Origin of the sequence: Arthrobacter sp. NicSoilC5 (genome assembly GCF_019977395.1) — a bacterium.
GTDB lineage: Bacteria > Actinomycetota > Actinomycetes > Actinomycetales > Micrococcaceae > Arthrobacter.
Genome location: NZ_AP024660.1, coordinates 4,324,394 through 4,382,064 on the forward strand (window position 1 = coordinate 4,324,394; position 57,671 = coordinate 4,382,064).

The following is a 57,671-nucleotide window of genomic DNA, read 5'->3' on the forward strand; positions in this document are numbered from 1 at the left end:
GGCCACCATGATGGAGGCCTCACAGATGACCGGGTTCACCTTGCCGGGCATGATCGAGGAGCCGGGCTGCAGGTCCGGAATGGCGATTTCGCCGAGGCCCGTGTTGGGGCCCGAACCCATCCAGCGAAGGTCGTTGTTGATCTTCATGAACGAGATGGCGATGTTGCGCAGCTGGCTGGACGCTTCAATCAGGCCGTCGCGGTTGGCCTGGGCCTCAAAGTGGTCGCGGGCCTCGGTCAGCGGCAGGCCGGTGTCCGTGGCGAGCAGCTCGATGACGCGCTCGGGGAAGCCGGCGGGGGTGTTGATGCCGGTGCCCACGGCGGTGCCGCCCAGGGGCACCTCAGCCACGCGGGGGAGCGAGGCGTTGATGCGCTCGATGCCGTAGCGGACCTGCGCCGCGTAGCCGCCGAACTCCTGGCCCAGGGTGACCGGGGTGGCGTCCATGAGGTGGGTGCGCCCGGACTTGACGACGTCCTTGAACTCAACGGCCTTGCGCTCCAGCGACTCTGCCAGGTAGCCCAGGGCGGGAATGAGGTCGTTGATCAGCGCGGACGTGGCGGCAACGTGCACGGACGTGGGGAACACGTCGTTGGAGGACTGCGAGGCGTTGACGTGGTCGTTGGGGTGGACCACCTTGTCGCTGCCTGCGGCCTTCAGCGCACGCGTGGCCAGCTCTGCCAGGACCTCGTTGGTGTTCATGTTCGAGGAGGTGCCGGAGCCGGTCTGGAAAACGTCGATGGGGAAGTCGCCGTCGTACTTGCCGGCAGCCACCTCATCGGCAGCGTCGGCAATCGCCTTGGCCAGCTCGCCGTCGAGCACGCCCAGTTCTGCGTTGGCCTGGGCGGCAGCCTTCTTGACCCGTGCCAGCGCCTCGATGTGGGTGCGCTCCAGGGTCTTGCCGGAGATGGGGAAATTCTCTACTGCCCGCTGCGTCTGCGCGCGGTACAGTGCGTTCACGGGGACGCGGACTTCGCCCATCGTGTCATGTTCAATGCGGAACTCTTCAGTGGAAGTCATGGGGCTAGCTTATGGCTCCCGGGTGCCCCATCGAAAACCGTTAAGGGAGCATCGCCGGCGGCCCGCTGGGCCGCCGGCGCAGGGTTCCTAGAGCTCGCCGATTCCGGAAACAAGGTCGGCGCGGCCCTCTGCCAGACGGTACGACAGGCCGATGACCGCGGTCCGGCCCTCCTCGATTGCGGTGGAAATCACACGCGAGCTGTCCGCAAGGCGATGGGACATCTGCTTGACGTTCTCCACCACCATGTCGTTGACCTCGGGCTGGTTGTTCCGCAGGGACGTCAGGACGGAAGGCGTAATGCGTTCCACGAGGTCGCGGATGAAGCCTGCGGGCATTTCACCGGTCTCCACGGCATCCCTGGTGGCGGTTACGGCGCCGCAGCTGTCGTGCCCAAGGACCACGATCAGCGGCACCCCCAGCACCGCGACGCTGTATTCCAGGGAGCCCAGGACGGCGTCGTCAATCACCTGTCCGGCGGTGCGGACCACGAAGACGTCGCCCAGGCCGACGTCGAAGATAATTTCGGCAGCGAGCCGGGAGTCGGAGCAGCCGAAGATAACGGCGAAGGGATTTTGCGTCTCGACCAGTTCCGAGCGCCGTGAAGCGTTCTGGTTGGGATGGGAGGATTCGCCGTTTACGAAACGTTCGTTGCCTTCGCGCAGGCGGCGCCAGGCCAGTGCAGGGGTCAGGTTAGTAGCCATGCTTACTACGTTAAGGCGCGGCAGTGGCGGAAGGGGAAACTGTGACGGCGGGGTTGGCGTCAAGAGAAGTGACGACGGCGGCCGCGAGGGTTGAGAATTCCTCCAGCTGCGCTGCGCCGGAGAGGACAACGGTGCTGCCGCGGTAGTTCAGGACCATAGACTTTTCGCCCTTGCCGGTGTCCCGCAGTTCCCAATCCCGGCCACCGGCATTACGCGAGCCGGTAACGGGAGCGTTCTTGGTCTGCTGGAGCAGCCAGGTGGGGTTGGCCTGCGTGGTCTGCACCAAAGCGATGAAGGATGTCTTGGGAGTCACGTAGCCGACCTCCCAGGTAGGCACCCCGCTGCCCGTCCCCGCTTCCCACCGGGCGTAATTTGCCCGGAAGGCGTTGCCGGTGTCCGGTGCCACAGGTGTGAATCCCGCCACATCTGCGGCGTTCCGGGCCACCGACGCCACATCGATGTCCGGGCGGTACCCCTCGCTCTTGGGCTGCGGATTCATGAGGACAACGGGCAGGAACGCCGCGATGCTGAGCACCAGGGCAATGATCATGCCGATCACCGAAGCATTGGCGCGCTTGGCCGCGGCCGCCGGAATGACGGGCTTCACCGGGGTGCCGGCACTGTTGCCCGCGGCGCCGGGACGGCCATCGGGCTGTGCCGGGCCGGAGCTGGGACTGGTGGCTTCCTGCATGTCATTCACCCCTCTATAGTCGCCCATCCCGGAGCCGGAGTTCCATTCGGGCTGGTCCGCGTGCCCCGGCCGGCGGCCAGGCACATTTCGGGGTTGCGTCACGGGCCACCCCCAGCGCGGCGCCACGACTATGATCGATAACAGAGGAATCACCGTTCTGCTGCACCGGCGGGCGGGTTCAATGATCGCCACTCGAAGAAGAGGTTCACGTGTCACCAGCGTCCATGACCCAGAAGTACTCCACGATTTCGCCGTCCCTTGCGGTGGGCCACGACGAGCCGGACCGCAACCTTGCCCTTGAACTTGTCCGCGTCACCGAAGCCGCGGCCATCGCCGGCGGCCACTGGGTTGGCTTCGGTGACAAGAACACCGCCGACGGCGCCGCCGTCGACGCCATGCGTTCCTTCCTGCAGACCGTCCACTTCAACGGCGTCGTGGTCATCGGCGAGGGCGAGAAGGACGAAGCACCCATGCTGTTCAACGGTGAGCGCGTTGGCGACGGCACCGGCCCCGAGGTGGACGTCGCCGTCGACCCGATCGACGGAACCCGCCTGACCGCCCTGGGCATCAACAACGCGCTGGCCGTCCTGGCTGTTGCCGAGCGTGGCTCCATGTTCGATCCCTCCGCCGTGTTCTACATGGAAAAGCTCGTCACCGGCCCCGAGGCCGCAGACATGGTGGACCTGCGCCTGCCGGTCAAGCAGAACCTGCACCTGATCGCCAAGGCCAAGGGCGTGAAAGTCAACCAGCTCAACGTCATGATCCTCGACCGCGACCGCCACCGCCCGCTGGTGGAGGAGATCCGCGAAGCCGGTGCCCGCACCAAATTCATCATGGACGGCGACGTCGCCGGCGCCATTGCCGCGGCCCGCTCCGGCACCGGCGTGGACGCGCTCATGGGCATCGGCGGCACCCCTGAGGGCATCGTGGCAGCCTGTGCCATCAAGTCCCTGGGCGGCGTCATCCAGGGCCGCCTGTGGCCCACCAGCGACGAAGAGAAGCAGAAGGCCATCGACGCCGGGCACGATCTCGAACGGGTGCTTTCCACCAACGACCTCGTTTCCAGCGACAACTGCTACTTCGCCGCCACCGGCATCACGGACGGCGACCTGCTCAAGGGCGTGCGCTACTCCAAGGACAAGGTCCTCACCCAGTCCATCGTGATGCGTTCCAAGTCCGGAACCATCCGTTTCGTGGAGGGCGAGCACCAGGCCAGCAAGTGGGAAGGCTACGCCCGCAAGAATTGACCGCCAGGTCCTGCTGACTGCAAAGCCCCCGGTGCGCCACACACGCGCCGGGGGCTTTGGCGTTAAGGCCTTGGTATAGGGTTTAAGCCATGATTCCTGCTGTTGTGCCCTGTACTGACCGCGCCCTCTGGGACGAGCACGTTGACCGGTTCCAGGGGCATCCGCAACAGCTGTGGGGCTGGGGCGAGACCAAGGCCGCCCACGGCTGGGCCGTTGACCGGGTCCTGGTCAAGGCCGGGGACGAAACCATCGGCTGTGCCCAGCTCCTGGTCCGCCGGCTGCCCGTCCCCTTCCGTGCCCTGGTCTACATTCCCCGGGGACCCATGTGCTCAGTGGAGAACGCGCAGGTGGTCCTGAACCGGCTGGCCGAGCACGCCGCCCTCCGTCACCGGGGCGTGGCCCTCAGCATCGAACCGGACTGGGACCGGGATTCCGCATTCACCGGTGCCGTGGCCGCCGCGGGCTTCCGCGAATCGACCAACACCGTCCTCATTCCGCGCACGCTCATCCTGGACCTCAGCCGCTCCGACGACGAGCTGATGGCCGAGATGTCCAAGTCCACGCGGGCCAACATCCGCAAGGCCATGCGCAGCGACGTTGAATTCCGCAAGGTCAAAAACGATTCCGAGCTGGACCAGGTGCTGGCCATCTACCACCAGACTGCCGAGCGGGCAGGCTTCGGCATCCACGAGGACCAGTACTACCGGGACATCTTCCGGAACCTCGGCGACTCCTCACCGATCATCGCCGCGTTCGATGGCGAGCAGATGCGTGCCTTCACCTGGCTTTCGCGCAGCGGCGCCACCGCCTTCGAGCTCTACGGCGGCGTCTCCGCCGAAGGCCAGAAACAGCGGGTGAACTACGGCGTGAAGTGGGCCGCGCTGCAGGCCATGCGGGAAGACGGTTGCAGCCGCTACGACTTCAACGGCCTCCTGAACGACGGCATTTCCGATTTCAAGAAGCAGTTCGCCAAGCACGAGAACATGCTCATGGGAACGTGGGAAAGGCCGCTGTCGCCGTTCTACCCCGCCTACTCGAAGGCCATGCCGCTCGCCCGCAAGGGCCTCCAGCAGGCGCGCCGGCTGCTGAAAGGCGCCGCCGGGCAGGTCCGCCCGTTGGTCCGGAAACTGCGTCCGGGCAGCTAGCCGCAGGGCCTAACCCGGGCAAGGCCAAAAAAGGCGGCCGCGGCACCTACGAAAGTGCCGCAGCCGCCCTTTTGCTGTTGCGGGCTGCCGGAAGTGCTAGAGACCAGTGGTCACGGCGAAGGCCAGCGCAGGCCCGGTGCTGCCGGCAACCCGGTGGACGTTGACCGGTGCCTCGGCCGCGGCGATGAACGCGCTGCCGCCCTGTGCGAGTTCCAGGTCGCCCTTGGGGGAGTCGAGGTAGACGGCGCCGGCCACCACAATGACCACTGCCGCGCCTGCCTGCGCCAGCGGGACCGGAGCGGCGTCCGGCCCCAGTTCGATGCGCTGCAGCTGGAACTCCCCGAACGGGGGACGGAACAGTTCCTGGTCCATCACCGTCCTTTCCGCGCCGAGCATCGGAACAGCTACAGGATGGAAATCGATGGTGTTCAGGAGTTCCGGGACGTCCACGAATTTGGGCGTCAGGCCGCCGCGCAGGACGTTGTCGGATGACGCCATGACCTCCACGCCCAGCCCGTGCAGGTAGGCGTGCACGTTTCCGGCGGGAAGGTAGACCGCCTCACCGGGCTTCAGGGAGATCCGGTTCAGCAGCAGTGAGATCAGCACGCCGGGATCACCGGGATACTTTTCGTTGAGGCTGATGACAGTGCCCAGCTCGGCCTGGTAGGGCTCAAGCGGTGCCCCGGACAGGAGGGCTGCCACCACCAGGGCGGTGTCCTCTGCCACGCCCTGGCCGCCGGCGATCAGCCGTTCAAAAGCCCGGCGCAGTCCTGCGCTTTCATCCGGGGCGGCAAGATCCTCGATCAGGGCCTGGACCAGCTCCGGGGACTGGCCGCCCGCGGGGAAGGCAGCCGCAACGTGATGCAGGATCTTCCGGGTCTCGGCCGCCGGCCGGAATCCGCACAATGCCTCGAACGGCGTGAGCGCGAAGATCATCTCGGGCTTGTGGTTGTCATCCTTGTAGTTCCGGTTGGGAGCATGGGCATCCAGCCCGGCTGCGTTTTCCCGGGCGAATCCTTCCCGGGCCTGGTCCAGGCTCGGGTGGACCTGCAGGGAGAGCGGCTGCGCGGCCGCAAGGATCTTGGCCAGGAACGGCAGCCGGGGGCCAAAGGCCGCCACAGATTCCGCGCCCAGGAAATGTTCGGGGTCGGAGGAGATCAGGAAATCCAGTGGGCTCCGGGTCCCGTCCTCCGGCAGGTGCGCCACGGACGGCGAGTCAGGGTGCGCGCCGATCCACAGTTCAGCCTCCGGGCGCCCCGACTCGGGACGGCCCAGCAGCGACGCGATCGCCGTCGTCGAACCCCAGGCGTAGTCCCGCAGGACGTTGTCAATCTCGTACAAAACCGTTCCGTTCCTTGATGGGTGGGAGCTGATGGGTGGGCCCTAGAGCGGGGCGCACTGACCGTTGGTGGCCACGAGTTGGCGGATGGCCTCCTCGTTGCCCTCCAGCTTGAGTTGGGTCAGCATCTCTTCGGTGATCGGCTCGCCGTCGGGTGTGGTGGTCACCGGCGTGAAGTCCGACGGCGAGGGCTGCCGGGCAGCGCTGCCCGCGGCGGGCAGGGTGGCGGGGACAGCCCCGGCCGCCTGGACGTGTCCGGCGCCTGCCTGCGGAACTGCCGTGCCGTCGTCGGGAATTCCTGCCGACTGTGCACCCTTGGCGGATGCGGATGCCAGCAGCTGGTCCACCCGTTCGTGGATCTGGTCGAAGTCGGGGTTCGTGGAGAACGACGCATCGAAGTCCGGAGGGCCGATGGTCAGCCGTTTGACGTCCTTGCCTCGCGCCTTGATCGCGAGGTCCAGGAAACTGCCCAGCTGGGCGGAAGAGATGTTTGATTCCACCACCTTGGTTCCCGCGCCGGCGATGTCCTCGAACTTGGACAGCAGGGTGGCGGGGTCAAGCTGTTTCAGCATTGCCTGCTGCACGCACTGCTGGCGCTGGATGCGGGAGTAGTCGTCCACGTACTCGCGCGAGCGTCCGTACCAGAGGGCCTGGGCGCCGTTGAGCGTCTGGTCTCCGGCCGGAATCCACCCGAGGGGCATCCCGTGGGTCTTGGTGGCCTCGTCGAAGTAGCCGCTCATGGGAACCCAGCCGCCGGCCTTGATCCGGATGCCGCCCATGGCGTCGATCAGGGTGGAGAACCCCTCCATGTCAACGAGCACGTAAGCCTGGATTTTCATGCCCAGCGTTCCGGAAACGGCCTCCATGGTTGCCTGCGCTCCGGGGTCCGCCACACCGGGATAGAGGTCCGCGTGCTCGTTGGTGACCTCGGTGTTGATGGCGTTGATCAGGCACTCGTCGCCGCAGTCGTAGCCGTCGGGATAGATGGCCCGCATGGGGGAGTCTTCGCTGAACTGCGCGTTCTGGAAGTTCCTGGGGACGGAAATAATGGCGGTCTGGCCCGTTTGGGCGTCCACGCTCAGGATGGACAGGCTGTCCGGCCGGCGGCCCGTGCGGTCATCGCCGGCGTCGCCGCCCATCATGAGGAAGTTGTAGCGCCCGTCCACCGGCTCGATGGCGGGACCGGACGAAAAGATGTTGCCGATGGCGTTGCGGCCTACGTTCAGCAGGTAGGCGGCATACCCCATGGAGCCACTGCCCAGGACCAGGGCCACCACCAGGGCTATGCCGACGGCGGGGCGGGCCCGCGGCGCCAGCAGGACAGGGCGGATGAGGCGCAGGGTATTCAGGAACAGGAGGGCCCAGCCGAGGGCCAGCGCCGACATCACGACCACCAGCAGCAGCGAGGTGACCGGGTTGGTGGCGATGCTGATGACCAGGCTCCGGTTGACCAGCAAGAGAACCACTGCCAGCAGCAGGAGTGCCCACACGCAGAGCGTTACCCGCAGGGCAGTCCGTCCCAGCTTCCTGTCGCCTGCCACGAGTTGGGCGCTGCCCGGTACCAGGAGGGTCAGCAGGACCAGGACGAAGGCACGCTTGGTCCTGACCGCGGGAGAAGCACTGACCGGATAGCGGACCGGGTCCGTCAGTGACGGACCGGTGCCGGTATTGAGAACGCTGCTGCTGGCCATGCCCGGCGCCCTAACGGCTGCCCCGAAGAGCGCTGGAGCCGCCGGGGAAGACTTCGCTGACTTTCTGCCGCAGGTTCGCGCCCTTGCGGGTGGCGACGGCGTTCAGGTCCGCGGCGAAGTCGAGGAGATCGGAGCGCAGGGACGCGGCAAGTTCATCGGTGCCGGACGCCAGCATCCGCACGGCCAGGAGCCCTGCGTTGCGGGCACCGGCGATGGAGACCGTGGCCACCGGCACGCCTGCCGGCATCTGGACGATGGAGAGCAGGGAGTCCATCCCGTCGAGGGTCTTCAGGGGAACGGGAACCCCGATCACCGGCAGGGGCGTGACGCTGGCAAGCATGCCCGGCAGGTGGGCCGCGCCGCCGGCACCGGCGATGATGACGCGCAGCCCGCGCTCGTGCGCGGTTTGGCCGTACCGGATCATCTCGGTGGGCATCCGGTGGGCGGAGACGACGTCCGCTTCAAAGGGGATGCCGAATTCGGCCAGGGCGTCCGCCGCAGCCTCCATGACCGGCCAGTCAGAGTCGGAGCCCATGACCAGGCCCACCAGGGGGCCAGCGGCGGAACCGGCGGCGGGGGTGGCTTCGGCGCTCATGCGTTCTCCTCGAAAATTGCGGAAGGTTCTTCGGTGGTAACCCGCCCGTCGCGGATGATGCCCGCCACGGCCGTGGCCCGGCGGCGGACGGAGTCCACTTCCGTCGTCGAACTGCCCATCAGGTTGACGTGGCCGATCTTGCGCCCGGGCCGCACCGACTTGCCGTAGCAGTGCACCTTGGCAGCGGGTTCGGTGGCCAGCGCCATGGGGTAGGCGGAGTACAGATCCTGGTTGTCTCCGCCCAGGAAGTTCTTCATCACGGTTACGGGTGCCAGCGCGTCGGTGGCACCCAACGGCAGGTTCAGGACTGCGCGGAGGTGCTGTTCGAACTGGCTGGTGATGGAACCGTCCTGGGTCCAGTGGCCGGTGTTGTGTGGGCGCATGGCCAGTTCGTTGATCAGGAAGCCGGCCCCCGTGCCCGGGGTTTCGAACAGTTCCACGGCAAGGACGCCGGTGACGTCAAGCTCGGCGGCGATGCGCAATGCTGCGTCCTCAGCTGCGGCAGCAACCTCCAGCGGGATGTCCAGCGCGGGTGCGATCACCTCGTCGCAGACGCCGTCCACCTGGATGGTGTGGACCACGGGCCAGGCGCGGGCCTCGCCATCGGGGGTGCGGGCCACGAGGGCGGAGAGTTCGCGGGTGAACTCGACCTTCGCCTCGGCCAGCAGGGGACTCATGGCGGCAAACCAGTCGGCGGCTTCCGCGGCCTCTTCCGCTGAGGCGACGATCCGCACACCCTTGCCGTCGTAGCCGCCGCGGGGGGTTTTCAGCACTACGGGCCAGCCTGTTTCGTCGCCGAAGCGGACCAGCGCGTCAACGTCCGCCACGGACGCCCACGCGGGATTGGGCAGTTCCAGCCGGTCGATGGCGGCCCGCATGACCAGCTTGTCCTGGGCATGGACCAGGGCATCCGGTCCGGGCTGGACGTTGACTCCGGCATCCTGCAGGGCGCGGAGGTGGTCCGTCGGCACGTGCTCGTGGTCGAACGTCATGACATCCAGGCCTTCTGCGAAGTCCAGGAGTGTCTGCAGGTCCTTGTAATCGCCCACCGGTGTGGCGGGGACGGCCGACACTGCCGAAACGTCCTCGCCTTCGGCGAGGACACGCAGTTCAAAGCCGAGTGCTGTAGCGGCAGGGGCCATCATTCGCGCGAGCTGGCCGCCGCCAACCACGCCTATCACTGGAAAAGTCACATCTGCCAGCCTACCGAAGACGGGCCCGATCCCGCTTTTACGGCCCGGCGGGTGAACGGTATTTTCCACGGGCGGGACATAGGTCACCTGCTTCTGCGGGGCGGCTCAAAGCTTTGGGGGCTAAAATGGACCTTTGGCCGAGTGGCCCACAGTTCGTCGCGGCCATGGAGGGTCATGTTTAGTGCACTTGCAGATCGTATCCGGGGGCTCGCCTCACTCTTCTGGCGCGAGGTGGCCAAGTTCGGTGCGGTGGGCGGTGTGGCGTTCGTCATTGACAACGGCCTGACCTATTACCTGATGCACGGCCCCATGTCGGACAGCGAGGCGAAGGCGCGATTCGTGGGCGCGACCGTTGCCACGGTCTTCTCGTGGGTGGCAAACCGCTTCTGGACCTTCCGGCACCGCCGGCAGGCCAACGTGCTCCGCGAGTTCATCATGTTCGTCATCATCAACGGCATTGGCATCGGCATCTCCACCGGATTTACGGCACTGGCCAAGTACTGGATGGGAATCGACGACAAGAACCTGCTGTTCCTGGCGGGCGTGGCCGGCATCCTGGTGGCCACGGTTGTCCGCTTCTTCGCGTACCGGTTCCTGGTCTTCAACCAGGAACTGGACCAGGAGCCGGAATTCTCCCACGACCACGAAATCATCGAAGCCCACCCGCACCGCGAGCCCGCACGCGCGGCGGAGCGTCCGGCGCCCACTTCCGCCGACGGCGGCCCGCAGGCCTAGCGTTCAGCACTGCTAGCTGCCGTGGATGCGTTCGTCCGCGCGCAGTTTGTCAGTGAGGGCCACCTCGGGATGGGTCAGCACCACCGACCCGTCCCGCAGCCAGGCACCCAGCGCACTGGACAACGCTGATTCGAGTCCCCGGTCTGCGGGGATATGAACCCTGGCGCCCTCCTCATGCTGCAGGGCAAAACCGGTCAACAAGTCCCGGTGGGGGATGGCATTCCCGTCGGCGGTCCGGAGGGCGCAGCCTGCCGGATCCGGATCGGTGTGCGGCATGAACACGTCCCCGTGGGAACGCACTTCGGCCGCGTAGTCGATCCAACCCGCGGGAAGACCGCCGGCCCACCGCATGGCGAGGGCGGGGAGCGCCACGGCGATGACAGCGTCATGCTGCCCGGTGGCCGCAGCGGGATCGTCTGTGGCGAGGAAGTCGGCCGGGCCGCCGTCGAATACTGTTTCCAGGCCAAGCTGCCAGCCGGCCAGCGCCCACACCATGGCTTTCCAGTGCGCCGGAAGGGCAAGCCGCAGCCGCATGCCCGGCTCCGCATCCAGTTCGTCCTGCAGCAGGTTGCTGGTCTTTGCCACCCAGTTGTCCAGGACCCGTCCGGACAATTCCACCCGCTCCGAGTCTGGGCCGTACCACGTGAGGCGTGGGGCCGTGGAGTTGCCCGAGCGAAGGGTGCCCATCAGGTCGATTGCGGGGGTTGTCGTCATGGGTTCATCCTGCCACTCCGGTTTGCCCCGGTCATCCGGCGGCAGCTGCCTTTTCTTCGCACGCAGCCATAAGTGATGTTAATCACCATGGTTGCTAAGCGTGCTTGCTATTTCCGCGAAGACCGGGTATTTTCCCCGCCAGCCTTGTGTTTTTGAGGGGTTTTGGGCCCTGGAGGCCGGGCTGCCGTCCACGCCACGCCGGGGCCGGGAAAAATCCCGGGCGTGGCGTGCGCAAGCTTCTGAAGCGGGACTGTCTATTATCCCGGCAACGGCTTGACTAGCCCTAGTTACACACGTGTAATTAGGTAACTAAAGCAATTGCGTAAATACCGGCACACAACCGAGTGTCCACGTATCCAGGCAGTGGCTGAAACATCAGGAGGGTCGCCGTGGGGCAAGCAGAGCGTATCCAGGAAGATGCCGTCGTGGCCGGTCAGGCAACGGCAAAGTACCGTGCGCGGGGGGTGCCCAGCGATTGGTACGTGGATCCCGCCGATCCTGATGCTGCGGAGCGGTACAACAGGAATTCCACCAGCGTCCTCGAAGACCAGGCTACGGCGTTCCTTGCAGCGCATGAAGCCCTCCTGGACGGCGGCGCGGAGCCGGAAGACGACCTCGATCCGCCCATGGAAATTGCTGCCGCCGGGACGGCCCAGCCGGTCTGGATCGGGCTGCCGCTCCAACAGGACTTCGACGACGAAGGCGAACTGGGCTGGCAGACGGACGCTCTGTGCGCACAGACGGATCCGGAAGCCTTCTTCCCCGAAAAGGGCGGCTCCACCCGCGATGCCAAGAAGGTTTGCGGCGCCTGCAACGTGAGGTCCCAGTGCCTTGAGTACGCGTTGGCCAATGACGAACGGTTCGGTATCTGGGGAGGCCTTTCCGAGCGTGAGCGCCGGCGGCTAAGGAAGCGAGCAATCTAATTCTTCAGGATGTCCATGTCACTGCCGTTGTGGTTGCCCACAACGGCAGTGCCTATCTGCCCAGAACCCTTTCAGCCCTGGCGGCCCAAACCCGCCCGGCTGACCGTGCCGTTGGCGTCGACGCCGGCTCCGGCGACGATTCCTGCAGCCTCCTCAGGGAGGCCCTGGGCGACGCCGCCGTTGTCAGCCAACCCCGGGGCAAAGGCGGCATGGGTGCCGCCGTCTCCGCCGCGCTTTCAGCGCTGGTGCCCTTCGACGGAAACGCTGACGGTGGCCGCACGGAGTGGATCTGGCTGCTGCACGACGACGCCGCGCCCGCGCCCGAAGCCCTCGCGGAACTTCTGGGCGCGGTGGAGCGCGCACCCTCGGTGACTGTTGCCGGCTGCAAGCAACTGGACTGGCATTCCCCGCGGAAACTCATGGACGTGGGCCTTTCCACCAGCAGGTGGGCCGAGCGGCTTACCCTCATCGACGCCGATGAGATGGACCAGGGCCAGTACGACGGACGCACCGACACCTTCGCCGTGAATTCCGCCGGCATGCTGGTCCGCCGCGACGTCTGGGAACACCTGGGCGGTTTCGATCCCGCCCTCCCGGGCAGCGGCGACGACGTCGACTTCTGCTGGCGGAACCGCCTGGCAGGACACCGCGTGGTGGTGGTGCCTGCCGCAAGAATGTTCCATGTGGCGCACCGGCCGCACGCCCTGGGCAACCCGTCCGCAGCCCGCAAGGCGCAGGTCCACCTGCGCCTGAAGCACAGTCCGCTGTGGATGGTTCCCATCCATGGCCTCGGCGCATTGCTCGGCAGCCTCTTTAAGCTGGTCCTGAGCATCGTGGTCAAAGACCCCGGCCACGGCATCTCCCAGCTTCTTGCCACGTCCGCCGCCCTGGGCCGGCCCAGGGCCGTGGCCAAGGCCCGGCGGGCAGCCAAACGTACGCGGCGCATCCGCCGCTCCGTCATCCGCAAACTCCAGACTCCGCGCCGTGAGGTGTGGAGCCACCGCCGGTCCTTGATGGAGGCGCTGGGATCCGACGGGTCGGGCGCCGACCACCTCGTGCAGGATCCGCTCGCGCACCAGCCCACCGGCGACGCCGCGGACGACTTCGCCGCCCTCGCCACCAGCAAGCGCGGCTGGGTGGGCAACGGTGCCCTGGCCGCCGTCATCATCGCATCAGTGGCCTCGCTGCTGGCGCTGGCAGGACTGTTCCGGGCCCAGGCTGTCACCGGCGGCGCCCTGATCCCCGTGTCTGCGGGGCTGGGGGACATCTGGCACAACGCCAACAGCTGGTGGATCAGCCTGGGTGCGGGCCTTCCCGGCCGCGGCGATCCCTTCGACTATGTCCTGTGGGTCATCGGCCTCGCCGGCGGAGGCGATGCCAACGCCGCCATGGCCTGGCTGCTTCTGCTCGGTGCCCCGCTGTCCGGACTCACCGCGTGGTTCGCCGCGGGCGGGGTGACCGAACGGCGCCGGCTTCGTTTCGCGGCCGCGATCTTCTGGGCTGCCGCACCGGCGCTCCAGGCCGCGCTGAACCAGGGCCGGGCAGGGGCGTTGATCGCGCACATCATGCTGCCGCTGGTGGTCCTGGGCCTGCTGCGCGCCACGGGATCGGCCGTTGGACACGGACGGTTCAGCGCCACCGCGGCGTCCATCTATCCGGCCGGCGAGCAACTCCCGGCCAAGGCGGGCATCAACGGAGTGCCGTCGTGGACAGCGGCCGCAGCTGCCGGCCTGGCGCTGGCGGTCACCACCGCGTCGGCCCCCTCCCTACTCATCCCCGCCGCCGTGGTCATTGTGCTGTGCGGCCTCCTGCTGGGACGGCGCGGACGGACAGTGTGGTGGGCGCTGCTGCCCAGCGCAGCCCTGTTTGTCCCCTTTGCACTGTCCACACTCGACAGGCCGCGTGCACTCCTGGCCGATCCGGGACTCCCACTGGGATTCGACGCCGCTCCGCTGTGGCAGCAGATCCTGGGCCAGCCCCTGTCATTCGACCCCGCCGGCGGCCTCCAGGGACTGGCGGTCTTCACGGGCGGGACCGTGCCCTGGGCCCTGCTGCTGGCCGTGCTCATTGCAGGGCCGGTGGTGATCCTTGCCATTGTGGGACTCTTCAGCGCCGGACGCCGCGCCCGGACAGCCAGATGGTTCTGGACCGGCTCCATCGTCGCCCTGGCCGGTGGATGGCTGGCAGTCCACGTTGCCACCGGGCTGAGCGCTGATGTCATGGTGACGCCATTCCCCGGACCAGCAGTGTCCGCCGCATCCTTTGCCCTCCTGGCAGCCGCCCTCCTCGGTGCCGAACAACTGCTGTCCGCGGCCGACCGGGCCTCCGGCGAAGGCGCGAAGACCGCGACGGCAGCCCGCACCGTCCTGGCGCTCGGCCTGGTGGTACTGCTGGCCGGGCCGCTGGCAGGCATGGCCGCCTGGTCCGCGCAGAACCTGCTGCGTCCGGCCACCACTGCCGCACCCGCAGCCCAGGCAGGCCCACCCGCTCCATCCGCGGCGGCGTCCCGGGACGGGGGAGCGCTGGGTGCTGCGCGACTGGTGGAGGCCGCGACCGGACGCTCCCTTCCCGCCACCGCCATCGACCGCGGAACCGGTCCGGAACAGACGCGCACCCTCCTGCTCAGCACCGGAGACGACGGCACCTTCAGCGCATCGCTGATGCGCGGGTCCGGCACCACGCTGGACAGCCTCTCCGCCATCGCCTCAGCCCGAAACATCATCGGTGCCCCCGGTGCTGAAAAAGTGCGCGACGACGACGATGTCACCGCAGCCGTCCGACGCGTTGTCGCCACCATGGTTGCGGGGCAGGGCGTGGATCCCCGTTCCGACCTCGAACAGCTCGGCGTTGGCTTCGTGGTGCTCCGCTCCGCGGATACCGCAGCCCAGTTGACCGCAAGCCGGATGGACGCAGTCCCCGGCCTGGTGGCCGTGGGGCAGACCGACGTCGGCTGGCTGTGGCGGATCAGCCCGCTGAACCAGCGGAACCTCCAGGCTGCCGACGTGGCCCACCGTGTCCGTATTGTTGACGCCGGCGGTTCGGCCACAGCGCTGGTCGCTTCCGGCACCGACGACGTCGATGCAGCTGTCCCCGCGGGGCCCGAAGGCCGCCTGGCAGTGCTTGCCGAGCGGGCGGATCCCGGGTGGAGCGCCTGGCTCGACGGGCGCAAGCTGACCTCCACCACCTCCGGCTGGGCGCAGGCCTTCACCCTTCCCGCAACCGCCGGCCAGTTGACGGTCCGCTACGAGAACCCGTGGTCGTTCTGGGCTGCTGCCGGCCAAATCGTGGTGATAGGGCTCACCGTCATCCTCGCAATCCCCATGCCCGCCCGGCGGCCGCGGACCGGCCTCTCACGGGACGAGGGCTCCCTGCGTAAGGAACACCAACATGCATGAGCACACCCCACCGGCTGCCAAGGCGGGGGCAGGCGCCGGCGCACCGGATGCTGCCGAACCGTCGCTGCCCGCTGAACAGCCGGCACCGGCAGGGAAACCCGCTTCCGCCGTTGAGCCTGCCGTAGCGGAAACCGGAGCCGGGCAGGGCCGGAAACCGTCCGGCCGCGGCTCCACGCGCATGCCGGGCGGGAAGGGCCGTGCCGCTTCCGTCGCCGGAGTGGCGGCAGGCGTCCTGATTCTTGCCGGCGGCGGAGCTGTAGTGGCCGCCGGATCGCTGATGCCCGAGCCCGCCTCCAGCCGGACGGTACCGGCGGCCGAAGCCGCTGTTCCCGCGGGGGCCAGCCTCGGCGTGTGTCCGGGCCCTGCACGGCTGCTGGAGGGCACCGAGGCCGGCACCGATGCCCAGTTCCGGCCCGAGTCGGCCACTGCGGCAACCCGGGTGAGTGCGGCAGTGCTCAGCGCCGGAGGTGTGCTGCCGGGGAGCCGGCTGGCGCACCTGGATGGGACAGCCGCCGTCGACATCGCCAAGGACCCGGGTCCGGCGCCCACCCCCGGAGCCCCCCAGGAGCTCCGTGCCGCAGTGGTGGCGGACCGCACCGTGGACCAGGTGAACGTCCTGAGCGCCAACGCCGTGGCAAACCAGAATGCGTCCGCCGCCGGCGCCATGAAATACACGGCCACCGACGGCGACCTGCAGGGCAGTGCTGCGGCTACCTGCGTGCAACCCTCGAACGACCAATGGCTGGCGGGTGCCAGCACCACGGTTGGCCGCACCTCCATCCTGGCGCTGACCAATGCCTCCAGCACACCAGCCACGGTGAGCCTTGAACTGTTCGGTTCGGGCGGCCAAATCCAGGCGCCCGGCAGCCGGGGCCTGCTGGTGGCACCCGGCACCACACGCAGCGTAGTCCTCGCCGGCCTCGCACCCAACGAGTCCCAGCTCAGCGTGCACGTCCGCAGCGCCGGTGGACCGGTTGCAGCCTCCATCCAGCAAAGCTTCCTGCGCGGCCTTACCCCGGGCGGGGTGGACTACATCAGCCCCGGGACTGCCCCCGCGGTCCGCCAGGTGATGACAGGAGTGGACATCCAGGACCCCGCCGGACTCGCTGCCCTGACGGCACAGCCCGGCTACCGTGACGCCGGGCCGGCCCTCGAACTGACCGTTCCCGGCGCCTCCGATGCTGTGGTGGAAATCAAGCTGTACGGACGGGACGGCCAGCACGCGCTTCCCTCCGGCGGGGTCATCACCGCAAAAGCCGGTTCAACCACCGAGGTGTCGCTGGCCGGGGTTCCCGCCGGGCAGTACACGGTAGCCGCCTCATCCGACGTCTCCTTCCTCGCCGGCGCACGGATGAGCCGCGGGCTCCAGGCGGGACAAGCCTCGGATGTGGCGTGGGCGGCATCGGCAGTGCGGCTCGGCAGCCAGCACGTGGTTCCCGTCCCCAAGGGCGGCCAGCGCCAGCTGGTGTTCGGGGTCCTGGATACCAGGGCCACCATTACCTATGCCCCCATCACGGCTGACGGAAAGGTGCGTGCCGCGGCCTCGGCAGACATAGCGGGCGGCACCACGGCCTCCATCAGCATTCCTGCCCAGGCCGAGGGCGCGGACGTCGTTGGCTATGTGGTCTCCGCCTCCGGTGACGCCGCCTATGGGGCGGTGCTCGTGGGGCAGGATGGCCGCAACGATGTTTCCTCCCTGGCCTTCCTGGCTGCTGCTGCCGGCCAGGAAACGGTGCCGGTCACACTGGGTTACTAAGGCGGCCCCGGCTCCTAAGGCCGGGGCAGAGGTCCGGCTACTAAGGCCGGGGCAGAGGTCCGGGTTCTGCGTGTGGCCGGTTCAGTAGCGGCGGCGGTACACGGGATCCAGGGTCTCCGGTGCCACGCCAAGCATTTCCGCCGTGTGTTCCACCACCACGTCGTGGACCAGGTCCTGGAGCTCTTCGACGCTGGAGCACGCCTGTTCCACCACGCGCCGGTACACCGTAATCATGGGTCCGTCCTCGCCTGCGGCGGGGGTGTAGGAGCCCATGGGTGGCGTGGAGGCATTCGCCGCCAGCTGCTCGAGGTCCGGCGGGATTTCATCCACGCCAAACCGTACGCCGTCCAGGGTCTTGCCCCAGATGTCGTGCAGCCGCTGGGCTGAGTCCAGCACCATGTCGTCGAAGCGGTCGGCGCGCGTGCGGTATCCGGGATGGGTGGGCAGCATCACCTCGCCGCGGAGGCCGCGGCCGTGCCGGTTCCGGCGCCGCCTGGAGAAGCTCCTGCCGGCGGTTTCCACGCCCGATGCCGCGGGGGCATCCGGGTCAGCCAACCGGACCGAAAAACCTGATTCATGGTTCGATGACTGCATACATCGACTGTAAACCCGGGGGAGCATTTACGCGATACATCCCCTCTGCTCCGGGGGCGCGTCGGGCCCTGCCCGCAATGCACGGGTTTTGGGTGCCGAAGGGGTAGTCTGTGATGTCGTGGGAGCTATCCGTCAATGTTCAAGGTCTGCCTGCCGCCAGTCGGCGGTAGCCACCCTGACGTACGTGTACGCGGACTCCACCGCCGTCCTGGGTCCGCTCGCCACCTATGCCGAACCGCACTGCTACGACCTCTGCGAGCAGCACGCTGATTCTTTGACGGTGCCCCGCGGCTGGGAGGTGCTGCGCCTTGCCATGCCGTCCACCCCGCAGCAGCCTGGACCCGATGACCTGCTGGCGCTGGCCAACGCTGTTCGCGACGCCGCAGCCCTCCCTCCGGAGTCCCAGGCGCCTGCCCAGCGGGCACACCATTCCGCCCTGGAAGCTCCGGCCGGCACCGAAGGCGCACGTCGGGGGCACCTGCGGGTCCTCCGGGAACCTTCCTGAGCCCCATCTGGCGGTAGGCTGGAAGCTGCACATCTTTTCCGCTACCGGCGCGAGCGCGCCCGCCAGGGAGCATGAACAAATGCCAAAGATCAGTCCCGAGCTGTTGTCCGTCCTGCGTTGCCCCGTGACCGGCTCGCCCCTGGTCCAGGAGGGGGAGGAGCTGGTGGCCACCGCCGCCGGGGATACGGGCGTCAGGAACCGGTACGCCATCGAGGACGGGATCCCTTTGCTGCTGCCTCCGGAGCTGCTGGCTGCAGCAGCCTCGGCAGGTTCCGACCAGCACGATCCCGCTGCGGCAGGGCACTAGTTCACCTGCCTCCGCACGCACAGAAACAGCAGCACGGGGACTGGACCAGGACCCGGACCAAGCAAAGGACCACCCATGACTTTTGACTACAAAGTTGCCGACATCTCCCTGGCGGAAGCCGGGCGGCACCAGATCCGCCTGGCCGAGCACGAAATGCCCGGCCTGATGTCCCTCCGCGAGGAGTTCGGCCCCACCCAGCCGCTCAAGGGCGCCCGCATTGCCGGTTCCCTGCACATGACGGTGCAGACCGCCGTGCTGATCGAAACCCTCACGGCACTGGGCGCCGAGGTCCGCTGGGCCTCCTGCAACATCTTCTCCACCCAGGACGAAGCCGCCGCGGCTGTGGTGGTAGGCAAGGGCACCGTTGAGGATCCGCAGGGCGTGCCGGTGTTCGCCTGGAAGGGCGAAACCCTTGAGGAATACTGGTGGACGGCCGAGCAGATCCTCACCTGGCCCGGAGCTGAGACCAACCCCGAGCTCGGTCCCAACATGATCCTGGACGACGGCGGCGACGCCACCATGCTGGTGCACAAGGGTGTCGAGTTCGAAGCCGTTGGCAACGTTCCCTCCGCGGATCCCGAGGATTCGGAGGAATACGGCATCTTCCTCGACGTGCTGCGCCGTTCCCTGGCCGCGGACGCGAAGAAGTGGACCCGGACCGCTGCCACGATCAGGGGCGTCAGCGAGGAAACCACCACCGGCGTCCACCGCCTTTACCAGCTGGCTGACCAGGGCAAGCTGCTCTTCCCCGCCATCAACGTCAACGACTCCGTGACCAAGAGCAAGTTCGACAACAAGTACGGCATCCGCCACTCCCTGCCCGACGGCATCAACCGGGCCACGGATGTGCTCATGGGCGGCAAGGTAGCCGTCGTATGCGGCTATGGCGACGTGGGCAAGGGCGCCGCCGAGGCCCTCCGCGGCCAGGGTTCGCGCGTGATCGTCACCGAGATCGACCCCATCTGCGCGCTGCAGGCAGCCATGGACGGCTACCAGGTGGCCAAGCTGGAATCCGTCCTGGCGCAGGGCGACATCTTCATCACCACCACGGGCAACAAGGACGTCATCCTGGCCGAGCACATGGCCGGCATGAAGAACAAGGCCATCGTGGGCAACATCGGCCACTTCGACAACGAAATCGACATTGCCGGGCTGGGCCGCATCCCGGGCGTCAAAAAGGTCGAAATCAAGCCGCAGGTCCACGAGTGGGTCTTCGACGAAGGCAGTGCCACCGAACGGTCCATCATTGTCCTGTCCGAAGGCCGCCTGCTCAACCTCGGCAACGCCACGGGCCACCCGTCCTTCGTCATGAGCAACTCCTTCGCCAACCAGACCATTGCCCAGATCGAGCTGTGGACCAAACGGGACCAGCACGAGTATGAGAACAAGGTCTACGTCCTGCCCAAGGTCCTGGATGAAAAGGTGGCGCGGCTGCACCTGGACGCCCTGGGCGTGGAGCTCACCGAGCTGAGCAAGGACCAGGCGGAGTACCTGGACATCGATGTGGCCGGCCCTTACAAGCCGGAGCACTATCGTTACTGAGACGTAAGGGCCCGGGCGCGTTCAAGCGCCCGGGCCGTTATTTTCTGCACGTAGGATCGAAAACATGGAGCCTGATGTAAAGCCCCGCCGCAGGGGGAGCGCCAAGAAAGTCCTTGCCGTGGCCGCCGTGTGTGTCCTGGCTGCCGTTGGCGGGGTTTTCGCAGCCGTCGCTCCAGGCCTTGCGGGCGGACCCCTGGAATCCGAGGCAGGCTCCGCACTGCGGACATCGCCGGGCATTGCATCGCCCGTTGTGCCGCCGGTCAAGCTTGACGCGGCCCCGGCCAACGGTGCCAAGCAGGTCAATCCCGCCGCCCCAGTGTCGCTGAAGGTAGGCAACGGGATCATCCAGCGCGTCACCCTCGCCAGCACCGGCGGGAAGACCATTGACGGCAGCATTGACGCCAGTGGGACGTCGTGGTCCGCCACGGCTCCCTTGGAGTTCAACACCGAGTACAGCTACACGTACGTGGTCAAGGACTCTGCAGGGCGCGAAACCAGCACCACCCAGTCCTTCAATACCGTCTCCAGCTCGCATGAGGCGGACGCCGCCATCTATCCGCTGAACGGCATGAAGGTTGGCGTCGGCCAGCCCCTGCAGATCATCTTCAGTGAGCCCGTGACCAACCGTGCCGCCGTCGAAAAGGCCATCAAGGTCACCACCACGGCAGGACAGGCCGGGGCATTCCACTGGTACAGCGACACCATGGTCCGGTACCGGCCCGAAAACTTCTGGGCGGCGAACTCCACCATCACCATGGACATGCAGCTCTTCGGCGTCGACCTTGGAAACGGGCAGATCGGGAACTTCAATAAGAAGGTGAACGTCAACATTGGGGACAAGAAGGTGGCCATCGCGGACGCCACAGCCCACACGTTCACGCTGAGCGTCAACGACCAGCCCGTCAAGACGCTCCCCGTCAGCATGGGGGACAAGCGCTTCCCGTCCGCCAAGGGATACGCGGTGCTGATGGAGAAGAACCGGTTCGACCACTTCAGGGCTGCCAGCATCGGCCTGAAACCGGATGACCCCGCCTACTACGGTGAGGCCGACGTCGAATACACCATCCGCCTCACGCTGAGCGGCGCCTACATCCACCAGGCACTCGAGTCTGCCTATCCGTATATCGGGAACACCAATGTGTCCCACGGCTGCATCGGGTTCCTTCCGGACGGGGCAGCCTGGGTGTTCGACAACATGGGAACCGGCGACGTCGTCCAGATCATCAACACAGAGGGTGACTACGCGGCGAACACCGACGGGTATGGCGACTGGAACATTCCCTGGAGCGAGTACGACAACTAAGTCACTCGGCGAAGGGCAGGCGCTGCAGCCGCTGGCCGGTCTCCGTGTTCCGCCGGCGTGACTGCGTCAACCTGGTGTACTCCCTGTTCCGGCGTTCAGCGACGACGGCGGCCAGGTAGTCATCGGGACCGGTCCCGGCCGGCGGGGCGGGTGCCACATGGGCCGACAGTTCCTCGGCGATCGCCTGGGCCATGCCTGTCCTGGAAAGCGGAGCCATCCGCCCGGCCTGGCGGATAAACTGGGCGGCCCTGCGCGCCGTGGCGTCGGGGATGCGCCCAATGTCCGCCGCGGCAGCCCAGGACTGCAGGTACGGCGGCACGAAAACCCGGACGGCCGCGTCCGCTGGAACCCGGCTGCGCACAGCGTACGTGCCGGCGAGCAGGTCGCCGAGCCGCCGGGATTTGTCGTTGAAGAGCGCCACGGCGAGGGCAAGGCCGCCAAACGTCAGGTAAATCTCAAGGAATCCGGTCAGCCCGCGGATCACGGCGTGCCGGAACCGGATGGCGCCCCCGTCCTCCCGCACCACCCGCAGGCCGGTGGCCAGTTTGCCGAGCGACCGGCCCCGGCTGAGTGTTTCCACCCCCACCGGCACCACCACCAGGCAAAACACGACGGCGGCCAGGCCTAGGGCGCGCGCGGCAGCATCGTCCAGGTCAGCGCCGGCGGCGGACAGGCCAATCATGATCAGCACGAGCAGGACCACATGGACGACGACGTCGATGACCAGGCCAAGGGCCCGGGCCGCGAAGCTCGCTGGCCGCAGCTCGAGTACTACTGCCTCGCCGGTGATTATCTGGCTCACACTGCGTCCCCGCCCTTCGCAGCTGCTGGTATGGACCGTCCGATGGTGCGGACGGTCAAAGTCTAATGCCGGGCGCTAGGCTGTAGCCGTGGACATGGATGCCTTCGCCGCCGTCAACGCGGACAAATGGGCGCGGCTGCAGGAGCTCGCGGGAAAAGGCCGGCTCACCGGCGCCGAGTCTGACGAGCTGCTGGCGCTGTACCAGTCGACGTCCGGCCACCTGTCGCTGGTCCGTTCCGTGGCCCCGGAAAGCGGGCTGTCGGCATCCCTCTCAGCCACGCTGGCCCAGGCCAGGACCCGTTTTACCGGGGCACGGTCCAATGCCATGGCTGACCTTGCCAGGTTCTTCGTGGTGGCACTGCCGGCTGCGCTGTACCGACTGACCTGGCTGACGCTGGCGTGTGGAGCAGCCTTCGTCCTCATCGCCGCGGCGTATGCGGCATGGATCGGGACGTCACCGGAGGCACTCAGGGCCGTAGCCTCGGAGACCGCCGCCGCCCACTATGTGGAGCAGGACTTCATCAACTACTACTCGGAGAACCCTGCAGCGTCCTTCGCCGGAGCCGTATGGACCAACAACGCGTGGATCAGTGCGCAGGCCGTGGCCCTGGGGATTACCGGAGTCTGGGTGCCGATGATCCTGTTCGGCAATGCCCAGGGAGTGGGCATTGCCGCCGGAATCTTCGCGTCCGCCGGGAAATCGGATGTTTTCTTCAGCTACATCCTGCCGCATGGGCTGATGGAGCTGACCGCCGTCTTTGTGGCCTCGGCCGCGGGCCTGCGGATTTTCTGGGCCATGGTCTCGCCCGGGCCGCGGACCAGGGGGCGGGCGGTCGCGGAAGAAGGCCGGTCGTTGGTCACGGTGGCCCTGGGGCTGGTCCTCGTACTGTTCGTCTCGGGGCTGGTGGAAGGCTTTGTCACGCCCAGCCCGCTGCCTGCCTGGGCCAGGATCGGCATCGGCGCGGCAGTCCTCGCCGCGTACTGGATCTACGTCCTGGTGTGGGGCAGGCGCGCATTCCTCGCCGGGGAACGCGGGGACCTCCGCCGGGAAGACGCGGGCTACACGGAAATCGCTGCCTGAATCGTTGTAATCCTGCCGGGGTGGTTCCTCGCCCAGCGGAAGTCCCTGACGGTAGGCTCGACAGCAGAATCAATCGCACCGGCGGCATGGGGCCGGTGCGGAACCCAACGGAAGTGACGCTGCTGTGAATGACGAAACACCGGTCCGCGCCAAAAGCGCTGCGCCGCAGCCGGAACCTTTGCTGGATACGTCCAGGGATTCCGACGAGCCCGCGTTCTCCTGGCTGACGCCCACTGATGGCGGCAAGTCCGACGGCGACAACACCGACGGCGACACGTCCGGCGGAGAGAAACCCGGCGGCGACAAGACTGACGGGGCAGAACCGCTCGGGGCCGGGCCTGCGCGGCAGGAGTCCACGGCAGAAGGCAACGCCGCCCAGCCCGAAAGCCGTGCCCACCGCAGGGCTGCGGAAGCCGCCGTCGAATCCTCCGCCACGGGGAATGCCGGTGCCGGCCCGTCTGCCGCCGGCAGGCCCGGCTCCGGCCCGTCAACCGCCACCGCCTCCACGGACGGGCATGCCGGCAGCAGTGCCTCGCCGGTTTTCAAGGAGCCCCTTCCCACCTCCGCCCTGCACGTCCGTCCCCCTGAGGAGGAAGTGGAGCGCCGCAACGCCCAGCGTGAAAGCGCCGCGAACGCCAAGCCTGTGGCGCCCCGCGTCATGCAGGTCCTGCTGGCCATCATTTACCCGTTCATCCTCCTGATCCTTGCCGTCCGGGCGGTGACCACCCCGCTCTTCCTCTGGGTGGAGTACAACCGTCCCGGTTTCCCGGGCGATGGCTACGGCTTCAGCACCGACGACAGGATGACCTACGGCTCCTACGCCGTGGACTACCTCCTCAACTGGTCCGGCCCCAGGTACCTGGGCGATCTGGTGCAGCGCGGCGGCGATAAACTCTTCAAGGACGGCGAAGTCAGCCACATGGCCGACGTCAAAACGGTCATCCTGTCCACCTTCGGCGCCGGTGCGCTGCTGCTCCTCCTGGCGCTGATCGCAATCCTGTACCTGCGCAGGCGCAGCACCGGCGGAGTCCGGCGGGGCCTCTTCGCCGGCTCCATCATCACGCTGGTCCTCATCCTGGGCCTGGGAGCACTGGCGGCACTGGGCTGGCAGCAGTTCTTCACCGAGTTCCACCGGATCTTCTTCGCTGACGGGTCCTGGACGTTCAGCCTGGACGACACCCTGATCAGGCTGTTCCCCAGCCAGTTCTGGATCGACGCGGGCATCGGCATCGGTGCCCTGGTGCTCCTGGCGTCCATCGTGACGCTGGTGCTCACGTGGCCCACCCGCCGCCGCCGCGGTGTTGCGCCGCAGGAAAAGCGCGTGGACGGGGAGCAGGAAAAGGTGGATCAGCCGTAGATCTTGGCGATCTCCGCCTGGAACTCCTTGACGACGGCGGCCCGCTTCAGTTTCAGTGACGGCGTCAGGTGCCCGGACTCCACGCTGAATTCGGCGTCCAGGAGCCTGAACGTCCGTACCGACTCGGCTTTGGACACCATCTGGTTGGCAAGGTCCACTGCCTCCTGAAGGGCGGCCAGGACCTGGGGGTCGCCGGCAGCTTCACTGAGGGGGAGCGGAGGCAGGCCACGCTCGGACCGCCAGTCGGCAACGCCTTCCGGGTCCAGCGTCAGCAGGGCCGAGACGAAGGGCTTGCCGTCGCCCACCACCACCGCATGGCCCACCAGCTGGTGGGCGCGGATCTTTTCCTCCAGCGGCCCCGGCGCCACGTTCTTGCCGCCTGCAGTGACCAGCAGGTCCTTCTTCCGGCCCGTGACGGTGAGGAAGCCGTCCTTGTCCAGGACGCCAAGGTCCCCGGTGCGGAAGAAGCCGTCCACGAACGCTTCGGCGTTCGCCGCCGGGTTGCCGTGGTAGCCCCTGAAGACGCCGATTCCTTTCACCAGGATTTCGCCGTCTTCAGCAACGCGAATGGTGGTGCCCGGAATGGGGATCCCCACAGTTCCCACCTTGGTGCGGGACGGGGTGTTGGCGGTGCAGGGCGCCGTGGTCTCGGTCAGCCCGTAACCCTCCAGGACGGGAATGCCCACGCCACGGAAAAAGTGTGCATCCTCGGACGCCAGCGGGCTGGCCCCCGAAACGGTGTATCCCACCTCTCCGCCCAGCGCCTGGCGCAGCCGCGGATAGACCAGGCGGTCATACACCGCATGCCGGGCCCGGACCAGCAGCCCGGGGCCCGGACCGTCGCCCCGGCTCTGCCGGTCCAGTTCCCGGGAGTACGCGATCGCGGCTGCTGCCGCGGCATCGAACAGTCTCCCCTTGCCTGCCACGGCGGCCTTGTGCGCCGCCGTTGCCCGGACCTTTTCGAAGATGCGCGGCACCACCAGCAGGAAGGTGGGCCGGAACGTGCCGAGGTCTTCCAGGAGCTGCGCCGCGCCCGGAGTGTGTCCCAGGGTTGCCCCTGCGGCCAGGCAGACCACCTGGACCGCCCGGGCCAGCACGTGGGCCAGCGGCAGGAACATCAAGGTGCGGGCCTGGTCCTTTTGCAGGATTTCGGGCAGGAACGCAACGATGTTTCTGGCCACCAGGGCGAAGTTCCCGTGCGTGATCTCGCAGCCCTTGGGCTTTCCCGTGGTGCCCGAGGTGTACACCAGCGAGGCGAGGTCGGCCAGCCCCGCGCGGCTGCGCTGCCGCTCCAGCTCGGCGTCGCTGACTCCGGTGCCTGCAGCGGCGAGGCTGGCAAGGTCCGGGGCCTCGCCGTCGTAATCCATCCGCACCACGTTGACCAGGCGGTCGCTGAGCTCGGCGGAACCTGCCACCACGCCGGTGACCAGCTGCACCGTGGCGCGGTCGCCGGCGAAGACGCGGCGGACTCCGGCGTCCTGGATGATCCACTGCACCTGGCTTGCGGAGGACGTCTCGTAGATGGGTACCGTGACGCCGCCGGCGAACCAGATGGCAAAGTCCACCAGCGTCCACTCATAGGAGGTGCGGGACATGACGGCCACGGTGTCGCCGGGCTCCAGGCCGCCGGCGATCAGGCCTTTGGCCAGGGCGCTGACGTCCTGCAGGAACTTCTGCGCGGTGACATCCACCCAGCCGTTGGCACCCTTCCGCCGGTACAGGGCGTGGGCCGGGTTGACGGCGTGCTGCTCCAGCAGCAGGTCCGTTACGTTGCTGTCGGCGTCAAGCTCAACCAGCAGTTCGGTACTCGCTTCTCTCACAGCAGGTCTCCGTTTCCGCTGCCACGCCGCGGCAGCGGCTCCATCAGGTCTCTGTTGCCATCCTGCCCTAGATCCAGGATGGCATCCACATCCGGACTTTCCAGTCGACGTACGGGATCACTTCGGCCGTCCAGATCGGGTAGAAGAAAGCCGACAGCAGCAATACCGCGGCAAGGAACAGGACCACCAGGTACAGTCCGGAGCGACGGCGCCACGGCGGATCCGAGGACCTTCCCAGCACCAGCCCCAGGCAGTACACCAGGGCCAGGACCAGGAACGGTTCAAAGGAGACCGCGTAGAAGTAGAACATGGTCCGCTCCGGATACATGAACCACGGCAGGTAGCCCGCAGCCACGCCGGCCAGCACGGCCCCGGCGCGCCAGTCCCGGCGTCCCGCCCACCAGAACAGCAGGACCACCAGCGCGATGGCCGCCGGCCACCAGATCAGCGGGTTCCCGACCGACAGGATGGCGGAGGTGCACTTCTCCACGTCACAGCCCGGGGTGCCCTGGGGCGGGGATTCATAGAAGAACGACGTGGGCCGCCCCATCACCAGCCAGCTCCAGGCGCTGGCCTGGTAGGGGTGCTCCGAACTCAGGCCCTGATGGAAGTTGTACGCCTCCAGGTGGTAGTGGACCAGGGACCTGACTGAGTCGGGGAGCCACCCCCATTCCGCCGACGGGTTGCTTTCCGCCCAATGGCGGAAGTAGGCGTTGTCCGACAGGAACCAGCCTGTCCAGGTCGCCGAGTAGACGATCCCTGCCACGGGGACCATGCCGATGAACGCCGGGATGCCGTCCCGGATGGCTCCGCCGCTGATCCAGCCCCGGATGCCCGCCACCCGCCGGGCGTTGAGGTCCCAGAGCAGGGTGAGGAGGCCAAAACCGGCCAGGAAGAACAGGCCCGACCATTTGGTGCCCACCGCCAGGCCCATGCAGACCCCGGCGGCAACCCGCCACCAGCGCACGCCCAGCCATGGGCCGGTCAGCAACGTGCCGGCCGGTGGCTGTCCGCCGTTCGCGGCAGCGGCGCGTGCCAGCCGTGCGGCCAGGCGGCGGCGCCCGTCGTCGCGGTCCATCAGCAGGGCGCCGAAGGCGGCAAGGATCCAGAACGTGAGGAAGATGTCCAGCAGCGATGTCCGGGACATCACCAGGTGGTGGCCGTCGACGGCGAGGAGCAGCCCCGCCGCGCCCGCCAGGGGAAGCGAGCGGAACAGTTTCAGGGCGATCAGGGAGACCAGCAGCACGGTGAGGGTGCCCGTAAGTGCTGCCGCGAAGCGCCAGCCAAAGGGGTTCTCCGGCCCGAACAGCCACATGCCCGCCGCAATCATCCATTTGCCGACCGGCGGATGGACCACATATTCCGGAGTGTTCAGCAGGACATCGGGGTTCCCGGCGTTGAAGGAATCATTGGCTTTGTCCGGCCAGCTGCGTTCGTAGCCGCTGATCAGGTAGGAGTAGGCATCCTTGACGTAGTACGTCTCGTCGAACACCAGCTTGTGCGGCACTTCGAGGCGGATGAACCGGAGGAGGCCGCCGGCCACCGCCGTGAGCACCGGGACCAGGATGTACCAGAGCCGCAGCGACGGCGGATAGTCGCGCCAGGATAGTCCGGTACCGATCAGCCTGGTCGTCAGCGCCTCGGCGGTGAACGCTTCGTCCGGCCGGCTGATCCAGGGCCGGACTGCTTTCCCGCCGGGTTCCCCTGCAGTGGCGCCGGTGCCGGCTGGGGATGCCGCCGGGCTGGGTTTCCCGGCCCCGGCGGGCCGCGTCGAGGTCTGCGTCACGAGCCCCATGCTACCTTTTGCGGCTGGAAGACCCGGCAGCAGTAGGCTTGGTGGGTGGACCCGAACCCCAGCCCCCTTCCCGAGCCCGCCCCTTCGACGGCGGGACGGATCGTCCTTGCCGCCACTCCGATCGGGAACACCGGCGATGCCTCCGCCCGGCTGGTGGAACTGCTGGGCACCGCGGACATCGTGGCGGCAGAGGACACCCGGCGGCTGCACCGCCTGGTCCAAAGCCTAGGTGTCGCCGTTGCGGGCCGCGTCATCAGCTACCACGAACACAATGAGGCCACCCGGACGGCCGAGCTCCTGGACCAGGTCCGTGCAGGCAGCACCCTTCTCATGGTTACGGACGCCGGGATGCCCGCGGTGTCCGACCCCGGTTTCCGCCTGGTGGAGGGGGCCATCGCCGCGGGACTTCCCGTGACCGCTGTCCCCGGGCCGTCCGCGGTCCTCACGGCGCTGGCATTGTCCGGCCTGCCCACTGACCGGTTCTGCTTTGAAGGATTCCTGCCCCGCAAGGCCGGTGAGAGGGCCTCGCGCCTCGCGGACCTTGCAGGGGAGCGGCGCACCATGGTGTTCTTCGAGGCACCGCACCGGCTTGAAGCCATGCTGCGGGCCCTGCGGGAGAGGTTCGGCCCGGACCGGCCCATCGCAGTGTGCCGGGAACTGACCAAGACGTATGAGGAAGTCATCCGCGGCACCGTGGGCGAGCTCCTGCAGTGGGCTGAGGACAACGAGGTCCGCGGCGAGATTGCCGTGGTGCTTGGCGGCGCCCCCGAACAGGCAGCCGGCACCCCGGAGGACCACGTTGCGGCCGTCAATGAACTGGTGGCCCAGGGCATCCGGCTGAAGGAGGCCGTAGCCGCCGTCGCCGAAGATGCCCGGGTCAGCAAGCGGGAGCTCTACTCGGCGGTCCTGGCCGCACGGTAGCGGGCAGCGAAGCCGTTCGTGACGCGCTGCGCCCGTGCTGTGCAGCTGCACAGCACGGCGGCGATTCCGCAGTGCGCAACGGCGTAGACCATGGGGGTGGCCCGCAGTAGTCTGGCAGTTAATCAGCCCCATGATCCCGGTCACTCCGGCCGCGGCGACGGGCTGCCACAACCCTACCGACGAGGGAGTCATCGTGACTGTCACTGCACAGCCGGCCGTTACCGCCGAGCGCGAAACCCGGCTTTTGGCCTCCGTTCCCACTGGGCTGCTCATCAACGGTGAGTGGCGCGACGCCGCGTCCGGCAAGACGTTCGACGTCGAGGATCCCGCCACCGGGAAGGTGCTGCTGAGCATTGCCGACGCCGGCCCCGAAGATGGTGCGGCGGCCCTGGACGCTGCCGCGGCAGCCCAGGAGTCCTGGGCGAAGGTACCGCCCCGCGAACGGGGGGAAATCCTCCGCCGGGCCTTCGACCTGGTGACGGAACGGGCTGAAGACTTCGCCCTCCTGATGACCCTGGAAATGGGAAAGCCGCTGGCCGAAGCCCGCGGCGAAGTGACGTACGGGGCGGAGTTCCTGCGCTGGTTCTCTGAGGAAGCAGTACGTGCCTTCGGGCGTTACTCGGTGTCTCCGGACGGCAAATCCCGCCTCCTGGTGGCCAAGAAGCCGGTAGGCCCCTGCCTGCTGATCACCCCGTGGAACTTCCCGCTGGCCATGGCCACCCGCAAGATCGCGCCCGCCGTCGCTGCCGGCTGCACCATGGTGCTGAAGTCCGCGAACCTCACGCCGCTGACGTCCCAGCTGTTCGCCGCCGTCATGCAGGAGGCCGGCCTGCCCGCCGGTGTCCTCAACGTCATCCCCACCTCCACGGCCGGGGCCACCACGGGACCGCTGATCAAGGATTCCCGCCTCCGCAAGCTGTCCTTCACCGGCTCCACCGAGGTGGGCCGCCGCCTGCTGGCCGACGCCTCCGAAAACGTGCTGCGCACTTCCATGGAGCTGGGCGGCAATGCCCCGTTCCTGGTCTTCGAGGACGCCGACCTGGATGCTGCCGTCACCGGCGCGATGGCCGCAAAGCTCCGCAACATGGGCGAGGCCTGCACCGCTGCCAACCGGTTCATCGTCCATGAGTCGGTGGCGGCCGAATTCGCCGAGAAGTTCGCCGCGAAGATGAAGGAAATGACCACCGCCCGGGGCACCGAACCCGAATCCAAGGTGGGCCCGCTGATCGACGGCAAGAGCCGGGACAAGGTGCACGAGCTGGTCTCCGACGCCCTGGCCTCCGGTGCCAAGGCAGTCCTGGGCGGCGCTCCCGTGGAGGGGCCGGGCTACTTCTACCAGCCCACCATCCTGTCCGGCGTTTCCGAGGGGACCCGGATCCTGTCCGAGGAAATCTTCGGCCCGGTTGCCCCGATCATCACCTTCAGCAGCGAGGACGAGGCCGTCCGGCTGGCCAACAACACCGAATACGGCCTGGTGGCGTACGTCTTCACCAAGGACATCAACCGCGGTATCCGGATGGGTGAGCGGCTGGAAACCGGCATGCTGGGCCTGAACGCCGGGGTCATCTCCAACGCTGCGGCACCTTTCGGTGGCGTGAAGCAGTCGGGCCTGGGCCGCGAAGGCGGCCTGGAAGGCATCGAGGAGTACCTCTACACGCAGTACATCGGCATCGCCGACCCCTACGCCGGCTAGCCCCGGCAGTCCGCAAGACCACACGTGCCGGCCGGGACTTCCCCGGCCGGTACCTGTGTGTTCAGCCCCCGCCTGCCCTGCCGCCGCCGTCGTCCGGCGCTGACCTGAAGCGTGCCCGGGCGTGCGGCACCCGGCGGATGGCACGGCCGGCAGCGCTGAACGGCATCCTGAGCAGCCGGCCCAGCCGCAGGGTGACCGACGGCGGGACCCACGAAGCAGCCCAACGCCTTGGCAGCGGGGCATTGGCGCGCAGTGACGCCTCCACGGCGGCAATGCCGGCTGCAAGGTCCTGGACTGCTGCATCGGCGGAACTGGCGGCGCCCGGACGTCCATACCTGTGGTGCTCAAAGGCTGAAGTGAGGGAGGCCACCGCCCCGTGGGCGTCCTGGTCCATACCGCCGGGCTCGCCCAGCAGGGTGCTGCGGAACCGGGCCGCGTAGGCCCGCGGCGTCTCGCTGTTCCCCGCGGGGAGCCCGTAGTCGGTGCCGAGGTCCCGGAGCTCGCTCCACGCCAGCGGGACGGCCAGGTCAGGGCGCTTCGGGTGCAGCCGCCGGGACCGGGCGCCGGCGCGCACCAGGTGCGGCGCGGCGGCCAGGAGTACCAGGCCCACCGCCCCGGCCGTCCCAAGGAGCCAAGGCATCAGGGGCACGCCGTCGCCGGAGCCGCTTCCGCCTGCGCCCGGGAGGGCCTGTGCCGTTGCGCTGGGGGACGGTGCTGGTACCGGGACGGTGTCGGGAATGAGTCCGTCGTTGTTGCCCAGCGATTCCGCCACTGATGGTGCTGAGGTCTCCGTGGCGTAGTCAGGGACCACTCCCCGCGAAGGGGTCGGTTCGAAGGGCACCCAGCCCAGGCCCTGGAAGTACAGTTCCGGCCACGCGTGGGCGTCGCGGGCATCGGCCTCGTACTCAGGGAGGGACCCCTGGCCGGCCACCGTTATGGTGGCCCCTGTCAGCCTGCCGGGGGCGTAACCCACGGCAATCCTGCTCGGAATGCCCTCCAGCCTGGCCATCACGGCCATCGCCGAGGCGTAGTGGATGCAGTAGCCGCTCTTCTGCTGCAGGAAATCTGCCAGGACGGAGAGCCCGTTGCCGTCGTAGCCGCCCTGCACCGGTGACTGCAGCGAGTAGGTGAACTCGGACGAGCGCAGGTACTTCTGGATGGCCATGGCTTTCTGGTACGGCGTCCCGGCGGATCCGGCCACAGTCTGTGCAGTGGTTTTGACGATGTCCGGCACATTGCCCGGAATGCTGGTGAAGACGTCGGGGATGCCGCGCGCCGGGGCCGAGGACTGGGCCAGCAGGGCTGCGGAGAGCTTGGGCACGGCAGAGGTCACCAGGTATTCCTGCCGCCGGGTGGTGGTGTCCGTGCCCTTGATGCTCAGCGTGGCCGGATCCCAGGTCCACTGGCCGCCCAGGCCACGGACGGTTTCAGGGGCATAGGGGACCGGCAGGTAGGGGCTGGTGAAGGAACCGGCGTCGACGGCGGTGACCAGGCGCACCTGCTCGTCGGTGAGGACTTGATAGCCGGGGTCGATCCGGCCGTCAAGGGGGACCCGGGATACGTTGCGGTCGTCGGGGCCCCAGGAGTCGCCGTCGAAATTGTCCACGGTCACCGAGCGCAGGTAGAGGGGCGTCGGTGAATTGGTGGCGTACGTGATCCTGCCGCTTCCGTCGGGCGTGCGCAGGCTGTTGCCCAGCGTGATCATCGGGTTGAGGCCGGTGGAAGCGCCCCACGGATTCAGCCTGGACCCCTGGGGGAAGGTGCCGCGGTCGAAGCCCGGAATGGCCAGTGGCAGCACCAGGGTGGCGGCCAGGGCCACGGCCCCGGTCAGCGCGGCGCGGCGCAGCAGTCCGGGACTGCGTGCCGGTCCGCCCTGCAGCCTGCCGTCCGGGGCGAACCACTGGCTGACGGCAAGGATCAGCAGGTATCCCGCCGCGGTGGCAAGGAAACTCCCCACTCCCACGCTTTGGGGTTTGATCATGGCCGGGACCACCAGCAGGGCCAGCAGGCCGGTGCCGGAGGCGGCCGGCATCCCCAGAGGCACCGCGAGGGCATCGACCAGAATGACCGCCAGGCCGAGCACGGCACAGACCACCATGACAATTCCGGCGTTGGGCGCCACGGGCGCTGTCTCCGCCAGCACGGTTTCGCTGGCGCGCTGGATCAGCCGGTCCAGCTCCGGCAGCGTGGCACCGGTGGGGACCACCCACAGGAAGCTGGAACCGCGGAAGAAGGTCATGGTCAGGACGCCGCCCAGCGCCACGAACCCTCCGGCGGTGACCAGCAGCGGCTGGGCGCGGACGGAACGGAGCGCGGCAAGCGTGAGGGCCACCGCCAGCACGGTGGTCATGGCGGGCCAGTACCAGTTCCAGCCGCGAAGGACACCGTTCAGGGACAGGGCCGCCCCGCAGACCGCCAAGGAGATTGCAGCCGCCATGGCCCAGGGATAGGCGCCCGCACCGGTGCGCCCCGCAGGAACCCGCCGATTGTCCCGGGCCTGGTCTCCGGAGCTCCTCGTCCGGGCCGGTGCGATGGTCATTTCGCCACCCCCGCTCCCCGGCGGACCTCCGCTGCGGGCGCGACGGGCAGGGCGGGGTCCTGGGCAAACTGGCCCCAGGCAGCAGCAAGCCGGGTCTTCGGCGCCGCGGCTACGGCCCGCCAGCCGCCCTGCCGCAGCACATCGAGGACATCCTGAAACTCCGCGGGCCGTTCCACGGCGAGGAGTGCGAACGCATCGGTCCCGTACGCGGCAGCCGGCGCCAGGGCTGCTGCCTCCTCCTTGGTAATCCGGCCCAACACTGCGATCAGCGGCCCCCGCATGCGGTGCGCGGACAGCTTGTCCATCAAGCGGTCATCAAATGCCGGCGGCCCCTGGTCGCTGCCCACGTGCGTCCGCGCCCCGGCAGCAGCCCGCCGCTCTATGTTCCTGCCGGGCAGCTCCGGGTGCGCTCCGTCCCGCCGCGGGTGGAGCGTGCCGGAGAGATGGATGGCCGCCAGGCTCTCGGCGATCGACTGCAGGCCGGATGCGCCGCTGTACTCCTCCGCCCCAGGCTCCGGAGAGGAGGGCGAGTGCAGGAATGCCGGGTCGCCGGCGGCATCCAGCAGCCGAAGGCTGTAATTGCGTTCAGCCAGGTGGGCGCCGGCGGACATGGCGGCAACCACGGACCACTCGAAGGTGTCGCTGGTGGCGGGCGCATGCCCATCGTGGCCGGGAAGCCCCGGCATGGATGTTCCAAGGCCGCCGGCGAACGCGCTGGAACGGTGGTCAAGGATGATGGTCGCTTCCGGCGTGGTGACCGATTCCTCCTGCCGGACCATCAGGGCCCCGTGCCTGGCCGTCGCCGCCCAATGGACCCTCCGCATTGGGTCCCCATGGCGGTATTCGCGGGTCATGACATCGTCGTCGCTGGGATTCGCGCGCACGCGGGTGGCGGTGACGCCGTCGTTGCCCCGCGCTCCGCCCAGTCCGGTGGCAGGCAGAGCGACGGCGGCCGGCGTCACGGTGAGGACGTCGCCGTCGTCAATGGGCCGCCGGTGCAGAGAGAGGCCGAAGGGGTCGGTGAACTCTGCCGTTACCGGCCCAATCCTGAACTGCCCGCGATACCTGGACGTCAGGTGGTATTCGTAACGGCTGGTGCCGCCGGTGGCGGAACGGGACGGGAACCGGAACGCGGGTGCCTGGCCAAACTGTCCCGGCAGCCGCTCCTCCATGACCACCCGCCCGCTGCCCGGGCCGGTCCTGGCCACCGCAAGGTTGACCGTGGCCGGTGCCGACGTTTCCACCGGGGAGGGGTTGAATTCCCGGTAGACCCGGAAGCGGGGTTTCACCAGGCGGACGCCTGCGAGGGAGACGAGCGGAAGCACCAGCAGCAGCAGGGCCAGCGTCAGGAGGTCGCGGCGGCCCATGACCTGGGCCGCAGCCAGCGTGAAGGCACCGGCCGCCAGCATGCCCCATCCGCGCCTGGTGAACAGGTGCTTCGGGAGCTTGTGCAGGAAGGCCATGGTGTGCGCCTAGCGGTTCCTGCTGCCGGCGGCCGCCGCTGCCCGGTTGGGCTGCCCCGGGGCCGCCTGGGGCACGGGCAGCCGGGACAGGATGCTGCGCAGGATGCTGTGCGGGGTCTCGCCTGCGCCGGCAGCTTTCCGGTCAAGGATGATCCGGTGCGCCAGGACGGCTTCGGCCACATCACCGACGTCGTCCGGAAGCACAAAATCGCGCCCGTCCAAGGCGGCGGTGGCCTTGGCGGCGCGCAGCAGCTGCAGCATGGACCGGGGGCTCGCGCCCAGCCGCAGCAGCGGGCTTTCCCTCGTGGCCCTCCCTATCGAGACCGTGTATTCCTTCACGGGATCCGAGACGTAGACCTGCTGGACGGTGGCGATCATGGCGGCAACATCGGAAGCTGTGACCACGGGGGTGACGGTGGCCAGCGGCGAGACTGCCTGGTGCGTCTCCAGCATCTCGATCTCTGCGTCCTTGTCCGGGTAGCCCATGGAAATCCGGGCCATGAACCTGTCCCGCTGCGCCTCCGGCAGCGGATATGTCCCTTCCATTTCGATGGGGTTCTGGGTGGCCACCACCATGAACGGCTCATCGAGTTTGTAGGACGTACCGTCCACCGTGACCTGGTGCTCCTCCATGCATTCCAGGAGGGCCGACTGGGTCTTGGCGGACGCGCGGTTGATTTCGTCGCCGATGACGATGTTGGCGAACACCGCGCCCGGCCGGAATTCGAAGAGCCTGGAGGCCTGGTTGTAGATGGACACCCCGGTCACGTCGGAAGGGAGGAGATCGGGGGTGAACTGGATGCGGTTGACGGTGCAGTCAATGGTCCGCGCGAGGGTTTTTGCCAGCAAGGTCTTTCCGACGCCGGGCACGTCCTCCACCAACAGGTGGCCCTGGGCGAGGAGGACGGTGAGCGCCAGCTTGGCGGCATCGGACTTGCCGTCGATGACGGTATTGACCGTGGTCAGGATGCGTTGCGCTGCTGCGTGGAAGGCACCGGAATCCATGGCTGCAGGCCGGTGGCCGTTCAGGTGGCTGACGGAATCGGCGACGCCGGCCAGGTTCAGGTTCGGTGCGCCTGCGTTGTTGGCAGTGCGTCGGTGGGGTTCCATCGGCAACCTTTCAGCCCGGGTTTCACCTGGACGTGACAGCAAGCCTGCCTTCGCCCCTCGGTGGGCGTGCGCGTGTCTTCGTTCCAGACTACTAACACAACTGCCGTGCCTGACAGAGAGTTCCGGCAAATATAGGGGAGCCTTGGGCCGCTAGGCTGGTTGGATGTGCAATTCGTCGATTCCCGCCGCCTACCGGGTACCCGCCGCAGACGCGGAACCGGAAGCGGACGCCGGGCGCCGGAAGGATTTCCCGCCTGCGCCGGAGCCCCTGCCAGTACCGGTCATGGACAACCACACCCACCTGGACTTCCCGGAAGGAAAGGGACCCGTCGGGATCAAGGCTGCACTGGATGCGGCAGAGGCCGTGGGCGTGCAGGGTGCGGTGCAGGTGGGCTGCGACCTGGAGTCCTCGCGGTTCACGGTGGAGGCGGTGGACCAGGACCAACGGCTCCTGGGAGCTGTGGCACTGCATCCCAACGATGCTCCGCACTACGCCGCCCGGGGCGCACTGGAAGCGGCCCTTGCCGAGATCGAACAGCTGGCCGCGCATCCCCGCATCCGGGCCATCGGCGAAACCGGGCTGGACTTCTACCGCACGGAGGGCGAGGGGCTGCGGCACCAGGAGTACTCCTTCAGGCGGCACATCGACATCGCCAAGCGCCTCGGCCTCACACTGCAGATCCATGACCGGGACGCTCACAGTGACGTGGTCCGTGTGCTCCGGGAGGAGGGTGCACCGCAAAGGGTGGTGTTCCACTGCTTCTCCGGTGACGAGGACCTGGCACGGACGTGTAACGAACAGGGCTGGTGGATGTCTTTTGCCGGCACCCTGACGTTCAGGAATGCCGCCAACCTCCGTGCCGCGCTCGCGGTCGCGGACCGGGAGCTGGTCATGGTGGAAACGGACGCTCCCTTCCTGACGCCGCACCCACACAGGGGGCGGCCGAACGCGAGCTATATGGTCCCGTACACCGTGCGGGCCATGGCAGAATTGACAGGCTCCGACCTCGCCGCACTTTGCACCTCCATCAGCGAAAATACCCTGCGGGCATACGGATCCTGGGCTTAATCCCACCCTCCTGCGGCACCCTCTATCGCATACCTGGTATGCAAAAATGTTGGCTGCTTTATAACGCTACGGTTACAGTGGGAAACTATTAGCCGGGGTCGGGGAAGGCCAACGGGTAATTTCACTCCACGTGCAGCCGGGCCGGCCTGTCCAACATCAGGCCTCGCCGCTGCGCGGAGTGTGGCGGCGCACTGGTGCCCGGACTCTCCTTTTTGAGGTTGCTCCGGGCATTTTATTGCGCATTCCCCGTGCCCGGATGGACCGAGAGTTACGGGCAATCGTGATCAAGTTCTTCACATCGGACGGCAAGTTCAGCTTTATAAAGGTTGGCGCCCAGCTGCTGGTGCTTTGCGGCCTGGTCGCAGGCCTCGTAGCCTTCGTGGGCAATAACAAAACAATCACGCTCAACGTGGACGGCCAAGCGTCGTCCGTGCAGTCCTTTGGTGGAACAGTGGAACAGGTGGTCAAGAGCGCCAACCTGGACCTGAAGCCCGGCGACCGCGTTTCCCCCTCCCTTGACGCCACCGTCCAGAACGGCACCGTCATCAACATCAACCAGGCCAAAGAAGTCAAGGTCAGCCTTGACGGGGCCGAAAAGACGGTCAACACCACGGCGCAGGACGTCGAAGACCTGGTGACTGAACTCGGTGTGGCCAGTGCCTCGTCCGTTTCGGCGCCCAAGGATGCCACCCTTTCGCTGGCCGGTTCCTACGTCTCCATCTCCACGCCCAAGACCGTCAGCATCGTGGCCGACGGCAAGGTGAACACCGCCACCACCACCGCCCCCACGGTCGGCAAGGTCCTCGAAGACTCCGGCGTAACCCTCGGGGCCAACGACCGCACCTCCCAGCCGGCCAACGCCAACGTGGTGAACAACATGGTCATCAAGGTTTCCCGGGTTGACACCGGCCAGACCGCCGTCACCAGCGAAGACGTTCCCTTTGACACCGTCACCGCCGAAAGCGCGGACATGCTCAAGGGTGAGAAGGAAGTGACCCAGGCCGGGGCCGCCGGAAAGATCGAGCGCACCTTCAAGCTGGTGCTCGTGGACGGCCGGGAGGCTTCCCGCACCCTGGTTTCGGAAAACGTAGCGGTCCAGCCGGTCACCGAGAAGGTCACCGTGGGCACCAAAGCCAAGCCTGCACCCCAGGCCGCCGCAGCCCCCGCGGCCGCCAACACCGGCGCAGCAGCACCGGCCATGATGAACGAAGCCATGTGGGACAAGATTGCCCAGTGTGAGTCCACCGGAAACTGGAGCATCAACAGCGGCAACGGCTACTACGGCGGCCTGCAGTTCGACATCCAGACCTGGATCGGCGCCGGCGGCGGCGCCTATGCGCCCAACGCCAGCCTGGCCACCAAGGCGCAGCAGATCGACATCGCCAACCGCGTCTACGCACAGCGTGGCCTGTCACCGTGGGGCTGCGGCTGGGCCGCCAGCCGCTGATCGGCCGGCATCAACGCGCAAAAAACGGCTGTGGCCGGCCCCGGGTACTCCGGGGCCGGCCACAGCCGTTAACGGGGGAGGGCCAAGTGCCGCGCGGGATAGGATACCTAGGTGACTGAACCGATCCCCGCCGTTCCCGCACCGTTGTTCGGTGCCTCCGACATACGCCGGATGGCAGAGGAAATTGGGGTCAGGCCCACCAAGACCCTGGGCCAAAACTTTGTCATTGACGGCAATACCATCCGCCGGATTGTGGCCGCGGCAGGCGTGGGGCCGGATGAAACAGTGCTCGAGGTCGGTCCGGGGCTGGGCTCCCTGACGCTGGGGCTGCTCGACGCGGCAGCGGCGGTCGTCGCCGTCGAAATCGATCCGGTCCTTGCCGCAAAGCTCCCCGAAACCGTGAACGAATGGCGCCCGGCCGCTGCAAACGCGTTTCACCTGGTGCACGCCGATGCCATGAAGGTCACCGAACTGCCGGTGCAACCCACGGCGCTCGTAGCCAACCTGCCCTACAACGTGGCAGTTCCCGTGGTGCTGCACCTCCTGCAGCATTTCCCCAGCCTGCAGCACGGCCTGGTGATGGTGCAGGACGAGGTGGCAGACCGGTTGGCAGCCGGACCCGGATCCAAAACCTACGGTGTTCCCTCCGTCAAGGCCGCCTGGTACAGCCAGATGCGCAAGGCCGGCGTGATCGGCATGAACGTCTTTTGGCCGGCCCCCAAAATCCATTCCGGGCTTGTGGCCTTCACCCGCCGCGAACCCCCCGCCACCACCGCCACCCGCGAACAGGTGTTTGCCGTCGTGGACGCCGCGTTTGCGCAGCGGCGCAAAACGCTCCGGGCCGCCCTGGCAGGCTGGGCCGGGGGAGCGCCGGAAGCTGAGCGTTGCCTGCTGGCAGCCGGCGTCGACCCCACCGCACGCGGCGAGGTCATCGACATCGCCGCATTCGCCAGGATCGCCGAAGCCAGGGAAAACCGCCCGTGAACGCGGGACTTGAGAGGGCGGCCAGGGGGCGGTTCGCGGCCAGGACGGTGCGCGTCAAGGCGCCCGGCAAGGTCAACGTGTCCCTCGCCGTTGGGCCGCTGCGGCCTGACGGCTACCACTCGGTGGCCAGCGTCTACCTCGCAGTGTCCCTCTATGAGGAAGTGGCAGCGACCAGCACCGCCGCCCCGGGAATCACCATCAGCCTCAGCCCCGAAAGCACCCTGGACCTCGACGCCGTCGACATCCCCCTGGACAGCAGCAACCTGGCCTACAAGGCGGCCGCCATCATGGCCGACGTCTCCGAACACGCCACCGGCGTGCACCTGGAGATCACCAAGCGGGTCCCGGTGGCCGGCGGCATGGGCGGCGGATCGGCCGACGCCGCTGCCACGCTCCTGGCCTGCGACGCCCTCTGGAACAGCGGGCTGTCCCGCGAGGAACTGGCACACCTTGCAGCGGAACTGGGTGCCGACGTCCCCTTCTCTCTCCTGGGTGGAACCGCCGTCGGACTTGGCCTGGGCGACGAACTCTCTCCGGCCCTGGCCAAGGCGCAGACCCACTGGGTCCTGGTGGTGGCCGACTACGGCCTCTCCACTCCCGAGGTCTACCGGACGCTGGACCGGTTGCGCGACGCCGAGGGAATCGACGCCGGGGAACCCACCGGTGTTGACCCGAAGATCCTGGCGGCGCTGCGGGGCGGCGACGCGGAATCCCTGAGCCGCGTGCTGGTCAACGACCTGCAAAGGGCGTCCATTGAACTCTCGCCTGCGCTGCGCGATACGCTGGGAATCGGCGAGTCCCACGGCGCCATGGCGGGCATGGTCTCCGGATCCGGCCCCACCGTGGCTTTGCTGGCCGAGGATTCCGTGGCAGCCGCTGCCCTCGCAGAGGACCTGCAGCGCTACGGCCTGACAGCACTCGCCGTCCACGGCCCGGTCCCGGGCGCGCGCATCATCTCCGACACCCTCCTTTAATACTTCCAGTCCGGCAGCAGAAAGCAGTTCCCTTTGGCACACCTTCTTGGCGGCGAAAACCTCACGGTTTCCTACGCAACCCGCACCGTCCTGGACGGCATCACCCTGGGACTGGAGGAGGGGGACCGGATCGGCATGGTGGGCCGCAACGGTGACGGCAAGTCCACCCTGATGCGCCTGCTGTCCCTGCGCTCCACCCCGGACTCCGGCCGTGTCACCAAACGCGGCGACGTCAACGTGGGATACCTGGACCAGAGCGACGTACTCGACGGCGACCTCACGGTGGGTGCTGCGATCGTAGGGGACCAGGCGGACTACGAATGGGCCCGCAACCCCCGCATCCGGGAAATCATGGGCGGCCTGGTGTCCGACGTCGACTGGCACGCCAATGTCCACGCCCTCTCCGGCGGCCAGAAGCGGCGGGTGGCCCTGGCCAAGCTGCTCATCGAGGACCACGACGTCATCATGCTCGACGAACCCACCAACCACCTCGACGTCGAGGGCGTTGCCTGGCTGGCCCGGCACCTGAAGACGCGCTGGCGGCCCAACCAGGGCGCCTTCCTGGTGGTTACCCACGACCGTTGGTTCCTCGACGAAGTCTGCACCAAGACCTGGGAGGTCCACGACGGGATCGTGGACCCCTTTGAAGGCGGTTACGCCGCCTACGTCCTGGCCCGGGCCGAACGGGACCGGATGGCATCCGTGGTGGAGGGCAAGCGCCAGCAACTGGTCAAGAAAGAACTCGCCTGGCTGCGCCGGGGTGCCCCTGCCCGGACCGCCAAGCCGAAGTTCCGGATCGAGGCAGCCAACGCGCTCATCGCCGACGTGCCGGCTCCGCGTGACTCCATGGCGCTGAGCAAGATGGCCACCGCCCGCCAGGGCAAGGACGTCCTGGACCTTGAGAACGTGTCCCTGAACTTCCAGGGCGGCGACGACGGCAGGAAGCTCTTCGACAACATCACCCTCCGGCTGGCCCCGGGGGAGCGGCTGGGCCTGGTGGGCGTCAACGGCGCCGGCAAGACCACCCTCCTGAAACTGCTCAACGGCGAGATCGCGCCCGACGCCGGGAAGCTGAAGCGCGGCAAAACAGTGGTCACCGCGGTCCTCACCCAGGAGGTCAAGGAGCTCGACGACGTCGCTGACCTGCGTGTCATTGAGGTCATTGAGCGGGAAAAGCGTTCCTTCAACGTGGGCGGCAAGGAATTCACGGCCGGCCAGCTGGTGGAGCAGCTCGGGTTCACCAACCAGAAGCAGTGGACGCCGGTGAAGGACCTCTCCGGCGGTGAGCGCCGCCGCCTGCAGCTCCTCCGGCTGCTGGTGGGCGAACCCAACGTGCTGATGCTCGACGAGCCCACCAACGACCTCGACACCGATACCCTCGCCGCCGTCGAGGACGTCCTGGACGGCTGGCCGGGCACCCTGGTGGTGGTCAGCCACGACCGCTACCTGCTTGAACGGGTGACCGACCACCAGATGGCACTGCTCGGCGACGGCAAGCTGCGCGGCCTGCCGGGGGGCGTGGACCAGTACCTTGAACTGCGCGAGTCAGCCTTGGCCGGCTCAACCGTGACCGGCGGCGGAAACCCCGTCACCAGCGCCGGGCAGGCGCAGGCTGCCGGGGGGACCGGTGCGGGTCCCTCCGAGGCCGAGAAGCGCGACGCCCGCAAAGCCCTCAACAGGATCGAGCGCCAACTCAAGAAGCTCGACCAGGAGGAAAAGAAGCTTCACGACGCCATGGTGAAGACCACCGAGGCCGGCGACTTCGACAAGCTCGCCGACCAGAACAAGCAGCTTAAAGACCTCACGGACGAAAAGGACGCCCTGGAACTGGAGTGGCTGGAGTCCTCGGAACTCCTGGGCGACTGACCCCCTTCGCCGCGGACGGAACCACGGCAAGGCTTAGGGTTCAGACTGCAGCTCAGGGTCCTTCTTGAGGCCGGTCAGGCCGTTCCAGGCGAGGTTGACCAGGTGCGCGGCAACGGTCTGCTTGTCGGGCTGGCGGCTGTCCTGCCACCATTGCCCCGTCATCGCCACCATGCCCACGAGCATCTGGGCGTACATGGCGCCGTCTTCGCCGCTGAGGCCGCGGCGGGAGAATTCGTCGGAGAGGATGTGTTCCACCCGGGCGGTGACGTGGGACAGCAGGGTGGAGAAGGCGCCCTCGGGCTGTGAGGGCGGAGCGTCGCGCATCAGGATCCGGAAGCCCTCCGTGCGTTCCTCGATGTAGGTAAGCAGGGCCAGGGCGGCGCGTTCCACGAGGACGCGGGGCTTGGCTTCCTCGGTGAGGGCAGCGTTGACCGCGTCCAGCAGGATGTGGAATTCGCAGTCCACTACTTCGGTGTAGAGGCCTTCTTTGGAACCGAAGTGTTCATAGATGACCGGTTTGGACACTCCCGCGCAGGCTGCAATCTCCTCGATGGTGGTCCCGTCCAGCCCGCGGACGGCGAAAAGGCCGCGGCCGACGTCGATCAGCTGGCTCCGGCGCTGCAGGCCGGTCATCCGCATCCGCGGAAGGTTGTTGCTCACCTTCCCATCATGCCCCACCGCCGGCGGCGGTATTCAGCGGGGCGGGCGGGAGCTGAGCGCCCCGTGTCGCGCGGGGCCCTGAACACGTGGCAAAATAGGGACTTGTGCCCCGGGCCTTGAGTCCTCCGGCACGGTCCGCTCTGGTGTAACGGCAGCACCCCGGCCTTTGGAGCCGTGGAGTATAGGTTCGAATCCTATGGGCGGAACTGCTGCGCGGGGCGCGATCATGAGGATGGCACCCGGTGCCCGGCGGCCTGGCCCGCCGGACGCCGTCAAGCGCCAGCACAATCAAGCAAGGAGAGCCCGTACGTGATCCCCGAGAATGCCGGCCCGGCCGCTGTAATCGTTCTGGCAGCAGGCGCCGGTACCCGGATGAAGTCGCGTACCCCCAAGATCCTGCATGAGATCGGCGGCCTCTCCATGGTGGGCCACGCCCTCCGTGCGGCCCGCGGCATCGCCCCGCAAAGGCTTGCGGTTGTGGTGCGCCACGAACGCGACCTGGTGGCCGGCCACGTATCGGCCCTCGACCCCGACGCCGTCATTGTGGACCAGGACGACGTGCCCGGCACCGGCCGCGCCGTGGAAGCCGCCCTGCATGCCCTGCACGCGGATGAGGACCTGGCTGGAACCGTAGTGGTCACCTACGGTGACGTGCCCCTGCTGTCCGGCGACCTGCTGAAGGAACTCGTTGCCACCCACGAACGCGAAGGCAACGCCGTCACGGTCCTCACGGCGGTCCTGGACGACGCCGCCGGCTACGGCCGCATCCTTCGCGGTGAGGACGGCTCCGTCACCGGCATCCGCGAACACAAGGACGCCTCCGAGGCCGAAAAGCTGATCCGGGAAGTCAATTCCGGGATCTACGCCTTCGACGCCGCCGTGCTCCGCGAGGCGCTGGCCAAGGTGACCACCGACAACGCCCAGGGGGAGAAATACCTCACCGACGTGCTGGGACTCGCACGCGAGGCAGGCGGCCGCGTTGCCGCCGTCGTCACGGCTGACCGCTGGCAGGTGGAGGGCGCCAATGACCGCGTCCAGCTCGCCGCCCTCGGCGCCGAGCTGAACCGCCGCACGGTGGAAGCCTGGATGCGTGCCGGCGTCACTGTCGTGGACCCCTCCACCACCTGGATCGATTCCTCCGTCACCCTGGACGAGGACGTCCGGCTCCTGCCCAACACCCAGCTGCACGGCACCACCACGGTGGCCAGGGACGCCGTCGTGGGCCCCGACACCACCCTGACCGACGTCGAGGTCGGCGAGGGCGCCACGGTGGTCCGCACCCATGGCTCCGGCTCGGTGATCGGCCCGCGCGCCGCCGTCGGCCCCTTCACCTACCTTCGCCCCGGCACCGTCCTGGGCGAAAAGGGAAAGATCGGCGCCTTTTACGAAACCAAGAACGTCACCATCGGCCGTGGCTCCAAGCTGTCCCACCTGGGGTATGCCGGGGACGCCGAAATCGGCGAGGACACCAACATCGGCTGTGGCAACATCACGGCCAATTACGACGGCGAGAAGAAGCACCGCACGGTGATCGGCTCGGGCGTCCGGACAGGCTCCAACACGGTCTTTGTTGCCCCGGTCACCGTGGGGGACGGCGCCTACAGCGGCGCCGGCGCGGTGATCCGCAAAGACGTACCGGCCGGTGCCCTGGCGCTGAGCATCGCTGCACAGCGCAACACCGAAGGCTGGGTTCCGGCGCACCGCCCCGGAACCCGCTCCGCCGAACTGGCCCAGGCGGCCACCAATGACTCCTCAAGTACCCCGGCATCTACAGAAGAGGGCAAGTAACAATGAGCGAAATTACGGCGCACGGCGAGAAGAAGCTGGTGCTTGCCTCCGGGCGGGCCCATCCGGAGCTGGCCCGGGAAATCGCCAAGGAGCTCGGCACCGAACTCCTCCCGCTGGATGCCTACGACTTCGCGAACGGCGAGATCTACGTCCGCGCCGGCGAGAGTGTCCGCGGCACCGACGCCTTCGTGATCCAGGCGCACCCCGCCCCGCTGAACAACCACCTGATGGAACAGCTGATCATGATCGATTCGCTGAAGCGGGCCTCTGCCAAGCGGATCACCGTGGTTTCGCCGTTCTATCCCTATGCCCGCCAGGACAAGAAGGGCCGCGGCCGCGAACCCATCTCCGCCCGGCTGGTGGCGGATCTCTACAAGACCGCCGGCGCCGACCGCATCATGAGCGTGGACCTGCACACCTCCCAGATCCAGGGCTTCTTCGACGGCCCGGTTGACCACCTGATGGCCATTCCGCTGCTGGCCGACTACATCCGGACCCGCGTGGGCTCGGACAACATCACCGTTGTGTCCCCGGACACCGGCCGCGTCCGCGTCGCCGAACAGTGGGCCGAACGCCTGGGCGGGGCACCCCTTGCCTTCGTCCACAAGAGCCGCGACCTCACCGTCCCCAACCAGGCCGTCTCCAAGACCGTCGTGGGCCAGATCGAGGGGCGCACCTGCGTCCTGATCGACGACATGATCGATACCGGCGGAACCATCTCCGGCGCCGTCACCGTCCTGAAGAACGCCGGCGCCAAGGATGTCATCATCGCCGCCACCCACGCCGTCTTCTCCGACCCCGCCGCCCGCCGCCTCTCGGAGTCCGGCGCGCGCGAAGTGGTGGTCACCAACACGCTCCCGCTCGGTTCGTCCCAGCGCTTCCCGCAGCTCACGGTCCTTTCGATCGCGCCACTGATCGCCCGGGCCATCCGCGAGGTGTTCGACGACGGATCGGTCACCAGCCTCTTCGACGGCAAGGCCTAGGACAGTACTTGACGAAACCCTGCCGGCAGGAGCCGGCGGGGTCTGGGCCTACACCGCCCCCTGAGCTTGCGAGCTCAGGGGGCGGTGCGGATTAAAGGAAATGGTCCCCGCACTGGTAGGCTTTTAGGCGATACCTTGGCGAGGGAGGGCATAACCTCCGTTATCGACTGGGTCTGCGTCCCTCCTACGGGGACTGCCTTCTTGAAGGGCCGCCTTCCGGCCGCCCGGCGTTGAAGGTCACACCAGACCTCCGCCCTTGCTGAACCCCGTTTAGTCTTCAAGGAGATTTCCATGTCTGAGCAGAAGCTCGCAGCAGAACTGCGCACCGAATTCGGCAAGGGCTACGCCCGCCGCGCCCGGATGGCCAACCTGATCCCCGCCGTCATCTACGGCCACGGCGCAGACCCCATCCACGTGACCCTGCCGGCAAAGGCCACCACCCTGGCCGTCCGCACCCCCAACGCCCTGCTGTCCCTGGACATCAACGGCGAAGGCCACCTGGCCCTGGTCAAGGACGTCCAGCGCGATCCCGTAAAGCAGATCATCGAGCACATCGACCTCCTGACCGTCCGCCAGGGCGAGAAGGTCACGGTTGACGTTCCGGTCCACGTTGAAGGCGAATCGGCCCCCGGCACCGTCCACAACCTGGAACTGACGGTCGTCTCCCTCGAGGCCGAGGCCACCCACCTGCCCACCGCCATCGAGGTCAGCATCGAAGGCCGCGCCGCCGGCGAGCACATCCACGCCTCCGACCTGGTCCTGCCCAAGGGCACCGTCCTCCTGACCGACGCCGAGGCACTCGTGGTGAACATCTCCGAGGCCGTCGAAATCGCCGAGGAAGGCGAAGAAACCGAAGCTGCCGCAGAAGGCGCAGCAGAGGAAGCTCCCGCAGCCGAAGAAGAAGCAGCCGAGTAACCACTCCGCCGTTTCCCGCAGTGGCCGGACCTCCAGGGGTCCGGCCACTGCCATGTCCGCAGGCCGGCGTCCTTCTATGCGCTGCCATCCTGTCCACGCCGTCCCCCTAGGATTGAACCCATGACAGACACCTGGCTGATCGTCGGCCTCGGCAACCCCGGCGCGCAGTACCAAGGCAACAGGCACAACGTAGGCCAGATGGTGCTCGATGAAATTGCGGGCCGCATCGGGGCCGGCTTCAAGACCCATAAGGCCCGGGCCCAGGTCCTTGAAGGCCGGCTGGGCATTGGTGGGCCCAGGGTGGTCCTGGCGAAGCCGATGAGCTACATGAACGTTTCCGGTGGGCCGGTCTCCGCCCTCGCCAACTTCTATGGCATCGCCGCAGACCATGTGGTCGCGGTACACGACGAGATCGACATCCCGTTCAACACGGTCAAACTCAAGCTCGGCGGCGGGGAAGGCGGCCACAACGGTTTGCGGGACATCTCCAAGGCGCTCGGCACCAAGGACTACCTGCGGGTCCGTGTAGGGGTGGGCCGTCCGCCCGGCAGGATGGACACCGCCGACTACGTATTGCGAGACTTTGGCACCGCGGAGCTCAAGGAACTGCCCTTCCTGCTGGACGACGCAGCCGATGCCGTAGAGTCCCTCCTCCGTGACGGGCTCACTGCCGCCCAGCAGAAATTCCACCCTGCCAAAGCGGCCTCACCACAGACAGAAACGTAAAAGTTCCCTCCGGCCCTGTTTCCGTGTCTGTGGCACAGGGTACTCTTCTTCCTATGCGGGGGAGCAATGGGGCTACATCCCGCTATTGCAGGATGTAGGGGAAAAGTTCATGTCGATCGAGCCACTCAGCTGGGGACGTGGGTCAACGCCGCAAGGTGACGGGCTGCCCACGCCGACCTCCGGGGCCCCGGAGGGCCAGCAATGGTCCATGCCTGCACGAAGCGCCAACCTCGACGCCGTCCGCACCGCCCTGACCAGCGAAAACTCCCTGGGTGTTGTGATCACCGGTGCCAGGGGAGTGGGTAAGTCCTCCTTGGCCCGCGCAGCAGTTGCGGACCTCGGTCCGGACGTCTGGTCATTGCAGCTCCGGAGCGGGCCTTCGGGCTCCACCACCCCGTACGGCTGCCTGTCGTTCCTGCTGGCCCGGCTGCCGCAGGCCTACATGGGGTCGCCCACCGCCATCCTGCGCGGCATCACCTCGCTTATCCGCAGCGACGCCGCCGGAAGGCCCTGCGTCATCACGCTGGACACCTCCACCAGCATCGACGACATGAGCGCCGGCGTGCTGCTGAACGTCCTGCTGACCGGTACGGCGAAAATTGTTGCAGTTGCCCCCAATTCCAGTGACTTGCCGGCGGATTTCCACTGGCTGCTCACGGAACGGAAGCTGACCGAAGTACGGCTCAGCAACCTCAACGAGCTGCAGACCAGGCAGGTCCTGCTGTCCCTGCTGGGCCACCGCGTCGCTTCCTCACTGGTCAGCACCTACCACCAGATGGTGGGTGGAAATCCCTTGCTGCTCAAAGCCCTGGTCACCGAACAGCAGCTCTCCGGAAACCTTGTCCTGTCTGATTCCGTCTGGACGCTGCGGGACAAGGTGGTTCTCGACGGCGCTGCCAGCCTTGATGACATCGTCCGTTCCCGGTGGTCGCGGGAAACACCCGGAACCCGCGAGGTCATCGAGATGCTCTCCTGCGCCCGGCGGGTGGAGCTCTCCAGCCTCACCGCCATTTACGGCGCGGACGTGGTCGCTGACATGGAAGACGGCGGCCTGCTGGAGATTGATGACTCCGAGCACCGCTGGGTGTCGCTGCGGGAGAAATACATCGGGGACGTCGTGAGGACCTGGCTGAGCATTTCCCGGCGGCGGGAGCTTCGCAACGTTTTGCTGGGCGGCCGGGAGCCGGATCCGGCAGCCATGACGGTGGAGGAACTGATGTCCTTTGCCGCCTGGACCCACGAGTGCGAGGCCGAGCTGGCTCCGGCGCTGGCGCTGGCGGCGGCCCAGGCCGCGGTCCAGCTCTTCGATCCCCGTTTTGCTTTGACCTACGCGGATATGGTGCAGAGGACCGACGCCGGGTGGGCGTCCGCGCAGCGGCAAAAGGCCGCGGCGTATCTTCAGTTGGACCTGCCGGTCCAGGCCCTCTCCGCCCTGGAGGATATTTCCCAGCCAGAACTTGAGGCCCTGGACTTTGAGGAATATGCCCAGGTAGTTGCCGCCAAAGCGCGGGTCATGCGCTCCCTTCCGGAGCAGGCGGCCAAGGTCCCGGAATTGCTCGCCTCCGCCCGGGAACGGCTGGACCGGACGGCCCAGGGGTCTTCCTGGCCCGCGCCGGCAGCAGTGGCGGCGAACCGCATCTCCTTGAGTGAATTCGAATACCAGGCCCATGCCGGTGAGTACGCTGCCATGATCCCCGCGCTCGAACGTGCGGCCGATCCCGCCGTCAACCCGGACACCGAGTTCCGGCTCCAGTCCTCGATCACCCTGATGGGCGCCCTCGCGCTGACCGGTCGCGAGATGGACGCACTGGGCCTTATGCGGCAGCTTGGCGGCCAGCTCACCGACGCCTCGCACATCGTCGGCCTCCGTGAGCGCTACATCAGGGAGGCCTACTTCGTCCTGCTGGTGGCGGGGCAGTGGCGGCGCTGCATCGATCTCCTCACGCCCTTCAGCGCCGGCCAGCCCCACCGGCTGCCGTACCGCAGCGCCGCCACCGAGCTCGCTGCCGGGGTGGCCTTTGCTTTTTCCGGCCGCGGCGAAGCCGCCCTGGAGCCCCTGATCTCCGCTGCAGCCCAGCTGGAGCTGCAACCGGTCCAGGCGGCGCTGCGAACCGCGTACGCGGCCACGGCGCTGGCTTATGCGCAGACCGGCAACGCTGCGTTCGCCCGCAAGTACCTCACCAAGCTGCAACGGACTTCCGGCAAGGCAGGATTTGCCACGGAGAGCATCATCGAGTTCTGTGCGCTGGTCGCCGGCCGGTGGCTGGGAGACTCGGAAGCGGTGGCCGGCCTCAAGCAGGGTGCCCGCCGTAACCTGGAGGCGGGCAGGCACACCATCGCCGGCCTCTACCTGCTGGCAGCAACCGTGAACGGCAGCGATACCGACTTCCGTCTTCTGGAGGACATCGCCGGTCACAGGCAGGGCCCGCTGGCGGAAGTGTCACGGCTGATCGCCGTCGGAAGCAGGACAAAGGATGCCAAGGCCCTGCTCGCTGGCGGCGAACTCGCGGCCACGCTCGAACTCGACGCCGTGGAAGCCCGATGCATGGCACTTGCGGTGGATTTCGCCCGCCAGGAGGGGGACGCCCTCTCTGCACGGACGGCGCAGGCACGGCTGGACATCCTGGCCGCCACAGTCTCCAACCTGCCGATCGTGCCCAGCAGCGGGAGCCCGCTGCTGACCAGCCGGGAACGGCAAATTGCCCGCATGGCCGGCCGCGGCGCCTCAAACCGTGACATCGCCATGGAAATGGGTGTGTCAGTCCGCACCGTTGAAGGCCATCTGTACCAGGTCTTCACTAAGCTGGGCGTGACTTCAAGGGGTGATCTGACTGGACTCGTCTAATGGCCACAAGCCGCCGGCTGCGCACCGGCTCCTGACCGGCCGCCGGGAGCCGGTGGACCGGATCTGCAACATGGTGCGGAACGGCACCCACCAGGCCGTCTTCATCATGGCCGGCGCGGGCATTGGAAAGTCGGCAGTGACTGACGCCGTGACGGAGCGCCTCGCCGGGAGCATGAGTATCCTGCGCATCCACGCCAGCTCGGCCCTGGCAGGGGTGCCGTTCGGGGTCCTGACTCCCTATACGGGGGAGCTCACGGCGGAGGAGTCCGTCTCACCCGTCGCGGTGCTCCGTTCCATGTGGTCATACTTCGAGAAGCTGAAGGGCGGCAACGGAGCTCCTGTCCTGCTTGCCGTGGACGATGCCCACCACCTGGACGACGCATCGGCAGGCGTGCTGGCCGAGGTGATCTCGGCCGGCTGGGCCACCGTGGTGGCGGCCGCCCGTCCCCGGCCCGGCCTGCCGCAGCCGTTGGACCAGCTGTGGTACGACGGTCTTGCCGAGCGCGTGGACCTCCGTCCCCTCAACCGCGAACAGATTGAAGAGGTCCTGGCCCACGCCCTTGACGGGACAGTCCCTGGAGCGACTGTGGACGCCATTTGGAATGCGTCGGGAGGCAACCCCCGGATACTCGATGCCCTGCTCCATGACTCTGCTGAGGCCGGCGTCCTCGCTAAACGCAACGGAATCTGGATGCTGCTGGGCTCCCTGCCCGCGGACGGGCCACGCCTCGCAGCGGTGGTGGCCAAGGACCACCTCCGGCGCGGGCCCGAGGAACAGGAAGCCCTGAAGCTCATCGCCCTCGCAGGGCCGGTGGGCAGGAAAGTCATCGAAGACATCAGCGGGGCTGCGGTGGTCCGTTCACTGCTGGACCAGCAAATGATCGTTGAAGCGCCCGGCATCCCGGCCGAGCTTGCCATCTGGAACGGGCTCTTTGCCGGCGCCATCAGGAATACTGTCTCCGTCTCCCGCAGCCTCCAGCTGCTGGAGAAGGTCAAGGCCCACCAGGACCCCACCCTGCTGCAGGGGGAGGGCCGGCTGCGATCCGTGGAGTGGGCCCTGGAGTGCGGACTCCGGGTCAGTGACGACGAGCTGCTGTCGGCAGCCAAAGAGGCCCTGCTGAGGTTCCGCAACCACAGTGCGCGTTCCATCGCGGCACGCATCCACCATCCTCCGCTGGTTCCGATGGCCCAGGCCATCCAGGCGCGGGCACTGTACAACGAAGGCTCCTATTCGGAGGCCGCGGCCCTCCTGGACGCCTGCTGGCTCCCGCTGGCGGGGGACACCGAGGGTCCGGCGGTTCTGCTGCTCCGGGTTTCGGCACACCAGGCCCTCGGCCACCCCCTTGGCGTGGTGGCGGAGGACGTCGAAAAGCACGCCGCACCTTCCGGCGGCGAAAAGAGCTGGCAGGAAGAACTCCTGCACCTGCTGCAGCTGGCTGCCGAGGTCAACGTCCAGGCGTTGAACGACTACGTGGACGCCATGCGGAAGCGCCGCGCAGGCTCCGGCGGCGAACCCCTCCGTGCCATGGCCGAGGGGCTGCTGGCCCATGCCCTGGCTTCCGCCGGACGCCCCGTACAGGGCCTGGAGGCTGCCCTGCTGGCAGCCTCGGAGCTTCCCCCGTTGCAGGGCAGCCTTTTTTTCTTCCCGGAGTTCGTGCTGGGGCGGCTGGTCTCCGACTACCTGGCCATGGGTGAATGGGAGTCGGCTGAGCGGGAACTCAACCACTACGCCGCCGGAAATGCACCCGGGGCCGCCACCTTCAACGGAAGCCTTGAGCTGCTCCAGGGCTACTCGCTGCTGCGGCAGGGGAGAATGGAGCGCGCCTACCAGGTGCTGCTGCCCGCCGTCGAGGCGCTGAGGCTCAATGACCCGCTGCAGCTGTACCGGTTCGGCACCGCACTGGGCTTCTACGCTGCCGCCAGGCTGGGGGACTCGGAACAGGCAAAGCGCCTGGAACAGGATCACAAAGATGCCGGTGCCGGCTGGCCCGCGCATGATCTCCTTGCTGAAGCCTACGTGTCCGCGGCTGCCGAATACCTTGCCCGGGACGGCAAGGGCCTGGCCGCCTTACAGACGCTGATGACCACCACGGAGGCGTCCGCCCGGACCGGAAACCTCCTTGAAGTCTTCGCCATGTGCTGGGACCTCGGTGACCCCTCGGTTGTCCCCATGGTGCAGACGGCCGCCCGCGGGGTGGAAGGCCGCTGGGCGGAAGCCCTGCTGACCCTGGCCACCGCTTGGGAAAACGCCGACGGCGATACCCTCATGGCAACGGCTGGCTCGCTGGAGGAGGCAGGCTTTGTCAACCTGGCCCGGGAAGCGTATGCCCGCGCCAGCACGGTACTGGAACAGGCCGGCGAACGCCGCCGGTCCCGGCAAGCCGTTGCCCAGCGCGAGAAGTGCGACCACGAACTCGGGGAACGGTTCCGGGAAGGCCGCTTCATTGCAGCGGCGCCGGCCGTCCGCCTCACCCGGCGGGAACAGGACATCGTGGAGCTGGCAGTGCAGGGGCTGACCGACCGGGAGATTGCGCAGCGGCTGATGGTCTCCGTACGGACGGTGGAGGGCCACCTGTACCGCACCTACGTCAAGCTTGGGGTCCGAAGCCGCGATGAGCTGGAGTCCGCCCTCCCCAAGTAGGTCCCGGCCGCCGCGCGCGCTGTTTTCCGCATAGCTGTCCGTTCCCAGGTCCTGTGCGCCCTCGTGCGGGTAGCCGCTGCCCGCCGGACGCAGGTTCCCGCTGCCCACGGGTCGCCGGCCGCGTAGGAGGGCCGCGCCCCGGTAGTTCTCCCCGGGGGATTCGAGTACTTCCTACTCGTGTACGGGAGGCCGCCGCAGGCTTTACTTAAGGAGGCAAAGCAAAGCGGCCGGCTGGAAGCCGCGGAGCAGGCCGAACAGGACATTGAGGCCCTCTCAACTTCCGGTCCCCACGGGGCCGGGCATAGACGGGGCCGGCGACGTCAGAGTCTTCTGAGACCGAGACTCTCCCCCCAGCCGTCGCCGGCCCTCTGCTCCCTCGGCTGAAGCCCGGGGCAGCGGTGGCGGCTGCCCCTCCCGGGCGGCCGCCACAGCCGTGTGTGGGACAATTGGGTGTCAGACATTGGCAGCCCAAGGAGTTCGTTTTGGCCGTAGTATCAACGCCAGCCACACTGGAACATGCCGTCCCTGTCATGGACAACGCCGAGGTGCTGCGCATCCGCAATGACTTCCCGGTCCTTAACCAGCTGGTCAACGGGCAGCCGCTGGTCTACCTCGACTCCGGGGCCACGTCGCAGAATCCCTTGAGCGTCATCGAAGCGGAGCAGGAGTTCTACGAGCAGCGCAATGCTGCGGTGCACCGCGGGGCCCACCATCTTGCGGTGGAGGCCACGGAGGTCTTCGAAGACGCCCGGCAGACCATTGCCGACTTCATTGGTGCCGACTACGCCGAAACCATCTGGACGTCCAACGCCACAGAAGGACTGAACCTCCTGTCCTATGCGCTCTCCAATGCCGGGCTGTGGGCTGCCCAGGGGCGCGGCGACCAAGCCCTCAGGGGGCTGGCCCTGAAGCCCGGAGACGAAATCGTGGTGACGGAAATGGAGCACCACGCCAACCTGATTCCGTGGCAGGAGCTGGCATTCCGCACGGGGGCCACGCTCCGCTACATCCCCATTGGGGATGACGGCAGCCTCCGCATGGAGCAGGCGGAAAGCATCATCGGCCCGCGCACCAAAGTCCTGGCTTTCACCCACGCGTCGAACGTCCTGGGAATCATCAACCCCGTACGGGAACTGACGGCCCTGGGACATGCCGTGGGCGCCTTGGTTGTCCTGGATGCCTGCCAGTCCGCGCCGCACCTGCCCTTGGATGTCAAGGAGCTGGACGTGGATTTCGCGGTCTTCTCCGGCCACAAGATGCTTGCCCCCACCGGGATCGGAGTGCTCTACGGGCGCCAGGAGCTCCTGGACATCCTGCCGCCGTTCCTGACGGGCGGATCCATGATCACCACTGTCACCATGGAACGGGCCGAGTACCTTCCGGCGCCGCAGCGTTTCGAGGCCGGGACGCAGCGCATCTCCCAGGCAGTTGCCCTGGCCGCCGCCGCCAACTACCTCACCGAGACGGGGCTGGACCGCATCCACCGGTGGGAGGCAGAGCTGGGCCAGCGCATGGTGGTGGGACTGGAGGGCATTCCCGGTATCAGGGTCTTGGGTCCGGCCGCCGGGCAGGAGCGGATCGGCCTTGCCGCGTTCGACGTCGAAGGTGTCCACGCCCACGACGTCGGCCAGTTCCTGGACTCACGGGGAATTGCCGTCCGCGTGGGGCACCACTGCGCCCAGCCGCTGCACCGAAGGCTTGGCCTGACAGCCACCACCCGCGCCAGCGCCTACCTCTACAACACCACTGACGACGTGGACCGCTTCCTCGAAGCCGTCGCGGGCGTCCGGGCCTACTTCCGCGCCTAGCGGAGAAGACGAAAGGTGACACCATGAGCCTTGACCAGCTGTACCAGCAAATCATCCTGGATCATTCCAAGGCCCGCCACGGCAGCGGGCTGGCCGCCACGGAAGCGCCCGAAGGCACGTCCACGGGGCAGTCCCACCAGCTCAACCCGGTGTGCGGAGACGAAGTGACCCTTCGGCTCGCCGTCCAGGAGGGAAAGGTGGCCCAGATTGCGTGGGACGGGGCCGGGTGCTCCATCTCCATGGCCTCCGCATCCGTCCTCACCGACCTCGCCGAAGGCATGACAGTGGCCGAGCTGCATGAAGTCATCGACAGCTTCCGGGAGGTGCTGCGCTCCCGGGGCAAGGTCCACGCCGATCCCGAACTGCTGGGGGACGCCGCTGCGTTCGAAGGAGTGGCCCGCTACGCAGCCCGGGTGAAGTGCGCCATGATTTCCTGGGTGGCGGCCGAGGACGCGCTCAACCAGGCGGCCTGAGCCGGACAGCAAACAGCCCGGGCCTTCCTCCAGCAGGAGGAAGGCCTGGGCTGTTTCGCGCAGACGGCGCCTGGCGTGGTCCGGCAGCCTAGCCGAGCAGGCCGAGGACGCCGATTACGGCGGTGGCCAGTCCGAGCACCATGGAGATGCTTACCAGCACCACGTGCACGGTCAGGAACCTGGTTGCCTTGCCGGCGGCATCCCTGGCGCGCGGATCCTTCATGACCCGGCGAAGGAACTGCGGCCAGACCACCAGGGACCAGACGCCGGCGATGATCAGGACCAGCGCGGCGAAGACGGGAAGCTGCATGGGGCTAGTGGCTTTCCAGCCAGGCCTGCGCCTGGGCAGCCTGCAGGTTCAGTGCCTTGGCCACCATGGGCTCGGCGGCGTCGGCGATCTTTCCGCCGAGGAAGGGTACGGAAGACTTCACGGCGCCTTCCAGCTCAACGCGGGTTCCGCCGGCGTCTGCCACCAGGCGCTGGACAGCGGTGACGTCCACCGGGGCGCCGGCAATCTTCAGCGAGATGTTGCTCTGGCGGGAGCCGTCCGCCGCGGGGGCTTCCCAGTTCTCCACCTGGGTCACCTTGAGGTGCTCACCCACGAATTTGCGGGCGATTTCGGGCAGCCGGGTGGTGGGGAGGGTGCGTACGGAGGTGGCGTTGAAGGCCCCTGCGATGTCGCCGTCCACGGTGAATGATTCCAGGGTGCCGCCCACCAGCTGGCTGACGTGGCGCTGGAAATCCTCGTTCACCAGCACAGCGGCAACGCTGTCAACGGAGTGCGGAAGGGTGGTGGTTGCGCTCAGCGCCATGGGTCCTCCTGGGACGTCGGGAAAGGATTTACGCCTCCAACATCCTACGGGGTCAGCTGGGCGCGGTCCGCATCGGCCAGTTTCTGCGCGGCCGTGGTGATGTTCCGTGCCATGGCCGGGAAGATCAGGCTGTGGAAGGGGAGGACGGCGAGCCAGTAGAGCCGTCCGCTCAGGCCCTTGGGAAAGAAAATGGCGCGCTGCCGGTAGCGGCTGCCACCGCCGTCGGGCTCAACGGACAGTTCCAGCCAGGCCCGTCCCGGCGCGCGCATCTCCGCCCGCAGCCGCAGGAGGCTGCCGTGTTCGATCTTCTCCACCCGCCACCAGTCCACTACTTCCCCCGCCACCAGCGTGTGCGGGTGCCGGCGGCCGCGGAGCAGGCCTGCGCCGCCGGTGAGTTTGTCCAGCCAGCCGCGGACCTGCCAGGCCAGGGGCAGCGAATACCAGCCGTTGCGTCCGCCGATGCCTTCGATGATGGTCCAGACATGGGCGGGATCCACGTCGCCGTGGAACGTCCGCTCGTCGATGTACACCTTGTGCCCGGCCCAGTCGGGGTCGCTGGGCAACGGATCGGAGTCGGCGCCGGCATTGGCCCACGTGGTTTCCACCTGGCCGTCCCGCTCTTTGCCCAGTGCCAGCGCCACCGCTGTCCGGTAAGGGGTCAGGCCGCCGTCGGGCTGCGGGATGTACTCGTCGACGTCGTGCTCGTTGGACACCGCGTCATGCTGCAACGACTGGACCAGCGGGACCGCCATGGACCACGGGATGGGCGTGGTCAGCGCCACCCAGATGCCTGCCAGCTTAGGCGCAGGGATGGGCAGCGCCAGCACCACCCGGTAGGGCAGGCCTGCTTCCGCAGAGTATTCCTGCATCATCCTGGCGTAGGTCAGCACCTGCCGGCAGCCGATATCGAACGTCCTGTTGATGGTGCCCTCCAAGGACGCGGCAGCCACCAGGTAGTACAGGACGTCGCGGACGGCGATGGCTTCGATCCGGTTGCGCACCCAGCTGGGCGCCGGCATCAGCGGCAGTGTTTCGGAGAGATGGCGGATCATTTCGAAGGACGCGGAGCCGGAACCGATCACCACGCCTGCCTGGAACACCACGGCGTCCACGGGGCTGTCCAGGAACACCTTGCCCACCGCCTCCCGGGACCGCATGTGGGTGGACAGCTCGACCCCTTGCGGGTGCAGGCCGCCCAGGTACACGATCCTGTGCACTCCCGCGGCGGCGGCAGCGTCCGCGGCGGTCCTGGCCATGGCCTTTTCCTTCGCTTCGAACCCGGCCCCGGCAGCCATGGAATGGACCAGGTAGTAGAAGACGTCGACGCCGGCCAGGGCTTCGCGGAGGGCATCGCCATCGTCGAGGCTGCTTTGCACGACGTCCACGTTGTCCCGCCACGGGACCCCGGCGATTTTCTCGGGGGAGCGGACCAGCACCTTCACGGTGTGGCCTGCCTCGAGCAGCCTGGGCACCAGCCGCCCGCCGATGTAGCCGGTAGCACCGGTCACGAGGACGGTCTTCGGTGTTGGCTGGGCACTCATTGCGGTCATGCTGGCTCCTGTTCGTCCCAAGCAATTCGCAGCGGCCGCCCATGAGGACGGCTGCCCGGCGAAAAGGCTGCGGAAATGGATCGGCATTGCCAGCCTAGATCCATTCCCGCGGTGATAGGCGCCGTGCCGCCATGTCGTTCCTGCGCGGTAGGCTG

Annotated in this window: 46 protein-coding genes and 1 tRNA gene (1 of these 47 cut by a window edge); 28 read left to right on the forward strand and 19 right to left on the reverse strand. The window is 67.6% G+C overall.

From position 1 onward, the window contains the following. From LDO22_RS20165 to LDO22_RS20175, 3 genes are all read right to left on the reverse strand, one after another. Nucleotides 1–1,017 carry the 5' portion of a class II fumarate hydratase gene (locus LDO22_RS20165; RefSeq protein WP_159632527.1) on the reverse strand. Its footprint begins 411 nt before the window's first position, so 1,017 of the gene's 1,428 nt are visible here — the first part of the coding sequence; the start codon lies at nucleotides 1,015–1,017; its stop codon lies beyond the left edge, outside the window. A gap of 87 nt (nucleotides 1,018–1,104) precedes the next feature. After that, a complete protein-coding gene (locus LDO22_RS20170) occupies nucleotides 1,105–1,719 on the reverse strand; it encodes a carbonic anhydrase (protein ID WP_159632526.1) in 615 nt (204 codons plus the stop codon). Between the two features lie 10 nt (nucleotides 1,720–1,729). Beyond that, entirely contained in the window at nucleotides 1,730–2,410 is a 681-nt protein-coding gene (locus LDO22_RS20175; RefSeq protein WP_224027291.1) for a DUF4245 domain-containing protein, read from the reverse strand. Between the two features lie 224 nt (nucleotides 2,411–2,634). Here LDO22_RS20175 and glpX point away from each other — a divergent pair, with 224 nt between their 5' ends. Then, nucleotides 2,635–3,657 (forward strand): class II fructose-bisphosphatase, encoded by a 1,023-nt coding sequence (gene glpX / locus LDO22_RS20180; protein WP_200830737.1) that lies wholly within the window; start codon nucleotides 2,635–2,637, stop codon nucleotides 3,655–3,657. Nucleotides 3,658–3,746: 89 nt separating this feature from the next. Then, nucleotides 3,747–4,802: a peptidoglycan bridge formation glycyltransferase FemA/FemB family protein gene (locus tag LDO22_RS20185; protein WP_224025456.1), complete on the forward strand. Its 1,056-nt coding sequence runs from the start codon at nucleotides 3,747–3,749 to the stop codon at nucleotides 4,800–4,802. A 96-nt stretch (nucleotides 4,803–4,898) separates the two neighbouring features. Here the strand turns inward: LDO22_RS20185 and manA are convergent, their stop codons facing one another. The 4 genes from manA to LDO22_RS20205 are packed head-to-tail and all read right to left on the reverse strand — an operon-like array spanning nucleotide 4,899 to nucleotide 9,620. Next, entirely contained in the window at nucleotides 4,899–6,143 is a 1,245-nt protein-coding gene (gene manA / locus LDO22_RS20190) for a mannose-6-phosphate isomerase, class I (protein ID WP_224025457.1), read from the reverse strand. A 42-nt stretch (nucleotides 6,144–6,185) separates the two neighbouring features. Beyond that, nucleotides 6,186–7,832, reverse strand: a complete 1,647-nt coding sequence (locus LDO22_RS20195; RefSeq protein ID WP_224025458.1) for an LCP family protein — start codon at nucleotides 7,830–7,832, stop codon at nucleotides 6,186–6,188. A gap of 10 nt (nucleotides 7,833–7,842) precedes the next feature. After that, nucleotides 7,843–8,427: a 5-(carboxyamino)imidazole ribonucleotide mutase gene (purE, locus tag LDO22_RS20200; RefSeq protein WP_159632521.1), complete on the reverse strand. Its 585-nt coding sequence runs from the start codon at nucleotides 8,425–8,427 to the stop codon at nucleotides 7,843–7,845. Then, the gene (locus LDO22_RS20205; RefSeq protein ID WP_224025459.1) at nucleotides 8,424–9,620 is read right to left on the reverse strand and encodes a 5-(carboxyamino)imidazole ribonucleotide synthase; all 1,197 of its coding nucleotides are present in this window, start codon (nucleotides 9,618–9,620) and stop codon (nucleotides 8,424–8,426) included. Before LDO22_RS20205 ends, purE begins: the two co-directional genes overlap by 4 nt. A gap of 174 nt (nucleotides 9,621–9,794) precedes the next feature. Between LDO22_RS20205 and LDO22_RS20210 the strand changes: the two genes are divergently transcribed. Continuing rightward, nucleotides 9,795–10,355, forward strand: coding sequence for a GtrA family protein (locus LDO22_RS20210; protein WP_159632519.1), 561 nt, complete (start codon nucleotides 9,795–9,797; stop codon nucleotides 10,353–10,355). Between the two features lie 12 nt (nucleotides 10,356–10,367). Here the strand turns inward: LDO22_RS20210 and LDO22_RS20215 are convergent, their stop codons facing one another. Then, nucleotides 10,368–11,069 carry a TIGR03089 family protein gene (locus tag LDO22_RS20215; RefSeq protein WP_159632518.1) on the reverse strand — a complete coding sequence of 234 codons (702 nt, stop codon included), beginning with the start codon at nucleotides 11,067–11,069 and terminating at the stop codon, nucleotides 10,368–10,370. Between the two features lie 389 nt (nucleotides 11,070–11,458). Between LDO22_RS20215 and LDO22_RS21805 the strand changes: the two genes are divergently transcribed. The 3 genes from LDO22_RS21805 to LDO22_RS20230 are packed head-to-tail and all read left to right on the forward strand — an operon-like array spanning nucleotide 11,459 to nucleotide 17,143. Beyond that, a complete protein-coding gene (locus LDO22_RS21805) occupies nucleotides 11,459–11,992 on the forward strand; it encodes a WhiB family transcriptional regulator (RefSeq protein ID WP_159632517.1) in 534 nt (177 codons plus the stop codon). Further along, on the forward strand, nucleotides 11,992–15,387 hold the full coding sequence (locus LDO22_RS20225; protein ID WP_263422205.1) for a glycosyltransferase: 3,396 nt from the start codon (nucleotides 11,992–11,994) through the stop codon (nucleotides 15,385–15,387). The genes LDO22_RS21805 and LDO22_RS20225 overlap by 1 nt, the downstream gene beginning before the upstream one ends. Next, entirely contained in the window at nucleotides 15,380–17,143 is a 1,764-nt protein-coding gene (locus tag LDO22_RS20230; RefSeq protein WP_159632515.1) for a DUF5719 family protein, read from the forward strand. The genes LDO22_RS20225 and LDO22_RS20230 overlap by 8 nt, the downstream gene beginning before the upstream one ends. Nucleotides 17,144–17,224: 81 nt before the next feature. Here LDO22_RS20230 and LDO22_RS20235 read toward each other — a convergent pair whose 3' ends face one another. Beyond that, nucleotides 17,225–17,737 (reverse strand): metallopeptidase family protein, encoded by a 513-nt coding sequence (locus tag LDO22_RS20235; protein ID WP_159632514.1) that lies wholly within the window; start codon nucleotides 17,735–17,737, stop codon nucleotides 17,225–17,227. A gap of 118 nt (nucleotides 17,738–17,855) precedes the next feature. Here LDO22_RS20235 and LDO22_RS20240 point away from each other — a divergent pair, with 118 nt between their 5' ends. The 4 genes from LDO22_RS20240 (at nucleotide 17,856) to LDO22_RS20255 (ending at nucleotide 21,394) form a co-directional block, all read left to right on the forward strand. Beyond that, the gene (locus LDO22_RS20240) at nucleotides 17,856–18,242 is read left to right on the forward strand and encodes a DUF3499 domain-containing protein (RefSeq protein ID WP_224025461.1); all 387 of its coding nucleotides are present in this window, start codon (nucleotides 17,856–17,858) and stop codon (nucleotides 18,240–18,242) included. A 79-nt stretch (nucleotides 18,243–18,321) separates the two neighbouring features. Next, a complete protein-coding gene (locus tag LDO22_RS20245) occupies nucleotides 18,322–18,549 on the forward strand; it encodes a hypothetical protein (protein ID WP_159632512.1) in 228 nt (75 codons plus the stop codon). 75 nt (nucleotides 18,550–18,624) lie between these two features. Beyond that, nucleotides 18,625–20,091, forward strand: a complete 1,467-nt coding sequence (gene ahcY, locus LDO22_RS20250; RefSeq protein ID WP_224025462.1) for an adenosylhomocysteinase — start codon at nucleotides 18,625–18,627, stop codon at nucleotides 20,089–20,091. Nucleotides 20,092–20,155: 64 nt separating this feature from the next. Beyond that, complete coding sequence (locus LDO22_RS20255) at nucleotides 20,156–21,394, forward strand: Ig-like domain-containing protein (protein ID WP_224025463.1); 1,239 nt, start codon at nucleotides 20,156–20,158, stop codon at nucleotides 21,392–21,394. Nucleotide 21,395: 1 nt separating this feature from the next. Here the strand turns inward: LDO22_RS20255 and LDO22_RS20260 are convergent, their stop codons facing one another. After that, on the reverse strand, nucleotides 21,396–22,196 hold the full coding sequence (locus tag LDO22_RS20260) for an RDD family protein (RefSeq protein ID WP_224025464.1): 801 nt from the start codon (nucleotides 22,194–22,196) through the stop codon (nucleotides 21,396–21,398). An 88-nt stretch (nucleotides 22,197–22,284) separates the two neighbouring features. Here LDO22_RS20260 and LDO22_RS20265 point away from each other — a divergent pair, with 88 nt between their 5' ends. Together LDO22_RS20265 and LDO22_RS20270 are read left to right on the forward strand one after the other, a co-directional pair. After that, entirely contained in the window at nucleotides 22,285–23,277 is a 993-nt protein-coding gene (locus LDO22_RS20265) for a stage II sporulation protein M (RefSeq protein ID WP_224025465.1), read from the forward strand. 124 nt (nucleotides 23,278–23,401) lie between these two features. Beyond that, nucleotides 23,402–24,634, forward strand: coding sequence for a TIGR01906 family membrane protein (locus LDO22_RS20270; protein ID WP_224025466.1), 1,233 nt, complete (start codon nucleotides 23,402–23,404; stop codon nucleotides 24,632–24,634). Here LDO22_RS20270 and LDO22_RS20275 read toward each other — a convergent pair. After that, complete coding sequence (locus tag LDO22_RS20275) at nucleotides 24,625–26,454, reverse strand: AMP-dependent synthetase/ligase (protein WP_224025467.1); 1,830 nt, start codon at nucleotides 26,452–26,454, stop codon at nucleotides 24,625–24,627. The two genes, LDO22_RS20270 and LDO22_RS20275, sit on opposite strands and share 10 nt — an antisense overlap. A gap of 67 nt (nucleotides 26,455–26,521) precedes the next feature. Continuing rightward, complete coding sequence (locus LDO22_RS20280) at nucleotides 26,522–28,249, reverse strand: phospholipid carrier-dependent glycosyltransferase (RefSeq protein ID WP_224025468.1); 1,728 nt, start codon at nucleotides 28,247–28,249, stop codon at nucleotides 26,522–26,524. A 45-nt stretch (nucleotides 28,250–28,294) separates the two neighbouring features. Here LDO22_RS20280 and rsmI point away from each other — a divergent pair, with 45 nt between their 5' ends. Next, nucleotides 28,295–29,170 (forward strand): 16S rRNA (cytidine(1402)-2'-O)-methyltransferase, encoded by an 876-nt coding sequence (gene rsmI, locus LDO22_RS20285; protein ID WP_159632505.1) that lies wholly within the window; start codon nucleotides 28,295–28,297, stop codon nucleotides 29,168–29,170. Nucleotides 29,171–29,363: 193 nt separating this feature from the next. Then, complete coding sequence (locus LDO22_RS20290) at nucleotides 29,364–30,863, forward strand: NAD-dependent succinate-semialdehyde dehydrogenase (RefSeq protein WP_224025469.1); 1,500 nt, start codon at nucleotides 29,364–29,366, stop codon at nucleotides 30,861–30,863. A 61-nt stretch (nucleotides 30,864–30,924) separates the two neighbouring features. On the opposite strand, the gene LDO22_RS20295 is transcribed toward LDO22_RS20290, so the two are convergent. The 3 genes from LDO22_RS20295 to LDO22_RS20305 are packed head-to-tail and all read right to left on the reverse strand — an operon-like array spanning nucleotide 30,925 to nucleotide 35,975. Then, entirely contained in the window at nucleotides 30,925–33,402 is a 2,478-nt protein-coding gene (locus tag LDO22_RS20295) for a DUF3488 and transglutaminase-like domain-containing protein (RefSeq protein ID WP_224025470.1), read from the reverse strand. Then, nucleotides 33,399–34,865, reverse strand: coding sequence for a DUF58 domain-containing protein (locus LDO22_RS20300; RefSeq protein ID WP_224025471.1), 1,467 nt, complete (start codon nucleotides 34,863–34,865; stop codon nucleotides 33,399–33,401). The genes LDO22_RS20295 and LDO22_RS20300 overlap by 4 nt, the downstream gene beginning before the upstream one ends. A 9-nt stretch (nucleotides 34,866–34,874) precedes the next feature. Further along, a complete protein-coding gene (locus tag LDO22_RS20305; RefSeq protein ID WP_159632501.1) occupies nucleotides 34,875–35,975 on the reverse strand; it encodes a MoxR family ATPase in 1,101 nt (366 codons plus the stop codon). Between the two features lie 163 nt (nucleotides 35,976–36,138). Here LDO22_RS20305 and LDO22_RS20310 point away from each other — a divergent pair, with 163 nt between their 5' ends. From LDO22_RS20310 to LDO22_RS20330, 5 genes are all read left to right on the forward strand, one after another. Beyond that, entirely contained in the window at nucleotides 36,139–37,044 is a 906-nt protein-coding gene (locus tag LDO22_RS20310) for a TatD family hydrolase (protein WP_224025472.1), read from the forward strand. Nucleotides 37,045–37,300: 256 nt separating this feature from the next. Beyond that, the gene (locus LDO22_RS20315; protein WP_224025473.1) at nucleotides 37,301–38,491 is read left to right on the forward strand and encodes a resuscitation-promoting factor; all 1,191 of its coding nucleotides are present in this window, start codon (nucleotides 37,301–37,303) and stop codon (nucleotides 38,489–38,491) included. A gap of 111 nt (nucleotides 38,492–38,602) precedes the next feature. Further along, nucleotides 38,603–39,475 carry a 16S rRNA (adenine(1518)-N(6)/adenine(1519)-N(6))-dimethyltransferase RsmA gene (rsmA, locus tag LDO22_RS20320; protein ID WP_224025474.1) on the forward strand — a complete coding sequence of 291 codons (873 nt, stop codon included), beginning with the start codon at nucleotides 38,603–38,605 and terminating at the stop codon, nucleotides 39,473–39,475. Continuing rightward, a complete protein-coding gene (locus LDO22_RS20325) occupies nucleotides 39,472–40,449 on the forward strand; it encodes a 4-(cytidine 5'-diphospho)-2-C-methyl-D-erythritol kinase (RefSeq protein WP_224025475.1) in 978 nt (325 codons plus the stop codon). The genes rsmA and LDO22_RS20325 overlap by 4 nt, the downstream gene beginning before the upstream one ends. Before the next feature lie 33 nt (nucleotides 40,450–40,482). Further along, nucleotides 40,483–42,315, forward strand: coding sequence for an ABC-F family ATP-binding cassette domain-containing protein (locus LDO22_RS20330; RefSeq protein ID WP_224025476.1), 1,833 nt, complete (start codon nucleotides 40,483–40,485; stop codon nucleotides 42,313–42,315). A 33-nt stretch (nucleotides 42,316–42,348) separates the two neighbouring features. Here the strand turns inward: LDO22_RS20330 and LDO22_RS20335 are convergent, their stop codons facing one another. Next, a complete protein-coding gene (locus tag LDO22_RS20335; RefSeq protein WP_159632496.1) occupies nucleotides 42,349–42,975 on the reverse strand; it encodes a TetR/AcrR family transcriptional regulator in 627 nt (208 codons plus the stop codon). Nucleotides 42,976–43,109: 134 nt separating this feature from the next. On the opposite strand from LDO22_RS20335, the gene LDO22_RS20340 reads away from it, so the two are divergent. The 9 genes from LDO22_RS20340 to sufU all read left to right on the forward strand — a co-directional run bounded on the left by LDO22_RS20340 (nucleotide 43,110) and on the right by sufU (nucleotide 55,154). Further along, a tRNA-Gln gene (locus LDO22_RS20340) sits at nucleotides 43,110–43,181 on the forward strand. Nucleotides 43,182–43,284: 103 nt separating this feature from the next. Then, on the forward strand, nucleotides 43,285–44,763 hold the full coding sequence (gene glmU, locus LDO22_RS20345) for a bifunctional UDP-N-acetylglucosamine diphosphorylase/glucosamine-1-phosphate N-acetyltransferase GlmU (RefSeq protein ID WP_224025477.1): 1,479 nt from the start codon (nucleotides 43,285–43,287) through the stop codon (nucleotides 44,761–44,763). A 2-nt stretch (nucleotides 44,764–44,765) separates the two neighbouring features. Further along, a complete protein-coding gene (locus LDO22_RS20350) occupies nucleotides 44,766–45,746 on the forward strand; it encodes a ribose-phosphate diphosphokinase (protein ID WP_159632494.1) in 981 nt (326 codons plus the stop codon). Between the two features lie 291 nt (nucleotides 45,747–46,037). Next, nucleotides 46,038–46,661, forward strand: a complete 624-nt coding sequence (locus tag LDO22_RS20355) for a 50S ribosomal protein L25/general stress protein Ctc (protein ID WP_159632493.1) — start codon at nucleotides 46,038–46,040, stop codon at nucleotides 46,659–46,661. Between the two features lie 120 nt (nucleotides 46,662–46,781). Then, entirely contained in the window at nucleotides 46,782–47,387 is a 606-nt protein-coding gene (gene pth, locus LDO22_RS20360; protein WP_224025478.1) for an aminoacyl-tRNA hydrolase, read from the forward strand. 208 nt (nucleotides 47,388–47,595) lie between these two features. Beyond that, nucleotides 47,596–50,232 carry a LuxR family transcriptional regulator gene (locus LDO22_RS20365; protein WP_224025479.1) on the forward strand — a complete coding sequence of 879 codons (2,637 nt, stop codon included), beginning with the start codon at nucleotides 47,596–47,598 and terminating at the stop codon, nucleotides 50,230–50,232. 70 nt (nucleotides 50,233–50,302) lie between these two features. After that, nucleotides 50,303–52,873: a LuxR family transcriptional regulator gene (locus tag LDO22_RS20370; RefSeq protein ID WP_224025480.1), complete on the forward strand. Its 2,571-nt coding sequence runs from the start codon at nucleotides 50,303–50,305 to the stop codon at nucleotides 52,871–52,873. Nucleotides 52,874–53,355: 482 nt separating this feature from the next. Then, nucleotides 53,356–54,681, forward strand: a complete 1,326-nt coding sequence (locus LDO22_RS20375) for a SufS family cysteine desulfurase (RefSeq protein ID WP_224025481.1) — start codon at nucleotides 53,356–53,358, stop codon at nucleotides 54,679–54,681. Between the two features lie 23 nt (nucleotides 54,682–54,704). Next, a complete protein-coding gene (sufU, locus tag LDO22_RS20380) occupies nucleotides 54,705–55,154 on the forward strand; it encodes a Fe-S cluster assembly sulfur transfer protein SufU (RefSeq protein WP_159632488.1) in 450 nt (149 codons plus the stop codon). An 88-nt stretch (nucleotides 55,155–55,242) separates the two neighbouring features. On the opposite strand, the gene LDO22_RS20385 is transcribed toward sufU, so the two are convergent. The 3 genes from LDO22_RS20385 to LDO22_RS20395 are packed head-to-tail and all read right to left on the reverse strand — an operon-like array spanning nucleotide 55,243 to nucleotide 57,516. Further along, nucleotides 55,243–55,464: a hypothetical protein gene (locus tag LDO22_RS20385; RefSeq protein WP_159632487.1), complete on the reverse strand. Its 222-nt coding sequence runs from the start codon at nucleotides 55,462–55,464 to the stop codon at nucleotides 55,243–55,245. Nucleotides 55,465–55,468: 4 nt separating this feature from the next. Continuing rightward, nucleotides 55,469–55,966: a DUF2505 domain-containing protein gene (locus LDO22_RS20390; protein ID WP_159632486.1), complete on the reverse strand. Its 498-nt coding sequence runs from the start codon at nucleotides 55,964–55,966 to the stop codon at nucleotides 55,469–55,471. A 44-nt stretch (nucleotides 55,967–56,010) separates the two neighbouring features. After that, entirely contained in the window at nucleotides 56,011–57,516 is a 1,506-nt protein-coding gene (locus LDO22_RS20395) for an SDR family oxidoreductase (RefSeq protein WP_224025482.1), read from the reverse strand. Nucleotides 57,517–57,671 lie beyond the last annotated feature (155 nt).

Excerpts from the sequence above, each read along its gene's own strand:
- LDO22_RS20215 (WP_159632518.1), bottom strand. The coding sequence starts at position 11,069 with ATGACGACAACCCCCGCAATCGACCTGATGGGCACCCTTCGCTCGGGC.
- LDO22_RS20170 (WP_159632526.1), bottom strand. The coding sequence starts at position 1,719 with ATGGCTACTAACCTGACCCCTGCACTGGCCTGGCGCCGCCTGCGCGAA.
- LDO22_RS20300 (WP_224025471.1), bottom strand. The coding sequence starts at position 34,865 with ATGGCCTTCCTGCACAAGCTCCCGAAGCACCTGTTCACCAGGCGCGGA.
- LDO22_RS20385 (WP_159632487.1), bottom strand. The coding sequence starts at position 55,464 with ATGCAGCTTCCCGTCTTCGCCGCGCTGGTCCTGATCATCGCCGGCGTC.
- LDO22_RS20395 (WP_224025482.1), bottom strand. The coding sequence starts at position 57,516 with ATGACCGCAATGAGTGCCCAGCCAACACCGAAGACCGTCCTCGTGACC.
- LDO22_RS20255 (WP_224025463.1), top strand. The coding sequence starts at position 20,156 with ATGGAGCCTGATGTAAAGCCCCGCCGCAGGGGGAGCGCCAAGAAAGTC.
- LDO22_RS20370 (WP_224025480.1), top strand. The coding sequence starts at position 50,303 with ATGGTGCGGAACGGCACCCACCAGGCCGTCTTCATCATGGCCGGCGCG.
- LDO22_RS20230 (WP_159632515.1), top strand. The coding sequence starts at position 15,380 with ATGCATGAGCACACCCCACCGGCTGCCAAGGCGGGGGCAGGCGCCGGC.
- LDO22_RS20185 (WP_224025456.1), top strand. The coding sequence starts at position 3,747 with ATGATTCCTGCTGTTGTGCCCTGTACTGACCGCGCCCTCTGGGACGAG.
- LDO22_RS20195 (WP_224025458.1), bottom strand. The coding sequence starts at position 7,832 with ATGGCCAGCAGCAGCGTTCTCAATACCGGCACCGGTCCGTCACTGACG.
- LDO22_RS20355 (WP_159632493.1), top strand. The coding sequence starts at position 46,038 with ATGTCTGAGCAGAAGCTCGCAGCAGAACTGCGCACCGAATTCGGCAAG.
- sufU (WP_159632488.1), top strand. The coding sequence starts at position 54,705 with ATGAGCCTTGACCAGCTGTACCAGCAAATCATCCTGGATCATTCCAAG.
- LDO22_RS20280 (WP_224025468.1), bottom strand. The coding sequence starts at position 28,249 with ATGGGGCTCGTGACGCAGACCTCGACGCGGCCCGCCGGGGCCGGGAAA.
- LDO22_RS20350 (WP_159632494.1), top strand. The coding sequence starts at position 44,766 with ATGAGCGAAATTACGGCGCACGGCGAGAAGAAGCTGGTGCTTGCCTCC.
- LDO22_RS20235 (WP_159632514.1), bottom strand. The coding sequence starts at position 17,737 with ATGCAGTCATCGAACCATGAATCAGGTTTTTCGGTCCGGTTGGCTGAC.
- LDO22_RS20175 (WP_224027291.1), bottom strand. The coding sequence starts at position 2,410 with ATGCAGGAAGCCACCAGTCCCAGCTCCGGCCCGGCACAGCCCGATGGC.
- LDO22_RS20245 (WP_159632512.1), top strand. The coding sequence starts at position 18,322 with ATGCCAAAGATCAGTCCCGAGCTGTTGTCCGTCCTGCGTTGCCCCGTG.
- ahcY (WP_224025462.1), top strand. The coding sequence starts at position 18,625 with ATGACTTTTGACTACAAAGTTGCCGACATCTCCCTGGCGGAAGCCGGG.
- LDO22_RS20310 (WP_224025472.1), top strand. The coding sequence starts at position 36,139 with ATGTGCAATTCGTCGATTCCCGCCGCCTACCGGGTACCCGCCGCAGAC.
- LDO22_RS20305 (WP_159632501.1), bottom strand. The coding sequence starts at position 35,975 with ATGGAACCCCACCGACGCACTGCCAACAACGCAGGCGCACCGAACCTG.
- purE (WP_159632521.1), bottom strand. The coding sequence starts at position 8,427 with ATGAGCGCCGAAGCCACCCCCGCCGCCGGTTCCGCCGCTGGCCCCCTG.
- LDO22_RS20210 (WP_159632519.1), top strand. The coding sequence starts at position 9,795 with ATGTTTAGTGCACTTGCAGATCGTATCCGGGGGCTCGCCTCACTCTTC.
- LDO22_RS20390 (WP_159632486.1), bottom strand. The coding sequence starts at position 55,966 with ATGGCGCTGAGCGCAACCACCACCCTTCCGCACTCCGTTGACAGCGTT.
- LDO22_RS20365 (WP_224025479.1), top strand. The coding sequence starts at position 47,596 with ATGCCTGCACGAAGCGCCAACCTCGACGCCGTCCGCACCGCCCTGACC.
- glpX (WP_200830737.1), top strand. The coding sequence starts at position 2,635 with ATGACCCAGAAGTACTCCACGATTTCGCCGTCCCTTGCGGTGGGCCAC.
- LDO22_RS20295 (WP_224025470.1), bottom strand. The coding sequence starts at position 33,402 with ATGACCATCGCACCGGCCCGGACGAGGAGCTCCGGAGACCAGGCCCGG.
- pth (WP_224025478.1), top strand. The coding sequence starts at position 46,782 with ATGACAGACACCTGGCTGATCGTCGGCCTCGGCAACCCCGGCGCGCAG.
- LDO22_RS20315 (WP_224025473.1), top strand. The coding sequence starts at position 37,301 with ATGGACCGAGAGTTACGGGCAATCGTGATCAAGTTCTTCACATCGGAC.